Below are 40984 nucleotides of genomic sequence, written 5' to 3'. Positions count from 1 at the left end.
GGCTCCGGGTCAAGCCCGGAGCACGCGGCTTCTATTTGGATCACCACTGCTGCCACCCGACCAGACGCGTGTCCCGGACGTGATCCGGGACCCATTCGGCCGTCGCTTCCGGCGGACAGGGGCGGTGCGCGGTGGAGCCGGCTAGTTGCGGATCAGGCGCAGGAAGCGGTCCTGCTCGTCCGGGTCGTCGCGGAACAAGCCGGTGAACTGGGTCGTGATCGTCGAGACGTCGTGCTTGCGCACGCCGCGCAGGCTCATGCACATGTGCTGCGCTTCCATCAGGATCGCCACGCCGCGCGGCTGCAGCACCTCGTCGATGGTGGTGGCGATCTGCGCGGTGAGGTTTTCCTGGGTCTGCAGGCGCCGGGCATAGATGTCGACGACGCGGGCGAGTTTCGACAGGCCGACGACGCGGCCCTCCGGATAGTAGGCGATGTGCGTCTTGCCGACGAAGGGCAGCATGTGGTGTTCGCAATGCGACTGCACCGGAATGTCGCGCAGAAGCACGATGTCGTCGTAACCGCCGACTTCCTCGAAGGTGCGCGACAGCGCCTCGATCGGGCATTCGAAATAGCCGCCGTACAGCTCCTCGTAGGCCTTGGCCACGCGATGCGGCGTGTCGATCAGGCCCTCGCGCTTGGGGTTGTCGCCGGTCCAGGCGAGCAGCGTGCGCACTGCGGCCTCGACCTGCTCGCGGCTCGGCCGGGCCGCGGCGTCGCGCTCGCGGGTCTCGACGGACGACGTCGACAGGTTGCGCAGGATCGCGTCCATCGAGTTCTTGCCGGAGCTATCGGACATGGCGGTCAGCACCCTTCTGCGTTGCGTTCCGGATTCAAACGACGCGTTGTCCGGAACGGATCAATTATAGGGCCAAAATTCGCCGATTCCATAAACGGCTTGCCGCGCCACCCTTCCGTCTCGATATATAGGGGCGCAATCCCCCTCGCAAGGAGAGGGGCCAAAAGCCGGCCTTGCGGTACCGGTAGCGGAAACCGGATGATCCCGACGATGCTCGACGACATCTACAACAAGCGCATTCTCGAACTGGCAGGCAACATCCCGCGGCTGGGGCGGCTGTCCGATCCCGACGGGACCGCGACCGGGCATTCGCGCCTGTGCGGCTCCACCGTGACGGTCGACGTGAAGATGGATGGCGACCGGGTGTCGGACTTTGCCCACGAGGTGAAGGCTTGCGCGCTGGGGCAGTCCGCCTCGTCGATCATGGCGCAGCACGTGATCGGCGCGACGCTGCCCGAGCTGATCGCGGTGCGCGACGCGATGCAGGCGATGCTGAAGGAGAACGGGCCGCCGCCGGACGGGCGCTGGGCCGACTGCGCGGTGCTGGAACCGGTGCGCGACTTCAAGGCGCGGCACGCCTCCACCATGCTGACCTTCAACGCCACGGTCGAGGCCGTCGAGCAGGCGCTGGCGCAGCAGAGGGAGTCGGCGGCCTGTTGACGTCGCCCGCCGCAAAGCCGGGTATCGCGTCGCGGATCGCCGGTGGCCTGCTGATCGGGCTCATCCGCGTCTACCGCTACACGCTGTCGATGCTGATCGGGCGGCGCTGCCGCTATCTGCCGACCTGCTCGGAATATACCGAGGATGCGATCCGGAGCTATGGCGCCTGGCCCGGCCTGTGGATGGGAATCGCCCGGTTTTCGCGCTGCAATCCGTGGGGGTCGTCCGGATTCGATCCGATTCCGGACGGCTTGCCGGAGGATGCGCGCTGGTATAAGCCGTGGCGCTACGGCCGCTGGAGCGGCCGGCACATCACGCTTCGCCCGGATGCGGACTGATCCGGCGAGGTGATCCGGATGCCCCATTCCGTCATTGCCGGGCCTTGCCCGGCAATTGCGTCGAAGGGGCATGAAATGCCCGGGCCGCGCCCGGGTGCAACGTAGGAAAACCGGCGTCTGCCCTGCGCGGCTGCCGCCACCCGACAAAAGCCGCTTACCTGCGTGGTTTGCAGGAGTTGAGCAGGAGAAGACCATGATTACGCTTACCTTCCCCGACGATTCCAAGCGCGAATTCCCCGAAGGCGTCACCGGCGCCGAGATCGCCGAGGGCATCTCCAGGTCGCTGGCCAAGAAGGCGATGGTGGTGAAGCTCGACGGCGAACTCACCGACCTCGCCGAACCGATCACCGCCGACGCGCGCATCGAGATCGTCACGCGCGACCAGCCCGACGCGCTGGAGATCATCCGGCACGACTGCGCGCACGTGCTCGCAGAGGCGGTGCAGGAGCTGTTCCCCGGCACCCAGGTGACCATCGGTCCGGTGATCGACAACGGGTTCTATTACGACTTCGCCCGCGAGGAGCCGTTCCATCCCGACGACTTCCCGAAGATCGAGGCGAAGATGCGCGAGATCATCGGCCGCGACGCCGCCTTCACCAAGAAGGTCTGGGACCGGGCCGAGGCGCGCCGCTATTTCGGCGAGAAGGGCGAGGCCTACAAGGTCGAGCTGATCGACGCGATCCCCGAGGACCAGGACATCCGCTTCTACAGCCAGGGCGCGTGGACCGATCTGTGCCGCGGCCCGCACGGGCCGTCGACGGGCAAGATCGGCAACGCCTTCAAGCTGCTGAAGCTGGCCGGCGCCTACTGGCGCGGCGATTCCAACAATCCGATGCTCCAGCGCATCTACGGCACGGCCTGGGCCAACGACGACGACCTCAAGGCCTACCTGACCATGCTGGAGGAGGCGGAGAAGCGCGACCATCGCCGCCTCGGCCGCGAGATGGACCTGTTCCATTTCCAGGAGGAGGCGCCCGGCGCGGTGTTCTGGCACGCCAACGGCTGGACCCTGTTCCAGGCGCTGATCGCCTACATGCGCCGGCGCCAGCACGAGGGCGGGTTCGTCGAGGTGAACACGCCCGACATGATGGAGCGCGGCCTGTGGGAGACCTCGGGCCACTGGGAGAAGTTCGGCGAGAACATGTTCACGACGATCACGCCGGACGAGCGGGTGCATTGCTGCAAGCCGATGAACTGTCCCGGTCACGTGCAGATCTTCAAGAACGGCCTGAAGAGCTACCGCGACCTGCCGCTGCGCATCGCCGAATTCGGCAAGGTGCATCGCTACGAGCCGTCCGGCGCGCTGCACGGGCTGATGCGCGTGCGCCATTTCACCCAGGACGACGCGCACATCTTCTGCACCGAGGACCAGATCACCGAGGAATGCATCTCGGTGAACGCGCTGATCCTGTCGATCTACCGCGACTTCGGCTTCGAGGACGTGCGCATCAAGTTCTCGGACCGGCCGGAGAAGCGGGTCGGCTCGGACGCGGTGTGGGACAAGGCCGAGGACGCGCTGAAGCAGGCCTGCGAGGCCGCCGGCATCGCCTGGGAGCTCAATCCGGGCGAGGGCGCCTTCTACGGGCCGAAGCTCGAATACGTGCTGCGCGACGCCATCGGCCGCGACTGGCAGTGCGGCACCCTGCAGGTCGACTTCAACCTGCCGGACCGTCTCGGCGCGTTCTACATCGGCGCGGACGGCGAGAAGCACGTGCCGGTGATGCTGCACCGGGCGATGTTCGGCTCGCTGGAGCGGTTCACCGGCATCCTGATCGAGAACTATGCCGGCCACCTGCCGCTGTGGCTGTCGCCGGTGCAGGTGGTGGTCGCCACCATCACCTCGGACGCCGACGACTACGCCCGGCAGGTCCTCGCCCAGCTGGAGGCGGCGGGCATCCGCGCCGAGATCGATCTTCGCAACGAGAAGATCAACTACAAGGTGCGCGAACACTCGCTGGCCAAGGTGCCGGTCATCGTCGTCTGCGGCAAGCGGGAGGCCGAGGAGGGCACGGTCAACGTGCGCCGGCTCGGCTCCAAGGACCAGTCGCTGCTGCCGCTGGATCAGGCGATCGCCGGGTTCGTCGACGAGGCGACGCCGCCGGACCTGAAGCGGGCCGGGGTGGCAAAGGCCGCCTGAGCCGAAAATCCAGACCGGGCGCCGGACTGCGCCCGGTCTTGGCGCCCGGAGTTCGCACCCGGCCTTGGCGTCAAATCGATAGTCGGCGCATAATGCAGCCCGTTCCGGTTCTCGCGGAGCAAAGGGATGCAGTGCGCGGCCTGTGGTGCTGACAACAAGGAGGGGGGGCGCTTCTGTGCCGCCTGCGGCGCCGCGCTCGCCGCCAGCTGTCCGGCCTGCGGCGCGCCCGTCGAGCCGGGCGATCGCTTCTGCGGCGCCTGCGGTGGCGTGCTTCCCGACGTGGCGGCGGCCGCCGCGCCCGCCGGCGAGATGCGGCCGGTGACCGTGCTCTTTTCCGATCTCTCGGGCTTCACCGAACTGTCCAACCGGATCGACCCGGAAGCGACGGGCGCGATCCTGGATGCGTTCTTCGAGATCGCGGACGGCACCATCGCCCGGCACGGCGGAACGGTCGACAAGCATATCGGCGACTGCACCATGGGCGTGTTCGGCGCGCCGGTGGCGCATGCCGACGATGCGCGGCGGGCGGTGGCGGCGGCCGTGGAGATCCGCCAGGGCGTTGCGCGGCTGGCCGAGGAGCGGCGGCTTGCCGGCGTCGGCGTCCATTCCGGCGTCGCCAACGGCATGGTGATGGCGGCGGCATCGGGCAGCGGCGTGCGGCGCGACTACACGGTTATCGGACCATCGGTGAACCTCGCCGCGCGGCTGTGCGATGCCGCCGGGGCCGGCGAGATCCTGGTATCGGGGGATCTCGTGCGCCTTCTCGCCGGCGATTTCGATCTCGATCCGGCTGCCGCCATGGCGGTGGCTGGCTTCGACGCGCCCGTCGCGGTTGCCCGCGTCAGGGCGGTGGCGGCCGCCGACGGCCGGCCGGCGCTGCCGCTGGTCGGGCGTCGGCGCGAACTGCGCCAGGCGGTCGGCCTGCTCGCCGATTGCCTCGTGAGCCGCGCCGGGCAGGTGGTCTATGTGCGCGGCGACGCCGGCATCGGCAAGACGCGGCTTGTGGAGGCGATCGAGGAGCGCGCCCGCGCCGATGGCTTCCGGATCGTCAAGGCGGGCGCCCTCGATTTCGGCGCCGGCCGCCGGCAGGACGCCGCACGGGTGTTGGTCAAAGGCCTGCTCGGTATCTCCCCGGACGCGCCGCAAGGAACCGCCGCAGAGGATATCGAGGCGGCGATATCGAGCGCCGTCGCGGCAGGGGCGATCGCCAACGAGGACCGCGTGTTCTGCGCCGAGCTGACGGGCGAGACGGTGCCGGACGACCTGGTGGCGTTTCGCGACCAGCTTGCGCCGGAGACGCGCCGGCGGCGGCGGGCGGACCTGATGGGCAAGCTGGCGGCGGCGGCCGGACGGACCGGGCCGCATCTGATCGTGCTCGAGGACGTGCACTGGGCCGACGACGAGGTGCTGGCGGGGATCGGCGCGGCGGCCGCCGCCGTCTCGGCCCTGCCGGTCGCACTGCTGCTGACCGGCCGGCCGGACGACGACCCGGTCGATCACGGCTTCCGGCTGGCGATCGGCGAGACGCCGCTGTCCACGATCGACCTCGGTCCGCTCAGCGCCGCGGATGCGGCGGACCTGGCGCGCGCGGCGGGGGCCGGCGGCCCGGGCAGCACCGAGGACCTGGTGCGGCGCGCGGAGGGCAATCCGCTGTTCCTGGTCCAGCTCGCCCATCACATCGGCGACCTGGCCCGCGGGGCTCTGCCCACGACGATCCAGAGCCTGGTTTTCGCCCGGCTCGACAGGCTTTCCTCCGGGGACAAGGCGACGCTGCAGGTCGCCGCGATCCTGGGCAACCGCTTCGCCCTCGACGACCTGCGGACGCTGGCCGAGGATCCCCGCGTCGATCCCGCTCCGCTCGTTTCCGCCTATCTGCTGCGGCTGGCCGGCGAGGGCCACCAGTTCGCCCATGCGCTGATCCGCGAGGCGGTCTATGAGAGCCTGCCGCCCAGCCGGCGGACCGCGTTGCACCAGAAGGCCGCGGCCCTGTTCGCCGATCGCGACCGCCTGCTGCAGGCCGAGCACCTGGAGCGCGCCGAAGATCCCGCCGCGGCGGCGCTCTTCCTCGACGTCGCCGGCGACGAGATGCGGCTTGGCAATTTCGCCCGGGCGCTGTCGCTCAACGCCCGCGGCCTGGCGATCGCCGAGGACGCCGCCGACCGGTTCGCGCTGACCGAGCAGCGCGGCGAGATCGCGCTAACGACCGGTGACGTGACGGCGGCGCGCGCGGCGTTCGAGGACGCGGAGCGGCTGGCCGGCGACGAGGCCGCCCGCTGCCGCGCCGAGATCGGCATCGTGCAGTGCCTGCGGGTCACCGACGCGCTGGCCGAGGCTGAGGCGATGCTGGAGCGCGCCGAGGCGCGCGCCCTCGCCGCCGGGCTGACGCTGGAACGGGCACGCATCCACCACCTGCGCGGAAACCTGCTGTTTCCGCAGGGCCGCATTGCCGAGTGCCTGGCCGAGCACGAAACCGCGCTGGCGCTCGCCCGTGAGGCGGGGTCCGCCGACGTGGAGGTGGCCGCGCTCGGCGGACTGGGCGATGCCAACTATGCGATCGGCAGGATGCGCACCGCGCGCGACATCTTCGCCGACTGCATCGCACGCGCGCGCGCCTCGGGGCTCGGCCGGGTCGCGCTCGCCTACGCGCCGATGCTGGCGCTGATGGAAATGGTGTCGGGGGACCCGGAGGCCTCGCGCAAGGTCGCCGACGAGGCGCTGCGGGCATGCCAGCGCGCGGGCGCGGTGCGGCCGGAGATGATCTGCCGGCACTCCCGCTTCATCGCAGCGATCGAGGCCGGGGACGTGGCGACGGCGCGGGCCGAGATCGACCGCGCCGAGGAGATCGCCGCGAGCCTCGGTGCGACGCGGTTCCAGTCGGAGAACCGGGCCTTCCTGTCGTGGGCGCTGCGCTACGCGGGCGACCGCGCCGAGGCGCTGCGGGTGGCGCGGGAGGGGCGGGCGCTGAGCGACGAGGCGTCGCGGTACTACATGCTGCCGGTGGTGCTCGGCCAGGTGGCGGCGTCGAGCGACGATGCGGCCGAAGTCGAGGCGGCGATCGCCGAGGCCCGCGACGTCCTCTCCGGGCAGGCGTTGTCGCACTGCTACTCGTTCTTCTATCGGGCGATGATAGAGGCCGATATCGACGCTGATCTCGGCACTGGGCGGGCCGCCCGGGTCGTCGAATGGGCCGACGCGCTGGACGCGGCGACCGCCATCGAGCCCTGTGCCTGGACGAGCTATGTGTCGCGGTGGGGCCGGGCCATGGCGGCGTGCGCGGGCTACGGAGAACGCCCGGACGGCGCGGCGCTGGCGACGCTTGCCGCCGAGGGGCGGCGGATCGGCCTGCACTGGCTGGCCGCCAGGGTTCCGGCGGCCTGAGGCGGCCCTACACCGACACCGGCTTTCCCGCCGCCCGGGCGCGCGCGAGCAGCCGCTCGGCGCGGCGCAGGTGGGGGCGGTCGATCATCCGGCCGTCGAGGCTCGCGACACCGGCGCCGCCGGCGTCGGCCATGGCCCTGACGATCGCCTCGGCCTCGCCGATCGCCACGTCGGAGGGGGTGAAGACGTCGTTGATGGTGGCGACCTGGGCGGGATGGATCGCCATCTTGGCGACGAAGCCGTCGCGCACGCCCTCTTCGCAATCGGCGCGCAGGCCGGCATCGTCGCGGAAATCGATGAAGACGGAATCGATGGCCATGACTGCGGCGCCGGCGGACGCGGCCAGGCACAGCGCGCGGGCGAGCCGGTAGATGTCGGTGTAGGCCCCGTCGGCATCGCGGTTGGTCAGCGCGCCGATATCGGCGGAGAGGTCCTCCGCGCCCCAGGTCAGGCCTTCCAGGCGGGCGCTCGACCCCTTGTAGCTTCCCATCTCGAACAGCGAACCGCCGGTCTCGGTGGCGAGCGCGACGATGCGGGTCGCCCCGTCGCCGACGCCGGCTAGGGCCTCCGATGTGGTGATCTTGGCGTCGACCAGCATGACGTCGGCGCCGCAGGTGGCCTTGGGCAGCATGATGCCGTCCGGCCCGTGCGGGACGACCGCGTCGAGGTCGTCGTCGGTCAGGCCGGTGTCGAGGGCGTTGACGCGGACATAGATCCGCGGCCGGTCCTCGCGCGCCGGCAGACCGTCCAGGAACTCGGCGGCCACGGCGCGCGCCTCGGCCTTGGCGGTCGGGGCGACGGAATCCTCCAGGTCGACGATCAGCGCGTCGGCACCGCAATCGAGCGACTTCGCAAGCTTCTTGCGGCTGTCGCCGGGAACGAAAAGCATGGATCGCACGGGACGACTACTCCGCGGGTTTCTTGCGCATGAACGCCTGACGGCGGCAGATGCCGACCTGGTCGCCGTGCTGATTATAGGCGCGATGCTCGAACTCGACGATGCCGGCGTCCGGGCGGGATTTCGATTCACGCCGCGAGATCACCTCGGTCTCGACCCGGATCGTGTCGCCGTGGAAGACCGGCTTGGGGAAGCGCACGTCGGTCATGCCCAGATTGGCGATGGTGGTGCCCAGCGTGGTGTCGTTGACCGAGATGCCGATCATCAGGCCGAGCGTGAACAGGCTGTTGACCAGCGGCTTGCCGAACTCGCTGTGCTTCTCGGCGAAATCGAAGTCGATGTGCAGCGGCTGGGGATTGTGGGTGAGGCAGGAGAACAAGACGTTGTCGCTCTCCGTCACGGTGCGCCGGATGGCGTGCTGGAAGACCCGCCCGGGGTCGAATTCCTCGTACCAAAGTCCACCCATCCGGGCCCCCTCCAATCCGTTGTCGGTTCGTTAAGGCACGACCGTGCCGTTAATGCCCCGTTTACCATGTTTCGCCAAGCTGTCCGCCATAGCAGCGGTGCCTCGCACCATAGGCGATTTCGGAAGAGCGGACGACGACCGCGCGATGTCCTTTTTCTCCTCATTTGGATTGTCGGGCGGCAAACCGGGTGACGTCGGGTCGGCGTTGCAGTACGCAAGCCGGCGCACGGGCGTCGATGTCGACTATCTGAAGGCGACCGCCAAGCGCGAATCCAACCTCGATCCGCAGGCCAAGGCACCGACATCGTCGGCGACCGGGCTGTTCCAGTTCATCGAGCGCACCTGGCTCGGCATGCTCAAGCAGGCGGGCGGGCGCCACGGCTACGGCGAGCTGGCCGAGAAGATCCAGCCGACGGCCGGCGGCGGCTACGCTGTGAGCGACGCGGCGGCGCGCAGGCAGATCCTCGAGCTGCGGGAAGATCCGAAGGCGGCCGCGCTGATGGCGGGCGAGTTCACCGCCCGCAACGCGGAGACGCTGCAGAAGGCGCTCGGGCGGCATGCGAGCGAGGGCGAACTCTACGCGGCCCATTTCCTCGGGGCGGGGGGCGCGGTGGAGCTGGTGCGCCTCGTCGAGACGGCGCCGGGCACGCCCGCCGCCGAGCGGTTTCCGGCCGCCGCCAGGGCCAATCGCGCGATCTTCTACGACTCCGGCCGTGCGCGGACCGCCCGGGAGGTCTATGCCAAGCTCACCGCGGGCTACGACGCGACGCCGGCGGTGCCGCAGAACGCGACCTATCTCGCGTTCGCGCCCGGACGGTCGACGGGAGACCAGGCCTTCCACGGCCTGTTTCGCTCCGACAGCCAGGGGCTCGGGCCGATCGGTAGAATGGCGTCCAGTTTCTGGGCGGGCGTTTCCGGCAAGGCCGAGGCCCACGGCATGACCCGCGATCCGGGCTCGGCCATGGTGGAGACCGACCGCCGCACCGGCCAGGCGACGATTCGTCTCGACGCCGCGCCCCAGGCCGATGGGCGATCCGACCTGCGATCCGACACGCGATCCGCGTCCGCTGCCCGTGACACGGGCGAAGCCGGCGGGCGGCGCAGCTACGGGCAATGGTCCGCCGATCCGTCGCTGCCGGTGCGCTGAAATACCCGGAAACCAGAGGTTTTTATGGTGAACGGTTCCTTAAGTGTTTGGGCCGACCATAGGACATCAGTCGAATAGCCCGTCCGGCGTCGGGCGGGCACCAGCCAGGGTACCGGTCGATGCTTGTCAGGCGTTTTCTCGATAGGCTCTCGCAAGGCAATTCGTCCGAACGCGCGGACATCGTTCGGGTGTTGGTGCGCGTTTATCTGGAAACGCCGCTGGACGAACGGAATAGGGCGGACGCGATCATCGCGCTGACGGCGATCCTCGACGACCCGTCGGCCCGGGTGCGCCGGGTCATGGCGGAAGGCCTGGCGGATGCGCCGGCCGCGCCGCCGGTGGTCATTCGCGCGCTCGCCGAGGATCAGGCCGATATCGCGGCCATCATCCTGTCGCGCTCGCCGGTGCTGCGGGAATCCGAACTGGTCGATATCGTCGGCGGCGGCTACGAGCGCGCCCGGGTCGCGATCGCCACGCGACCGCAGGTGAGCGTCGGCCTGGCGGCGGCGATCGCCGAGGTGGGCGGGCCAGAGGCCTGCGTCGCGCTGCTCGACAACCCCGGTGCGAGCGTCACGATGACAGCGCTGCGGCGCATGGTCGACCGCCACCGGCACGACGCCACGGTACGAAACGCGCTGCTGGAGCGGTCCGAGCTTCCGGTGACGCTGCGCCAGAAACTGATCGACGGGCTGTCGGACGCGCTCGGCGAGCTTGTCGCCTTCCACGACTGGATGCCGCCGGAGCGGGCCAAGAAGGTGATGGCGGACGCGCGCGACCGCGCCGTCATCGACCTTGCGATGACCTGCGAAGGCGCGCGCCTGCGCTCGCTGGTGGACATGCTCGTCTCCGAGCGGCGCATGACGCCGGCCCTGATGATCCGCGCCCTGTGCCTGGGCAATGTCCAGTTCGTCGAGGAGGCGCTGTCCATCCTGTCGGGAACGCCGGTCAAGCGGGTGCTGGCGTTGCTCGACGACCACAGCGGACGCGGGCTGGCCGCGCTCTATCGGCGCGCCAAGCTGCCCGCGGCCTCGCTACCGGCGCTGCGCGCCGTCGTCGCCGTGCTGCGCGAGGATGCGCCGGACGGAAGCCTGCGCGGGCAGGTGCGCATGGGCCAGCGCATGCTCGAACGGGCGCTGACCCTGCATCAGTCGTTCACGAAAGGCGAGGTCGACGAGTTCTTCGCGCTGATCGGGCGGCTCGCCGCGGAAGCCGCGCGCGAGGAGGCCCGCAGCGAGGCCGGCGGCTATTTCCGGGCTGCCTGAGGCACGACGATTTCCGTGGGCCGAGGGAGCGCCTATCGCTGCAGCAGCGCGCGCAACTCGATGATCCGCAGATCGATCTCGCCGAGGTCGACAAGCGACCCGTCGACAGAAGGATCGAACTGGCGCTTGAGGCGCTCGGCGACCCGCATCACATCGGGATAGCCGAGCAGTTCGGCCTGGCGGACGAGTTGTTCGGCAAGCTGATGCAAATGATCGCGCATATGCGCGGACTCGGCCGAACCGGCCGCGACCGAAACGGTTTCGGCCAGCTCCTCCACTTCGTCCGCCATCCAGCGGTCGAACTCGACCGCCATGGCGCTCATGAGCCCCTGGGCGGCGGTGTTGGCGGCCGGGTGAAGCTCGACCCGCGTGGGACCAGCCACCCCGTGATTCTTGTCCGCCCCGTCAACCTTGTCGCTACGCATAACTCAGCGTCCCCGTAAAAGACGCGACCCGTCCACACAATTGCGCGGACAGATTTAATGAAGGCTGAACGGAATCGACGGTGTTTGAACGATTCTAGTAGCCGAACTGCTCGGCCAGGATGCGTTCGTCGAGATTGTGGCCCGGATCGAACAGCATCAGCGCCGAGGCGCCCTTGGCTTCCTCGACATGGACGTGGACGACCGAGCGGATCTCGGTGTGGTCGGCGACGGCGTTGGTCGGCCGTTTATCCGCTTCCAGGATCTCGATGTCGATCCGGGCTTCGCTCGGCAGCAGCGCGCCGCGCCAGCGACGCGGGCGGAACGGGCTGATCGGGGTGAGAGCAAGCAGCGGCGAGTTGATCGGAATGATCGGGCCGTGGGCGGACAGGTTGTAGGCCGTCGATCCGGCCGGGGTGGCGACCAGAATGCCGTCGCAGATCAGCTCGCCGAGGCGCACCTTGCCGTCGATCAGGATGCGCAGCTTGGCGGCCTGATAGGTCTGGCGCAAAAGCGAGACCTCGTTGATCGCGAGCGCGGTGTGCTCGCGGCCGTCGCTGTCGGTCGCCCGCATCGAAAGCGGGCGGATCACGGCGGTCTCGGCTTCCCGGAGACGCTCGATGAGGTCGTCCTCGGAATATTCGTTCATCAGAAAACCGACCGAGCCGCGGTTCATGCCGTAGATCGGCTTTCCCGAGTTCATGAACCGGTGCAGGGTCTGCAGCATGAAGCCGTCGCCGCCGAGCGCGACGATGGCGTCGGCGTCGTCCGGTTCGACGCCGCCGTAGCGGGTGCTCAGCCGGTCGCGCGCGTCCTCGGCTTCGTCGATCGGGCTCGCCAGAAACGCGATCGAGTGGAAATTGTTGCGTGAGGGCTGTGCTGGCGCGGCCATGCGGCTTTTTCCCGGCGAATGCTGGCGGCACTATAGCGATACATCGGGCAATTCCAACGGAGGCTTGGGAAACAATGGCCGACAGGACCGATCCGATCCGACTGATCTACACGACCTTCGGGACGCTGGAGGATGCCGAGCGCTGCGGCGGCGTGTTGGTCGAACGCAGGCTGGCGGCCTGCGTCAACATCCTGCCGCGCATGATCTCGATCTACGAGTGGCAGGGGGAGCTGTCCCGCGACGAGGAGGTGGCGATGTGGGTGAAGACACGGGCGGGGCGGCTTGCGGCCACGCTCGAGGCGCTTTCCGAGCTGCACCCCTACGAGGTGCCGGCGATGATCACGCTGGCGCCCGAAGCGGTGAATGCTCCCTATGCCGACTGGCTCAGGGCGCAGACGGCCTCATAGGCCCTGGCGGGGCTTGCGAAAGGCGGCCTCCGCCTCGGCCGCGAGTTCGTCGCCGCGGCCCTCGTAACGCGGCGAATAGTGGAAGGTGACGAGGCGCTGCGCGCCGGCGCGCGCGGCGATGTCGCCGGCGATCCGGGCGGTGAGATGGTGGCGCTCGCGGGCGCGGTCGGTGTCGGCGTCGAGGAAGGCCGATTCGATGAACAGCACCGTTGCGTCCGTTGCGAGATCTAGGATGCGGGCTATGTTGGCCGCGTTCGGGGCGGCGTCGACCACATAGACGATCCTGGCGCCGGCGGTGACGGTCGCTGCGTCGCCCCGCAGCGTGCCAAGGGGAACGGTTCGCTCGACGATGCCGTCGTCGGCCCGCCAGCGGGCGCGGATCGGGGTGTCGTCGGGATCGTCGCGCAGGATCGCCTCCTTGAGGTCGCGCAGCCAGGGACCGACCCGCAGGCCGCGATCCTCGATGCGGTTCTTCCAGACGTTGACGTGGGCGCGTTCCTCCAGCGCGAAGGCGAGGCAGGGGATGCCGTGGTCGAGGACGGCGGCGCGGACGGAGAAGCCGGATTCGGCGAGAAGCCGGCCGTCGGGGGCGACATCGAAGCGCTCGTTCTCGGGGCGGAAGCGGGCACGACAGCGGAAGTCGACGGTGCGGCGGTCGCCGCCGTTGGCGATTTCGGTGATGCTCAGCGTCAGGTCGGTGTCGTAGTTGTCGACCAGGTTCCAGGTATAGGCGGCGAGCTTGTGGCCGACGGCATCGACGAAGCCCGGCGGCCCGTAGAGCCTGAGCGCGCTCTTGCGGCCCAGGACGACGCGCAGCAGCCGCTCGAAGCCGCAGAAATGGTCCATGTGCATGTGGGAGACGAAAACGTCGCTCACCCGCAGCAGTTTTCGCGGCGAAAGTGCGCCCAGATCGCCGAGGTCGAACAGGATCGCCCGCTTCTCGAACATGAGCTCGACATAGAGGCCGGGATCCGAGAACGGCTCGTTGACGAGGACCGGGTGGAACCGCGAGGACATGACGTCCTTCTAGCGGATTTCTGGGGCGACTGTCGCCGCCCGGGTCAGTTCAGCCGGTGCCGGGTGAATTCCGGGACGACGGCGGACAGCCGCGACAGCATGGTCTCGTCGTCGCCGTCCTTGGTCGCGGCCTGGAGGCGCCTGATCTCCTCGATCAGCGCCTCGGGGACGAGCGCGCGCGGCTCGGCGGCCATGATCCCGTCCAGCGAGGTCGGGTGCAGGGGCTCGCTGGCGTCGAACAGTTCCTCGTGAAGCTTCTCCCCCTCGCGCACGCCGGTGAACTCGATGGCGATGTCCTGGTGCGGCTCGTAGCCGGCAAGCCGGATCATCTGCTCGGCCAGATCGATGATCTTGACCGGTTGGCCCATGTCGAGGACGAAGATCGAGATGCGCTCGCGGCTGTTGAGCCCCAGCGCGGAGGCCATCAGCACGAGGCTGACCGCTTCCTTGATGGTCATGAAGTAGCGCTTCATGTCCGGATGGGTGACGGTGATCGGGCCGCCCTGTTCCAGTTGCTCCCGGAACAGCGGCACGACGGAACCGCTCGATCCCAGGACGTTGCCGAAGCGCACCGACATGAAGCGGGTCTCGCGGTTGCCGTTGCCGTTGACGCGGTTGCTGGCGGCGTAGGCCAGCGCGTCGAGCGCCTCGCAATAGCTTTCGGCGGCGCGCTTGGTGGCGCCCATCACCGAGGTCGGCTGCACGGCCTTGTCGGTCGAGATCATCACCATCGCCTTGACGCCGATCTTGCGCGCCGCGTCGGCGACGTTCACCGTCCCGACCGTATTGGTGCGGATGCCTTCGGCGATGTGTCTTTCGACGATCGGCACATGCTTGAGGGCGGCGGCGTGGAAGATGATATCCGGCGCGAACGTCTCGATCAGCGTCGTGATCTTGTGGCGGTCACGCACGTCGCACAGCCGTCCATCGACGGGGACGCCGGGGAAATCGCGCTTCAGGTCCTTGGTGATGTCGTAGAGGGCGAACTCGGCGTTCTCAACGATCATCAGCCGCTTGCAGCTCATCGACGCGATCTGCCGGCACAGCTCGCTGCCGATCGTTCCGCCGCCGCCGGTCACCAGGATGCGCCGGCCGGCGACCAGCTTGCGGATCATCGTGTAGTCGAGTTCGCGGGTGGAGCGGCCCAGCAGGTCCTCGATGTTGATCGGGGTGAGGCGGATGCGGCCGTCGCCGTCGGCGCCCTCCATGGCCGGCCGCAGCAGCCGCTCGACGCTGAGGCCGAGCTTGCGCGCCGAGGAAATCAGCGACTCGATGTCCTTTTCCTTGGTCAGCGCCTCGTTGGTAAGGATCAGCCGGCGCGGCGCCTGTCCGCGCTGGGAGAGGCGCTGGACGACGCGCTCGAGGTCCTCGGAATGGCCGAGCACCGGCACGTTGCGGATGCGCTGGCCGATATGGGCCTGTTTCGAGGAGATCATGCCGACCGGCGTGATCAGCTCCGAGCCGTTGGTCTCCAGCGAGCGGATGATGATCTCGGCTTCGTTGCCAGACCCGGCGATCAGCACGGGAATCGCGCCGTGGCCCCGGCGATGGCCGCGCTTCAGCAGCCGCTGGTCGCGATAGATGCGGTAGAGCATCCGCGGGCCGCCGAGAAGGGCGCACAGGATGAACCAGGTCGAGAACACGATGGTTCGCGGCACGACGATGTCGCCGCGCGAGGCGAAATCGAGCACCACCAGGAACACGGTGACGGTGGTTACCGCCTTGATGATGTTTATGAGGTCGGGAATCGAGGCGAATCGCCAGATCCCGGCATAGAGGCCGAACGCCCAGTAGGCCACGCCCGCGAAGGGAAGAACCGTCGCGAACAGGATGGCCATGTCGTCGAGACGGAAGATGAACGCGCCCGTGCCGAAGCGCAGATAATAGCCGATGACGATAGCCGCAGCGGTCATCACCAGGTCATGGGTGAAGGCGGCGAGCCTCTTCGGCGTCAAAGGGCTAGGAGCAAATCGCATCCGGTTCAGCATGTCGGGACGTAAACAACCCGCAGTCCTTACACCCTGTGCGCTTTCAGGTCCAACCCGTATGTGACAGCCATATGTAGTGGAAAACAGGCACTAACGCGGCAAAAATGCGCTCTATCGGGCGGTTTCGGCAGGCGGCGGCGTGTCGTCCGGGTAGTGTTCGCGGATGGCGAACAGGGCGACGACCAGCATCAAGACGCAGATCCACCAGATCTGCCAGGCGCCATGGCTGACGCTCGAAATCGCCAGCGTCGCCGTGATCGCACCGTAGGCAAAGGAGCGCCGGCGCCCCGGCAGGCGCGGGATCGACAGCACGATCCCGATCATGATCAGGCCGGCCAGCGCCACGCCGATGGCGCCGAGTTCGACCCAGATCTGCAGAATCGGATTGTGCGGATGGTGAACAGGGCCGATCGACCAGTCGACGCCGGGAATATCCCACATTCCGAAGTAGCGGGATGATTCGAGGCCCCAGCCCAGAACCGGGTGCATCAGCGCGACCTGCGAGAACTCCCGCCAGATATCCAGCCGTCGCTCGGTGCTGAGATCGACCATGGCGTCGGCGCCGGTTTCGGCGGCGAGATCGGCCATCACCTGGACGGTCAGCGGCATCGCGATGAACGCCACGGCGGCGACGACGATCACGCCGATCGCCGCGAGCCGGTTGCTGACCAGCGCCAGGCTGGTCACGAACAGGCCGGCGGCAATCGCCAGCAGTGCCGAATCGCTCTTGGAAACGAAGACGGCGACGGCGACCAGAACGACGAGGGCGGTGCGAATCCAGTGCCGGTAGGGGCCCGTCGTCAGGGCGAGCGTGGGCCACATCAGCAGGCTGAGGGTGACGACGGACCGGTTCATGTAGGCCGGATTGGGGCCGTAGACCGAAAGCCTGAAACCGGTGTTGGTCGACAGTTCGAAAATCAGCACAAGGGCGGCGAGGGCGATGCCGACGGCGGCACCGACCCGCTGGGCCTGTCTCTCGAGCGGCGGCGCCAGTCCGTGCAGGATCAGGATCACGAAGAACATCGCGATCATCTTGATCGACTGCTCGAGCGCCATTTCGGGCCCTAGCGCCCAGCTGCTGGACACGGCCGCGTAGACGAGCAGCAGCAGGGTACACGACACCCACCACGGGTGGCTCGCCGGGTTGAGGCTCGCCAGTATCTTCCGGCCGAGCGAGGCCTCACCGCGTGTGACATGGGCGGCGAGCGCGAACGCGACCGCGAACGCGAGGCCGACGGCGACGACCGTCGGCAGGGACCGGCTGGAATAGAGAATCACCACCGGTGCGACCACGAACAGCGTGGTCATGCAGGCATCGCGCAGCCATTTCGCACCGATCGCAGCGGCAACCTTCTCGATTGCGCGCCACCACTGCCGGGCATCGTCCGCAATGTGCCGCCAAATCAAGCTGATCGTCGATGCCATTCGTCGCGGGGACCTGATTGTTCGGCGAGATTACCGGCTTCCGGGGCCGGTGTCGCGGTGGGAAAAGTGTTGATCGGGCGTCCCTTGGGCGTTTAGCTGCCGGCGCGGTTCGTGGCCGCCGCGCTTTCACGGCCCCAACTAACGCAGGATGCGCCGGTAGCATCGATGAGCGAGAGCATCAAGGTTCCGTTTTTCCGCCCTTCGATCGGCGAGGAGGAGATCGACGAGGTCGTGGCCACGCTTCGCGGCGGCTGGCTTACGACCGGTGACCGCGCGCGCCGGTTCGAGGAGGGCTTTTGCGCCTATCTGGGCGGCGATGTCGAGGCGATCGCCGTCAATTCGGCGACGGCGGGGCTTCATCTCGCGCTCGAGGCGCTTGGCATCGGCCCCGGCGACCAGGTCGTGGTACCGGACCTGACCTTCACCGCGAGCGCGGAGGTGGTGCGGTATCTCGGCGCCGAAGTCAGGCTCGTCGACGTCGATCCCGAGACCCTGTGCCTCGATCCGGCCGCCTTCGAAGCCGCCATCAACGAGCGCACGAAGGCGGTCATGCCGGTGCATTACGGCGGGCTCTCCTGCGATCTCGACCGGATTTCGGCGATTTGCACCCGGCACTGCATCGAAATCGTCGAGGACGCCGCCCACGCGCTGCCGACGCGCTGGCAGGGCCGGCTGATCGGGTCGCACGGCACGGCGGCGACGGTGTTCAGCTTCTACGCCAACAAGACGATCACCACCGGCGAGGGCGGCATGCTGGTGACGCCACGGCGGGACCTGGCGGAACGGGCGCGAATCATGCGGCTGCACGGCATCGACCGCGACGCCTTCGACCGCTTCCGCAAGCCCGGGGCCGGCTGGCGCTACGACATCGTCGCGCCGGGGTTCAAGTACAACCTGTCCGATCTCGCCGCCGCCGTCGGCGTGCGCCAGCTCGAAAAGACCGACGGCCTCTGCAAGAAGCGCGCGACCATCGCCGAGCGCTATCTCGACGCCTTCGCCGACCTGCCGGCGCGGCTGCCGGTGAGGGGCGAGCAGGGCGGGCATTCCTGGCATCTGTTCCCGATCCGCCTGAACGCGGATGCGCCGCTCGACCGCGACGCCTTCATCGCCCGGATGACCGAGCTGGGTATCGGCACCAGCATGCACTACGCGCCGCTGCACCGGATGACCTACTGGAAGGAGCGCTACGACCTGAAGCCGGAGGATTTCCCGGTTTCCGAGGACGCGTTCACCAACCTCGTCACGCTGCCACTTTTCCCGGACATGACGGAGGCCGAGATCGGGGCGGTGATCGGCGCGGTGCGCGACACGCTGACGGCCGGGCGGCGCGTTGCCGCCGGGGGCTAGGGCCGCCGTGGCGGACAATCCGGATCGCCGTTTCGTCGTCGTGCTGGGGGCCGCGCGCTCGGGCACCTCAATGCTGCGCGACCTGATCGCGGCGCATCCGCAGATCGCCGCCATTCCCTTCGACGTCAACCACATCTGGCGGATCGGCAACGACCGCCGGCCCAACGACGCGTTCGCGCCGGGCACCGCGACCCCGGCCGTGGCACGGCGGATCCGCGACCGGCTGACCGGCATCGCCCGCCGCAATGCCGGCGCGTCGTGGCCGCAGGTGCGGTTCGTCGTGGAAAAGACCGTCGGCAACGCGCTCAGGCCGGATTTCGTCGAGGCGGTGCTGCCGGACGCGCTCTACGTGCGGATCACGCGCGATCCGCGCCGCGTCATCGCGTCGACCATCGACGCCTGGAAGGCGCCGCCGGATACCGGCCATCTCCGGCGCAAGCTCCGGCTGTTCGGGCCGGCAGACCTCGGCTACATGGGCTGGTACGCGCTGAACGCGCTCAGCGGTCGCTTCGGCCACAAGCGCGGCCTGCACATGTGGGGCGCGCGCTATCCCGGCATTCGCACCGATCTCGAAACCGAGAGCCTGGAGACCGTCTGCGCCCGCCAGTGGCTCTCGTCGGTGCGCACGATCGATCGGTTTTTCGCGGATCTGCCGCCCGAGCGCGGGATTTCAGTCAACTACGAGGCACTCGTCGGCGGCCCCGAGGCGCTGCGGCGGATCTGGTCGTTCCTCGGCGTTGACGACGACGCGCTGGCGGCGCGTGTGTTCTCCGAGCGCGTCAGGGCGTCGGGCAATCGCCAATCGGCGCTGCCCGAGGCGATCGAGGGCGACACGCGGCGCGCCGTCGAGGCGCTGATCGCCGAATACGGCTACGGCTGAGGGGAAACGGTGCAGGATTTCACCAAACGCGCCTTCGATATCGCTGCGAGCCTGGCCGGGCTGATCGTGCTGTCGCCGGTGCTGGCCGCGATCTCGATCGCGATCCTGATCGATTCCGGCCGGCCGGTGCTGTTCAGCCAGGACCGGGTCGGGCTGCGGGGGCGGCTCTTCCGCATCCATAAGTTCCGCACCATGCGGCCCGTCGCGGGGCCGAAGATCACAGCGGGCGGCGATCCGCGCATCACCCGCGTCGGCGCGGTCCTGCGCCGCACCAAGCTTGACGAGCTGCCGCAGCTCTGGGACGTCCTGCGCGGGGCGATGTCGTTTGTCGGCCCCCGGCCGGAAGTCCCTGGAATGTTTGCGCATTATCCCGCCGAGGCACGCGAGCGGATCACCGCGGTGCGGCCCGGCATCACCGATCTCGCCACGCTCGAGTTCCGCGACGAGGAGGCGGTGCTCGCCGGCGCCGCCGATCCGGAGAAAACCTATCTCGAGGAGGTGGTGCCGAAGAAGATCGCGCTCTACCTCGACTATCTCGACCGGCGCAGCTTCGGCCTCGACCTGGCGATCATCGGCCGGACGATACGCGGGCTGTTCGGCTGACGGGGCCCGGTCGGCGGCGCCCGGCTGGCGGCGCGACACGGGCCCCTTGCAAGCCTCTAGCGGTGCTTGATGAACGTCCCGTCGTTCAGCTCGGAGACTGCCTGGCGCAGCTCGTCGCGGGTGTTCATGACGATGGGCCCGTACCAGGCGACCGGCTCCTTCAGCGGCTTGCCGGAGACCAGCAGGAAGCGAATGCCTTCGTCGCCGGCCTGGACGGTCACCTCGTCGCCGGAATCGAACAGCACCAGGGAGCGATTCCCGGTCTGCTCGCGTATGAGCACCTCGTTTTCGGGCGTGCCGCGCTCGGTCAGGACGCCGAACGGCTTCGACGCGTCGCGGAAGGTGCCCGAGCCCTCGAACACGTAGGCGAAGGCCTGCCGGTAGGTTTCCACCGGAAGCCGCTTGCGGACGCCGGCGGGCACGAACACGTCGAGATAGCGCGGATCGGCGGCGATGCCGTCGACGGGGCCGCGCTTGCCCCAGAAGTCACCGCAGACGACGCGCACGATGGTGCCGTCGTCGTCGATGATCTCGGGGATCGCGGCGGATTCGATGTCCTGATAGCGCGGCTCGGTCATCTTCAGCGACGAGGGCAGGTTGGCCCAGAGCTGGAAGCCGTGCATCTGCCCCTTGGCGTCACCCTTGGGCATCTCCTGGTGCATGATGCCGCTGCCGGCCGTCATCCACTGCACGTCGCCGGCGCCCAGCGTGCCCCGGTTGCCCAGGCTGTCGCCGTGGTCGACGGAACCCGAGAGAACGTAGGTGATCGTCTCGATGCCGCGATGGGGATGCCAGGGAAAGCCCTTGAGGTAATCCTCGGGCCGTTCGTTACGGAAATCGTCGAACAGCAGGAAGGGATCGAATTCGCTCGTGTTGCCGAAGCCGAAGGCGCGGTGCAGCTTGACACCGGCGCCCTCCATCGTCGGGCTTGCCTCGTGGATGCTCTTGACGGGGCGGATCGACATCGAAGACCTCCGGGGTGTTACTGGTCGGTACCGCCATAGATGGGGACGGAACGCCGGCTGTCCAGTCCCTAGGCCGTGCCCAGCTCCGCCCTGATCTCCGGCAGGGTCAACAAAAGGTCGACGACACCTTCCAGATCGAGCTGCTCGGTGTTGTGCGAGGTGTAGTCCTCGATCTCGGCGACGTCCGGGTTTCCTTCGGAGAAATAGGAGGCGTAGTCGAGGTCGCGCCCGTCCATGCGGATGCGCCAGTAGTCGCCCTGATCCTCGGCGCCCGCCAGCTCGTCGGCGGTCGCCAGCGTCTCGAACAGCTTCTCGCCGTGGCGGACGCCGATGGTGCGGATATCGACGTCGGCCTCGAACAGCGCCTTCATCGCCTCGGCCAGCGTGCCGATGGTGCAGGCCGGCGCCTTCTTGATGAACACGTCGCCGGGCTCGGCGTGGGTGAGGGCGTGCTCGACGAGGGCGACGGAATCGATCAGCGGCAGCAAAAACCGCGTCATCTGCGGATTGGTGACGGTGATCGGCCCGCCGTCGCGGAGCTGCTTCAGGAACAGCGGGATCACCGAGCCGCGCGAGTACATGACGTTGCCGTAGCGGACGCAGGCGACGACGGTGCCTTCGCCGTTGCGGCGGCGCGAGGCAGCCTGGACGAGCTTCTCCATCATCGCCTTGGACATGCCCATGGCGTTGATCGGCAGCACGGCCTTGTCGGTCGACAGGCACACGACCCGATCGACGTCATGCTTAATCGCCGCGTCGATGACGTTGGAGGAGCCGACCACGTTTGTGCGGACGGCTTCCATCGGGAAGAACTCGCAGGAGGGCACCTGCTTCAGCGCGGCGGCGTGAAACACCATGTCGGCGCCGGCCATCGCCATGTCGACGCTGCCTGGATCGCGCACGTCGCCGATATAGAACGACAGCCGCGGCTCGCGCAGCCGGTTGCGCATGGCGTCCTGCTTCTCCTCGTCGCGCGACAGGATGCGGATCTCGCCGGCGCCCTGCGCCAGCGCATGCCGCACCATGACCCCGCCGAAGGAGCCGGTGCCGCCGGTGATGAGGATGGTCTTGCCTTGCATATCAACGCCTTGTGCGGCTGCTCATGTGCCACAAGCGGACGCGGGGCGCAATTGAGAGGTTTCACGCGCCCTCGGCGCGCCACTGTACGGGGAGCGGCCGCCTAGGCGGCGAGGGTCATGGAATGGACCGAGAGCGGGTCCTGTTTGCCGGCGACCCGGATCAGTCGCGTCTCGCTGCCCGGATACCGTTCGGCAACGGCCCGGAACACGGTTTCGCCGATCAGCAGTTCGCCGGGTGCGGCGGCCGCCTGGATGCGGGCAGCGGTGTTGACCGGATCTCCGAGCGCGGTGAAGTCGAAGTAATCCTCGCGGCCGACATTACCGACGAAGGCCGTGCCGGCGTCGATGCCGATCCCCACGGGCAACAGCGGGGAATGGCGGCCGTCGTAGCCGAGCGCGCGCAGCAGATCCTTGCCGGCCTCGACCGCCTTTATCTTGAAGTCGGGACCCGAGAAGCCGGGAATGAAGAACGCCATCACCTCGTCGCCGATGAGCTTGTCCACCGTCGCGTCGTGACGGATCAGCACCTCGGTGGCGGTCACGTAGAACCGGTTCAGGATCTCGGCGAACCGCGCGGGGCCGAGCTTTTCGGCCAGTTCCGTCGAGCCGCGAACGTCGGCGAAGAGGATCGCGGTCTCGATCTCCGCCCCGCCCAGCGGCATCTTCTCGCAACACATGGTGCAGATGTGGGGGTTCTTCTTGGACGGACGGAAACCGAGCACGGCGCAGATGCGGCCGCCGACGCCGCCGAAGGGGTTGTGACAGATCTTGCAGCGCGGCGTGCCGGGCAGGAGATGCATCACGCGGCGCAGGTTCTTATGGAACGGGTGGCCCTCGCTCAGAACCTCCCGCCACGCCTCCAGTTTGGCTTCCTCGCCGGTGTTGGGTTGCGGTGACATGGCTGTTTCACCGCCTAATTACTAGCATGTTTCCGCGATCCGGTCACCACGTGCCTTGGCGCCACGGACGGGCCGGAGGCGCGCGGGCCAAGAGCGGTGGCTGGCGACCCAATCGCGTGTATTTCCCGCTGCGGCCCCTTGACTTTGCGCCCCTCACGCCGTCCTTTTCGCCGCCATGAGACGGACCGCCATCACCGGCGCTTTCAGCGATTGACCGGGAGGCAGGCGGTGCGCGTCGTTCTGTACATTCAACGCGCCGACACTTAACTAAGCCGGACGATATCGATCCGCCTTCTTCAAGATCGCGGCGACAGGCGCCTATCCCGTGACTGGCCACGGGCAGGCGCCTGAAACAGGAATCCCGAAAGACACGACATGACAGAGTTTGAAGGCGTCGTTCCGGCGCTCGGCGCTGCGCTCGAAAAGCGCGGCTATACTGCGTTAACGCCCGTGCAGACGGCCGTTCTGGCGCCTGAACTGAGCGGGGAGGACCTGCTGGTCTCGGCGCAGACGGGGTCCGGCAAGACCGTCGCGTTCGGTCTGGCCCTGGCACCGACGCTGCTCGAGGACGCCGACCGGTTCGACCAGCCGCAGGCCCCGCTGGCGCTTGTCGTCGCCCCGACCCGGGAACTGGCGATGCAGGTGGGGCGCGAGCTCGAATGGCTCTATGGCGAGACGGGCGCGCGGCTCGCCTCCTGTGTCGGCGGCATGGACTACCGGACCGAGCGGCGCGCGCTCGAACGCGGCGCCCATATCGTCGTCGGCACGCCGGGCCGCCTGTGCGACCATATCCGCCGCGGCTCGCTGGATACCTCCGCGCTGCGGGCGGTGGTGCTCGACGAGGCGGACGAGATGCTCGATCTCGGCTTCCGCGAGGACCTCGAGTTCATCCTGGAATCCGCGCCGTCGGAACGGCGCACGCTGCTGTTCTCGGCCACGGTGCCGCACACCATCGCCAAACTGGCCAAGACATTCCAGCGCGACGCGGTGCGCGTTACCACCACGGAAGAACAGGCGCAGCACCTGGACATCGAATACCGCGTGCATCCGGTCGCGTCCTACGACAAGGAAAACGCGATCATCAACGTGCTGCGCTTCCACGAGGCCACGAACGCCATCGTGTTCTGCGCGACGCGCGCCACCGTCACCCACCTGACCGCCCGGTTCAACAACCGCGGGTTCGCCGTGGTGGCGCTGTCGGGCGAACTGAGCCAGAACGAGCGGACGCACGCGCTGCAGGCCATGCGCGACGGGCGCGCCCGGGTGTGCATTGCCACGGACGTGGCCGCCCGCGGCATCGACCTGCCGAACCTCGAGCTCGTCATCCACGCCGACCTGCCGACGAACGCCGAAACCATGGTACATCGCAGCGGCCGGACAGGGCGGGCCGGGCGCAAGGGCGTCAGCGTCCTGATCGTGCCCAACAACCGGCGCCGGCAGGCCGAGCGCCTGCTGGCCAATGGCGGCATCGATGCGGACTGGTGCAAGCCGCCGACCGCCGACGAGGTGCGCCGGCGCGACGACGAGCGCCTGCTCGCCGACCCCTCCCTCGCAGACCCCGTGACGGAGGAGGAGCAGACGCTGGTTCAGGACCTGCTGGCGCGTCACGGCGCCGAACAGGTTGCCGCCGCCTTCCTGCGCCGCTGCCGCGCCGGTCACTCGGCCCCGGAGGAACTGGCCGAAATCGCCCCGCAGGACCTGAGAAAGCCGGAAAAGAGGGCACCGGAGGTGCCGAGACGGCCGCGCGAGGATTTCGACGACAGCGTGTGGTTCTCGCTGTCGATCGGGCGCCGGCAGCGCGCCGAGCCGCGTTGGATCCTGCCGATGGTGTGCCGTGCCGGCGGGATCACCAAGCGCGACGTCGGGGGGATCAAGCTGCAGGACGAGGCGACCTACATCCAGATCGCGGCGGAGAGCGCGGACGCCTTCGAGGCGGCGCTCGGCCCGGAGATGACGCTGGAGCGGAACGTCAGCGTGGCGCGCCTGGAGGGCATGCCGGACCTGACTCGCGCACCGCGGCCTGAGGCCGGGGACGAGTCCGAGGGGCGCTTCGACGACGAGCGGAAGCCCTATGCGCGGAAGGGGCCGCCCCGGGACAAGAAACCGTACGGCGACAGGAAGCCGCCCCGGGACAAGAAACCATACGGCGACAAGAAGCCGTATGGCGACAGGAAGCCCCACGGCGATCGGAAGCCGTATGGGGAGAAGCCGTTCTCCGATGAGACGACCGTCTCCGCGGAGACGAAACCCTACTGGGACCGGCCGCCGCGCAGCGACAAGAAGCCGTTCGACAAGAAGCCGTTCGACAAGAAACCGTACGAGAAGAAGCCGTTCGCAAAGAAGCCCTACGATCCCCGCGAACGCGACGACCGCGCGCAGGAGGACCACGGCGCCCCGAAACCGAAACGCGTTGACGATTCGGAACATCGCTCGGGCGACGAGCGGCCGGCGCGCAAGGGACCGAATCCCGCGCTCGATCCGAACTGGAAGCCCGGAAGGAAGGCGACCGGAAAGCCGGCGGGCAAGCGGCCCGGAAAACCCGGGGGCAAACCCGGGGGCAAACCCGGGGGCAAACCGGGTGGCAAACCGGGCGGAAAACCGGGTGGCAAGCCCGGTGCCGCGAAGGCGTTCCGGCCGAAGGGTGGCAAGGGCAGTGTGTCCGGCGGGACGTCCGGGGCCGGCGGGCTGAAGCGGAAGTCGGGGCCGGGCAAGCCGCGCTGATTGTGGCTCGTCGGGCGTGCGTCCCGGGTCCGCCGTCTTGACTCTGGGACGCCCACGCCGTCCTTTTCGCGCCATGAGAAAGATCGCCATCACCGGCGCGAAGGGCCTGATCGGCTGGCATGCGCGCGCCTGGCTGTCGGTACAGCCGGAAACACAGGTCGTGCGCGTGCCGAAAGCCGCGTGGACCGACGCTGAGTCGCTCGCCGGGCTGCTCGAAGGCTGCGACGCCGTCGTGCATCTGGCGGCGATGAATCGCGGCGCGGACGCGGAGATTCGCGAAACCAACGTGCGGCTCGCCCGGACGCTCGTGGACGCGCTCGACCGCCTCGGCGGAACGCCGCACGTGCTGCATTCGTCGTCGACGCTGGCCGAGCGCGACACCGGCACGCACGGGACCTATGGCCGGTCGAAGCGCGAGGCCTCGGAGATCCTGTCGGGATGGGCGGCGACGTCCGGTGGCGCCTTCACCGACATGATCCTGCCGAACGTGTTCGGCGAGGGCGGCAGGGCGTTCCACAACTCGGTGGTCTCGACCTTCTGCCACCTGCTGGCGACCGGCGGCGAGCCGAAGGTCGACGTCGACAACGAGATCGCGTTCCTGCATGCCCATCAGGTGGCCTGCGGAATTGGCGACCTGATCGCGCAGGGGGCCACGGAAGAGTGGCGGCCGTCAGGGACCCGGATCACGGTTTCGGCGCTGCTCGACACGCTGAAGGACATGGATTCGGGCTACCGCGCGCACTTCATTCCCGATCTGCGCGATCCCTTCGCCCGCGACCTGTTCAACACCTATCGCAGCTATCTCTATCCCGACCACTACCCGGTCGCGTTCGAGCGGCACACCGACCAGCGCGGCACGCTGGTCGAGGCGATCCGCGAGGGCAATGGCGGGCAGGTCCACTATTCCAACACGCACCCGGGCTTCACCCGCGGCGAGCACTTCCATTTCCGCAAGGTGGAGCGCTTCGTCGTCATCTCTGGCGAGGCGGAGATCGCGATCCGGCGCATCTGCGGCGCGGAGATCATGCGCTTCCGGGTCTCCGGCGAAAAACCCGTCTATGTCGATATGCCGACCTTGCATACCCACAACCTGACGAATACCGGGTCCGGCGACATGATCGCGATGTTCTGGTCAAACGAGCTCTACGACCCCGCCGCGCCGGACACCTACCGGGTGCCGGTCGAGTTGGAGGCGGCAGCCGGGGCGGAAACGACAGGCGGGGCGGGCAACGAGACCCCCGGAAAGGTGATCGCGCGATGAAAGTGATGACCATCCTCGGCACGCGGCCGGAGATCATCCGCCTGTCGCGCGTCATCGCCCGGCTCGACGAGGCGTGCGAGCACGTGCTGGTGCATACCGGCCAGAGCCACGACCGGACGCTGTCGGACGTATTCTTCGAGGACCTGGGCCTGCGCGCCCCGGACCACCATCTCGACGTCAAGTCGGACAGCCTCGGCGCCCAGCTCGGCAACATCCTGGCGGGCGCGGAGCGCGTGCTGACGGCGGAACGGCCCGACGCGCTGGTCGTGCTCGGGGACACCAATTCCGCGCTGTCGGCGATCATGGCCAAGCGCATGCGCGTGCCGGTCTATCACATGGAGGCGGGCAACCGCTGCTTCGACTGGAACGTGCCGGAAGAGATCAACCGGCGGATGATCGACCACATCGCGGACGTCAATCTGGTCTATACCGAGCATGCCCGCCGCAACCTGATCGCCGAGGGGCTTCCCGCCCGCCGCATCGCGCTGACCGGCTCGCCGATGCGCGAGGTGCTGGAGCATTACGCCGACCGGATCGAGGCCTCCGACGTGCTGTCGCGGCTGGAGATCGCGCCGCGCGACTATCTCGTCGCCAGCGTCCACCGCGAGGAGACCGTCGACAACCCGGCGCATCTTTCAAAGGTCGCCGAGACGCTGACGCGGCTGTCGGAGACCTTCGAACGGCCGGTGCTGGTGTCGACCCATCCGCGCCTGAAGCGGCGGCTGGAGGAGGCCGGCGGCACCGAGATCGGTGGCAACGATATCGGCGGCGTCCGCTTCCACGAACCGTTCGGGCTGCTCGACTACGTCAAGCTGCAGAAGAACGCCTTCTGCACGATCTCGGATTCCGGCACGCTGTCGGAGGAGGCGGCGATGCTCGGCTTTCCGGCGGTGTCGCTCCGGAACGCCACGGAGCGGCCGGAAGGCGTCGAGGCCGGGGCGATGCTCTTGACCGGGATCGACGCGCAGACCGTCGTCGACGCGGTGTCCTGGCAGACGGCGCGGTTCGCCGCCGGCGAGCGGCCGGTGTGCCCGCCCGACTACACGATCGCGGACACGTCGGCACGGGTCGTGTCGCTGGTGCTCGGCACCGCGGGCCTGATGCATCGCTGGGTCGGCATCGATCCGCGTCCCTCCTGATCGCGCGTCGGGGGGCGAGGTGAAGATCCTCATCATCTATCGGCACTACTGGCCGGACACGCCGCCGCTCGGCTCGATGCTGCGCACGCTGGCGGAGCACCTCGCCGGGCGCGGGCACCGAGTCTATGTCGTGACCGGCCAGCCCTCCTATCAGGGCCGGCAGGGAGAGACGCTGCCGAAACGCGAGTTCAAGGGCGGCGTGCGCATCATTCGCCTGCCACTTCTGCGGGAAACCGGCGGCTTCCTGCGCCGCCTTCTCAACGTGATCCTGTTCGAAAGCGCGGTGCTGTCCTACGCGGCGCGCCACCGGTTCAACCTGGTGTGGACCAACACGCTGCCGCCGATCGTCGGCGGGCTCTACGGGGTCCTGTCCGCGCGCGGGTCCGGCGCCCGCTTCCTCTATCACGTCCAGGACATCTATCCGGAGGTCTGGCGCTACGCCTCGGGCGAGACCCCGGGCGCGCTGAAGCGCTTCTGGATCCGGCTGCTGGCCTCCGTCGACTCGTGGACCTGCCGGCGCTCGGCCGCCGTCGTCGTCCTGTCCGACGACATGATGCGCACCATCGCCGACAGGGGCGGCAACGGGGCGGTTGCGTTCCACGTCGTCAACAACTTCGTCCAGGCCGAGCTGTCCGGCGACGAGCCGCCGCCGCAGCGGGACGACGCTGTCTTCCGGCTGGTGTTCTCCGGCAATCTGGGCCGCTTCCAGAACCTCGACCTGCTGGTCGAGGCGATGGCGCTGATCGGCCCGGACGAGGGGATCACGCTTCAGTTCATCGGCTCCGGCGTCGCCGAGGACAAGCTGCGCGAGACGGTAACGCGGCGCGGCCTCGCCCATGTCGGCTTCACCCCGCGGCTGCCCTCCAACGAGGCATTCCGGCTGACGCGCGCCGCCGATCTCGGCGTGATCTCGCTCGTTCCCGGCATGCACCGTGTCTCCTATCCGAGCAAGCTGATGACCTACATGGCCGCCGGCCTGCCGGTGCTGGCGCTGATGGAGACCGACAGCGCGCTGGCGCACTATCTCGACGACAACGATGCCGGCATCGCCGTTCAGGGCGACGCGGCGGCGGTCGCCGCTGCCATCCGCGCCGCGCGGGATCGTTTCGCGGCGGACCAGGGCCTCAAGCCCCGCATCGCGGCGCTCGCCGAGCGCGATTTCGGCCGCAAGGCCGCCTGCGAACGCTGGACGCACCTCATCGATACGTTCGTGTCGGATTGATGGGCCGTGCCCTTTCCAAACACTGGTCATGCCCGGGCGTGACCCGGGCATCTCGTGCCATACGCCGGAGATTGCCGGTTCAGGCCCGACAATGACGAGCGGAGTGATGCGGACGAGTATTCGCGGGCGCTGCTTTCCGCCTCTAGGGCAATTCCACGTGGAGGGGCCGAATGGGTCCCGGATCAGGTCCGGGACACGCGGCTTGTGTTTGTCGCTTCGGCCGTGCCCCATGACCAGAGGCGCGCCCTGGACTTGATCCGGGGCCCAGTGGGTGGTTGCCATGGGCTCCCCGCTGTCATGCCCGGACGTGTTCCGGGCATCCATGGCCATCGTCGCTGGTAACGGAACGCAGGCGTCGGTGTTCATGGATTGCCGGGACAAGCCCGACAATGACGAGCGGGGTGACGCGGACGAGCGTTCGCGGGCGCCGCTTTCCGCCTCCAGGGCAATCCCGCGCGGTTACGCCGAATGGGTCCCGGATCGGGTCCGGGACACGCGGCTTGTGTTTGTCGCTCAGGCCGTGCCCCATGAACAGAGGCGTGCCCTGGACTTGATCCAGGGCCCAATGGGCGGTTGCCGCGTGGCTCCCTATTGTCATGCCTGGGCCTGACCCGGCAATCCCGTCCCCTCTACTGCGCCGCTTCCGCCGTTTCCCCGACGCGTTCCACGCGGGCGGCGCAGAACTTGAACTCGGGGATCTTGCCAAAGGGATCGAGCTGCGGGTTGGTCAGCTTGTTGGCCGCCGCGTCCTCGAAGCAGAAGGGGATGAACAGCATGCCCTGCGGCACGTTTCGGTCGCGGCGCGCCTTCAGCTCGATCTCGCCGCGGCGGGTGGAGACCCTGACCGTGTCGCCGGCCTCTAGCCCCATGTCGCGCAGCTGGCGCGGGTTCATGGCAACGGTCGGCTCCGGCTCGATCGCTTCGAGGACGGAGGCGCGGCGGGTCATAGCGCCGGTGTGCCAGTGCTCCAGCAGGCGGCCGGTGGTGAGCACCATCGGATAGTCGGCGTCCGGCAGCTCGTCGGGCGGGACGATGTTTGTCGGGACGATCTTGGCCCGGCCGTCCTCTGTGGGGAAGGATTCGGCGAACAGGATCTCGCTGCCCGGGCCATCCTCGCTGTCGCACGGATAGGTGACGCAGCGCTCGCGCACCAGCCGGTCCCAGGTGATGTTGTTCAGCGACGGCATCACCTGGCTCATCTCGGCGAAGACCTGCGCCGGGCCCTCGTAGGCCCAGTCGAGGCCGAGCCGGCGGGCGATCTCCTGAACGGTGTGCCAGTCCGGCCGCGCCTGGCCGGGCGGAGCGACGACCGGCTCGCCGATCTGAACCTGCCGGTTGGTGTTGGTGAAGGTGCCCCACTTCTCGTAGTAGCTCGTCGCCGGCAGGATCACGTCGGCGTAATAGGCGGTCTCGGTCAGGAAGATGTCCTGGACGACGAGATGGTCCAGCTTGGCCAGCGCGGCGCGGGCATGGTTCTGGTCGGGGTCCGACATCGCCGGGTTCTCGCCCAGAACGTACATCGCCTTGATCTCGTCGGCGTGGATCGCGTCCATGATCTCGACGACGGTGAGGCCGGGTTCCGGATCGAGGTCCGTGCCCCAGAAATCCTCGAACAGGTTGCGGATCTCCGCCTTCGCGACCGACTGATAGTCGGGGTAGACCATCGGGATCAGCCCCGCGTCGGAAGCGCCCTGCACGTTGTTCTGGCCGCGCAGGGGATGCAGGCCGGTGCCCGGGCGGCCGACCTGGCCGGTGATCAGCGCGAGCTGGATCAGGCAGCGGGCGTTGTCGGTGCCGTGCACGTGCTGCGACACGCCCATGCCCCAGAAGATGATCGAGGCTTCGGAGCGGGCGTAGTCGCGCGCGACCTCGCGGATCACCTCGGCGGGAATGCCGCAGACCTCTTCCATCTTCTCCGGCGGGAACTGGCGAACATTGCGGACCAGCTCCTCGAAGCCGTGGGTGCGGGCGGCGACATACTGCCGGTCGTACAGGTTTTCCTCGATGATCGTGTGGATCATCGCGTTGAGCAGGGCGACGTCGGCGCCCGGCTTGAACTGCAGGTGGCGGGTGGCGTGGCGCGACAGCATCTGCCGGCGCGGATCCATGACGTAGAGCCGCTTGCCGGCTTTCGCCGCGTTCTTGATGAAGGTCGCCGCGACCGGGTGGTTCTCGGTCGGGTTGGCGCCGATGACGATGATGACCTCGGCGTCGGCGGCCGCGTTGAACGGCGCCGTCACCGCGCCGGTGCCGATCGCCTCCATGAGCGCGGCGACGGACGAGGCGTGGCACAGCCTGGTGCAGTGGTCGACATTGTTGGTGCCGAAGCCGACGCGCACCAGCTTCTGGAACAGATAGGCTTCCTCGTTCGAGCACTTGGCCGAGCCGAAGCCGGCCAGCGCCGAGGGGCCGTCTTGGTCGATCACCGTCTTCAGGCCGGCGGCGGCGCGGTCGAGGGCTTCTTCCCAGGTCGCCTCGCGGAAATGGGTGTAGGGATTGGCGGGATCGAGCCGCAGATCCGTGTCCTTCGGCGCGTCGTCGCGGCGGATCAGCGGCACGGTGAGCCGTTCGGGGCTGGACTGATAGTCGAAGCCGAAGCGGCCCTTGACGCAAAGTCGGTTCTGGTTCGCCGGGCCGGGCGCGCCGTCGGCATATAGGATCTTGCCGTCGGCGACGTGATAGTCGATCTGGCAGCCGACGCCGCAGAACGGGCAGCCGGACTGGATCGTTTCCTCTTCGAATGCGACGCGGACGCCGTCCTCGCCCAGCAGGCGCGCCTCCATCAGCGCGCCGGTCGGGCAGGCCTGCACGCACTCGCCGCAGGCGACACAGGTCGAGGCGCCCATCGGGTCGTCGAAATCGAACGAGATCCTGGCGTGGTGGCCGCGGCCGGACATGCCGATCACGTCGTTGACCTGCACCTCTCGGCAGGCGCGGACACACAGGTTGCAGTGGATGCAGGCGTCGAGATTGACCCGCATGGCCGGATGGCTGGGATCGGGCGCGGGCACCTCGGCGGGCGTATGTGCCGGAAACCGGCTCTCGGTGACGCCGATGCGCTCGGCCCAGGACCAGAGCTTCGACGAAGGATCGTGTGCGTCGGCCTTTGCCGGCTGATCGGCGATCAGCAGTTCCATCACCATCGCGCGCGCCGTCTCGGCGCGATCGGACGCGGTCTTCACCACCATGCCGGCGGCCGGCTTGCGCACGCAGGAAGCGGTTAGCGTGCGCTCGCCCTCGATCTCGACCATGCAGGCGCGGCAATTGCCGTCGGCGCGGTAGCCGGGCTCGGGCGCATAGCACAGGTGCGGAATGTCGGTGCCGAGCCGCTGGGCGACCTGCCAGATCGTCTCGTCGGACGCGGCCTCGACCTCGCGGCCGTCGAGGGTGAAGCGGACGTGTTCGGTCATGGCGTTGTCCTCAGCCAAAGAACTTGCGCACGGAGCGGATCGGGTTCGGGGCAGCCTGGCCGAGGCCGCAGATCGAGGCGTCGGCCATCGTCTGGCACAGCTCCTCGAGCAACGGATCGTCGAAACGGCCGGATTCCATCAGCTTGACCGCCTTTTCGCAGCCGGCGCGGCAGGGCGTGCACTGGCCGCAGCTCTCGTCCTCGAAGAACTTCAGGAGGTTGAGCGCGGCGTCGCGCACGTCGTCCTGGTCCGACAGGATCACCACGGCATGGGAGCCGACGAAGCAGCCGTACTTCTCCAGCTCGCCGAAATCGAGCGGCAGGTCGCCCATCGCGGCCGGTAGGATGCCGCCGGAGGCACCGCCGGGCAGGTAGGCGGCGAACGTGTGGCCGTCCGCCATGCCGCCGCAGTGCTCCTCGATCAGCGCGCGCACGGTGATGCCGGCGGGGGCGACCTTGACGCCGGGGCTCCTGACCCGGCCGGAAACGGAATAGGAGCGCGGCCCCTTGTGGCCGGGCTTGCCCTGAGCGGCGAACCACTCAGCCCCGTTCTTCAGGATCGGCGGCATCCAGTAGAGCGTCTCGATGTTGTGAACGAGGGTCGGCCGGCCGAAGGCGCCGACGGTCGCGACATAGGGCGGGCGGTGGCGCGGCAGGCCGCGCTTGCCCTCGATGGATTCGATCAGCGCCGATTCCTCGCCGCAGATATAGGCGCCGGCGCCGCGGCGCAGCTCGATATAGCCCGGCGCGGCAATTCCCGCGGCTTCGATCGCGGCAATCTCCCGACGCAGGATCTCGCGGGCGGCAGGATATTCGTCGCGCAGGTAGACATAGATGTGCTCGACTTCGACCGCATGGGCGGCGATCAGCATGCCTTCGAGGAACTGGTGGGGCCGCATCTCGAGGTAATACCGGTCCTTGATGGTGCCGGGCTCGCCCTCGTCGGCGTTGACGCACATCAGCCGGGGCGCGGGGGCGGAGCGGACGAAGTCCCATTTCTTCGCCGAGGGAAAGCCGGCGCCGCCGAGACCGCGCAGGCCGGATTCGGCGATCGTCGTCGACACGGCGTCGAAGGTCAGCGCGCCGGAGCGGACGCGCTCGAGTTCGCCGTAGCCGCCTTCGGACAGGTAGCCCTCGAGGACCTGGTAGTCCGGGATCACCGGGTGATGGTCCGCGGACGTCACGATATCGGCGACGGATTCCGGCGTGGCGTGGTCGACGTGGCGGTGGCCGACCTCGCAGACCGGCGCGTTGTCGCAGCGGCCCATGCAGGGGGCACGAACGACGCGGACAGCGGCCGGGTCGTGGTTCGCCGCCAGCGCTGAACACAGCGCCTCGGCGCCGGCCATCATGCAGGGCAGGGAATCGCACACCCGGATCGCCATCGGCGCGGGCGGCGCCTCGCCCTCCTTCACCACGTCGAAATGGGCGTAGAAGGTCGCGACCTCGTAGACCTCGGCCTGCGACAGCCGCATCTCGTCGGCAAGCGCCATCAGGTGGCCGGCGGCGAGGCAGCCGTATTCGTCCTGGATCAGGTGCAGATACTCGATCAGCAGGTCGCGGCGGCGCGGCCGGTCGCCGAGCAGCGCCAGCACCTGGTCCTGCGCCGTCGCGTCAAGCTCGCGGCCCTTGGGGCCGTAGCCGCGGCGGCGCTTGCCGGGGCCGTTTCCGCCATGGGGCCCACCATGGGGCCCACCACGGGGCATTGTCCGGTCTCTGGGGGGGCTCGCCTGGTCGTTCATGGCTCTCCGGGTCATCCGCCTGCCGTTGGATTGGGGCCGGGCGGGAAACTAGGTCCCGACCGGTCCGTCTTCCAGTCTGTGTGGTTTCGAATCGTCTAACGCGATCAGAACAGTCCGACGACGTTACCGGCTTCATCGAGCCGGATCGAATTGGCCGCCGGGACGCGCGGCAGGCCGGGCATGGTCATGATCTCGCCGGTGATCACCACGATGAACTCGGCGCCGGCCGATAGCCGGACCTCGCGGATCGCGACCACGTGGCCGGTCGGCGCGCCCTTGAGGTTGGGATCGGTCGAGAACGAGTACTGCGTCTTGGCCATGCAGATCGGGAAGTGGCCGAAGCCCTGGTCCTGAAGCTGCCTGAATTGGTCACGGACCGCCTTGTCGGCGACGATGTCCTCGGCGGCGTAGATCGAGCGGGCGATCGTACGCACCTTGTCCCACAGCGGCAGATCGTCGTCGTAGAGCGGGCGGAACTGCGAGCGTCCGGAATCGGACAGCTCCACCACCTTCTTCGCCAGCGCCTCGGTGCCCTTGCCGCCGTCGGCCCAGTGCGTGCACGGGATCGCCTCGACACCCAGCTCCGTGCAGTAGTCCTCCACCGCCCTGAACTCGGCCTCCGTGTCGGAGGTGAAGGCGTTGATGGCGACGACGGCCGGCACGCCGAACTGGCCGACATTGCGGATATGCCGGCCGAGATTGGCGAGGCCCTTCTTCACCGCGTCCACGTTCTCCTGGCCGAGATCCTCCTTCTTCACCCCGCCATGCATCTTCAGCGCCCGGATGGTGGCGACGATGACGGCGGCGGCGGGTTTGAGGCCGGCCTTGCGGCACTTGATGTCGAAGAACTTCTCGGCCCCCAGATCGGCGCCGAAACCGGCCTCCGTCACCACGAATTCGGCCAGCTTGAGCGCCGTGCGCGTGGCCAGCACGGTGTTGCAGCCGTGCGCGATATTGGCGAACGGCCCGCCATGGACGAAGGCGGGATTGTTCTCCAGCGTCTGCACCAGGTTCGGCATCAGCGCGTCCTTGAGCAGGACGGTCATGGCGCCGGCGGCCTCTATCTCCTTCGCGGTCACCGGCGTCTTGTCGCGGGTGTAGCCGACGACGATGTTGCCGAGGCGGCGCTCGAGGTCTTCCAGGTCCATCGCCAGGCACAGGATCGCCATCACTTCCGAGGCGACGGTGATGTCGAAGCCGGCCTCGCGCGGGAAGCCGTTGGCGACGCCGCCGAGAGAGCAGACGATCTCGCGCAGGGCCCGGTCGTTCATGTCGATGACGCGGCGCCAGGCGACGCGGCGCACGTCGATCGCGCAGCCGTTGCCCCAGTAGATGTGGTTGTCGACCAGCGCAGCCAGCAGGTTGTTGGCCGAGGTGATGGCGTGGAAGTCGCCGGTGAAATGGAGGTTGATGTCCTCCATCGGCACGACCTGGGCATGGCCGCCGCCGGCCGCGCCGCCCTTCATGCCGAAGCAGGGGCCGAGCGAGGGCTCGCGCAGGCACATGATGGCGTTCTTGCCGATGCGGTTGAGGCCGTCGCCGAGGCCCACCGTCGTCGTCGTCTTGCCTTCGCCGGCCGGCGTCGGGGTCATCGCCGTGACGAGGATCAGGTTGCCGTCGGGCCTGTCGGCCAGGCTTGAAATGTAATCCAGGGAAATCTTCGCCTTGTAGGGCCCGTATTGCAGAACGGCGTCGGTCGGGACGCCCAGCGTGCCGGCAATGTCCATGATTGGCTTCATGCTGGCCGCGCGGGCGATCTCGATATCAGACTTCATGATGGCTCCCCTGTGGTCGTTTTTTCGGCCTGACATGCCGTTACGGTGCCTGGCTTCTGAATTAGTACGCATCGATATGCCATTTGGGAGCGCGGAAGCGACGTTCGCAACCCCAAATGCGCCAGGCGATTGCGCGCAAGAGCCTAGTCTGGTAGCCCGCCAGCCAGGAGGCCCCCCAGGATATCCGCCGGGATGCCCGGGCGGGGCGTGTCGTATCCGCAATTGTCAGAGCGGCCCATGACTCAACGTATCGCCGTCGTCGGAACCGGCTATGTCGGCCTGGTCTGCGGCGCCTGCTTCGCCAAGCTCGGCCACAGCGTCGTCTGCGTCGATCGCGACGCCGACAAGGTGAAAGCGCTGCAAAGCGGCGTCGTCACGATCTTCGAACCCGGGCTCGAAACGCTGGTGTTCGACCAGATGTCGGCCGGCCGGCTGTCGTTCACGACCGATACCGCCGCGGCCGTGCGCGGCGCGGACCTCGTCTTCGTCGCCGTCGGCACCCCGCCGGAGCCGAAGACCGGCAATCCGGATCTCACCGCCGTCCTGGCGGTGACCGACGCGGTGGCCGACGCGGCCGAGGGCTTCACCTTGCTCGTCACCAAATCGACGGTTCCGGTCGGCACCGCGCGGCGCATCGAGAGCCGCATCGCCGGGCGGCGCGCCGGCGTCGATATCGCGGTCGCCTCCAATCCGGAGTTCCTGCGCGAGGGGGCGGCGGTCGCGGATTTCCTCGAGGCCGAGCGCATCGTCGTGGGCACCCGCGACAAGCGGGCGCTGGAGGCGCTGAAGGCGGTCTACGCGCCGCTGATCGAAAAGGGCTCGGTCCTGGTGGCGACGACGCCGGAGACGTCCGAACTGGTCAAGCACGCATCCAACGCCTTCCTGTCGACCAAGATCGCCTTCATCAACGAGATGGCGCGGCTGTGCGAGAAGGTCGGCGCCGACGTGGAGATGGTGGCGCACGGCATGGGGCTGGACGCGCGCATCGGTCCGGAGTTCCTCAAGCCCGGTCCCGGATACGGCGGTTCGTGCTTTCCCAAGGATGCCCTCGCACTGGTGAACGCGGCGCGGGACGCCGGGTCGCCGCTGTCCATCGTCGAGACGGTGCTGGCCGCCAACCAGTGGCACAAGCACGCCATGGTGACCAAGATCGGCGATGTCGTCGGCGGGCTGGACGGCAAGCGGATCGGCGTGCTCGGCATCGCGTTCAAGAGCGGCACGGACGACGTGCGCGAGGCCCCGTCGCTCACCATCATCGCCGAACTGGTCAAGGGCGGCGCGATCGTCACCGCCTACGATCCCGAGGCGATGGACAACGCCAGGCCGCTGCTGAACGGCATTTCCTACGCGGACGATGCGCTGGGCGTCGCCGATCAGGCGGACGCGGTGGTGATCCTGACCGAGTGGCCGGAATTCCGAACCCTCGACTTCGCGGCCATGCGCGCGCGCATGCGCCGCCCGGCGCTGATCGATCTGCGCAATGTGGTGAAGCCGGAAACGGCACGTGCGGCGGGCCTGGTGCTCTATCCGCTCGGCAAGCCGCCGCGGGCGTAGAAAAACCGGTTTCCATGGGCCTCGGGGCCTTATGCTCCCGGATCGGGTCCGGGACACGCGGCTTTCTTGGGAGCACCGGTCAAGCCACCCGAGCCAATGCGTGCGCCGGCCTTGATCCTCGGGGGCAAGCTGCGGCTGCGGTATCGATCGATGGCAGCGCCTAGTCGCCGTCGTCCGTGATCATCGATAGCGTCTCGCGCGTCATCCGGCTGTCGGGATCGGCGAGGTCGAGGATCAGGTCGAAATGATTTCGGGCCGACAGTTCGAAGGCCGTGCAGGGGAAATCGCGGGCCGTCCACGCATCGGCGAACTCTCGGCTCTGGCGCTTGAATTCGCTGGTCTCGCTTCCCGCCCACGACACCAGCAGCGGGCAACCGTTGCGCTCCGGCAGGTGCAGTATCGGGCTGTTGCGGGCGACGGCGTCCTCATCGAGCCTGAGCCATTCGTTGGGGACGCAGAGGCGCACGGGCTCCAGGTCGAAGAGGCCGCTGACGGCGAGCGCGCCCTTGATCACGTCGGGGCGAACCCCGAACGCGTCGTGCCAGTCGCCGCAGGTCAGCATGCCGACGAGATGGCCGCCGGCGGAATTGCCGCCGACGAAGATGCGGTCGCAATCGATGCCGAATTCGCGGCCGTTGGCGTAGATCCAGGCGATCGCGGCCCGGCACTGGCGCACGATCTCGTCGAGGCTGACGGCCGGGGCGAGGGCGTAGTTCAGCGCGACGACGGAGACGCCGGCGCGGGTGAAGACCTCGGCCATGAAGGCGGAGTCGTCCTTGGACAACAGCCGCCAGTAGCCGCCATGGATGAAGACGAAGACCGGCGCGTTCGGGCCGGCCGGGAATACGTCCATGGTCTCGGCGTCGCTCGGCCCGTAGGAGACGTCGAGGTGGCAGGGCAGGGTGGCGCGCATGTCCGCGGAGATGGCGGCGTAGCGCTCCAGAAAGGGATCGATCGAGGGCACCGTCGCGCGCGCGTCGTATTCGCGTTCCAGCGTCGCGCGGTCCATCCCCCTGTAGAGCTCGGGGCCGGGTGCCTTCGGCATGGTCAGTCAGACTCCGAGGTAGCGATGGGCGACATCGGGATCGGCGTCGAGCGCGGCGCTGTCGCCCGCCCACACGACGACGCCCTTCTCCATGATGAAGTGCCGATCGGCGATTCGCTTCAAGGCCGACAGGTTCTTGTCGATCACCAGGATCGACTGGCCGGCGGCCTTCAGCCGTTCGATGACGTTCCAGATCTCCTCGCGGATCAACGGGGCCAGGCCCTCCGTGGCCTCGTCCAGCACCAGGAGCTTCGGATTGGTCATCATGGCGCGGCCGATGGCGAGCATCTGCTGCTCGCCGCCCGAAAGCGAGCGGCCGAACTGGCTGTGGCGTTCGCCCAGCCGGGGGAACAGGTCGTAGATGGCGTCCAGCGACCAGGGATGGCCGCTGCCGGCCCGATTGGCGGCGGTTGCCACCAGGTTCTCGCGCACGGTGAGCGTCGGGAAGATCTGCCGGCCTTCCGGCACGAGCCCGATGCCGAGCCGTCCGATCCGGTGCGGCGGCAGCCCGGCGACCTCGCGGCCGTCGAAGGTCACGGAGCCGCGTCTGGGCGGGGTCAGCCCGAGGATCGAGCGCACCGTGGTGGTCTTGCCCATGCCGTTGCGGCCCATCAGCGTCACCACCTCGCCGGCATCGACCGCCAGGTCGACGCCGAACAGAACCTGGCTGCGGCCGTAGAAGGTCTCGACGCCGGACAGGGTCAGCATCACGCCGCCTCCTCGTCGCCGAGATAGGCTTCGCGCACGGCCGGGTTCTCGCGGATGTCGGCGGGCGTGCCGGTGGCGATGGAGCGGCCGTAGACGAGCACGGTGATGCGGTCGGCGAGCGCGAAGACGGCGTCCATGTCGTGCTCGATCAGCAGCATGGTGACGTCGCCGCGCAGTTTCGACAGCACCTCGACCACGAAGGCGCTCTCGTCGGGCCCCATGCCGGCCATCGGCTCGTCGAGAAGCAGCAGGCGGGGCTGCAGCACCAGCGCCATGGCCAGCTCCAGCCGGCGCTGCTGGCCGTGGGAGAGGGCATGGGCGGGGCGGCCGGCGGCATCGTCCAGCGCGACGTCGCGCAGCGCCGTCATGGCGATGTCGTTGAGCGTCCTGTCCCGGGCGACGGGGGCGAAGAAGTGGAACGAGTGCCCGGTGCGAGACTGGGCGGCGAGGGCGACGTTCTCCAGGGTCGTGAATTCCGGGAAGATCGAGGTGATCTGGAACGAGCGCACGAGGCCGATATGGGGGCGTTCGTAGGCGGACATGGCGGTGATGTCGCGGCCGTCGAACAGGATGCGGCCGGCATTGGGTGTCAGCTCGCCGGAGAGCTGGCTGACCAGCGTGGTCTTGCCGGCGCCGTTGGGGCCGATCAGGGCGTGGATCTCGCCTTCGGCCACCTCGAGGCTGAGGTCGTCGGTGGCGCGCAGGGCGCCGAAGGACTTGGCCAGGCCATCGACCCTGAGAAGCGGCTCAGTCATCGCCGGCCTCCTTCCGGAACAGCATGCCGTGGAGGCCGCGCTTGGCGAACAGCACGATCAGGATCAGCATCGGCCCGAACACGACGCGCCAGTGATCCTTCAGGAGGTCCATGTTCAGATCGCCGAAGATGACCGGCAGGTAGTCCTCCAGCATCAGGAAGGCGGCCGCCCCCAGGATCGGCCCGGTGAGCGTGCCGATGCCGCCGAGGATGACCATGATCATGATGTCGCCGGACTTGGTCCAGGCGAGGATGTCCGGGCTGACGAACTTGGTGTGGTTGGCCAGCAGCGCACCGGCCAGCCCCGCGCCGGCCCCGGCGATGACGAAGGCGACCAGCTTGTAGCGGTAGACGGGATAGCCGAGCATCACCATGCGCCGCTCGTTCTGCTTGATGCCCCGCAGGACACGGCCGAACCGCGAGGCGACGATGGCGCGGCACAACAGGAAGAACGCGACCAGGAAGCCGAGGCAGACGTAGTAGAAGGTGGTGTCGTTCTCGAGATCGATGAACGGCATCTCGCTGCGGCCCGCGAACATGAACAGGCCGTCGTCGCCGCCGTAGCGCTGCAGCGAGACGAAGAAGAAGAACAGCATCTGGGCGAACGCCAGCGTTATCATGATGAAGTAGACGCCGCTGGTCCTCA

33 protein-coding genes (1 of these 33 only partly in view) are annotated in these 40984 nt (G+C 68.3%); 15 read left to right on the top strand and 18 right to left on the bottom strand.

Annotated elements, in window-relative coordinates; genetic code table 11:
- Window positions 1-141: 141 nt before the first annotated feature.
- A complete protein-coding gene (gene folE, locus MUB46_RS23190; protein ID WP_261618353.1) occupies window positions 142-771 on the bottom strand; it encodes a GTP cyclohydrolase I FolE in 630 nt (209 codons plus the stop codon).
- 237 nt (window positions 772-1008) lie between these two features.
- Between folE and MUB46_RS23185 the strand changes: the two genes are divergently transcribed.
- The 4 genes from MUB46_RS23185 to MUB46_RS23170 all read left to right on the top strand — a co-directional run bounded on the left by MUB46_RS23185 (window position 1009) and on the right by MUB46_RS23170 (window position 7311).
- Window positions 1009-1458 (top strand): iron-sulfur cluster assembly scaffold protein, encoded by a 450-nt coding sequence (locus MUB46_RS23185; RefSeq protein WP_261618352.1) that lies wholly within the window; start codon window positions 1009-1011, stop codon window positions 1456-1458.
- Window positions 1455-1796 carry a membrane protein insertion efficiency factor YidD gene (yidD, locus tag MUB46_RS23180; protein WP_261618348.1) on the top strand — a complete coding sequence of 114 codons (342 nt, stop codon included), beginning with the start codon at window positions 1455-1457 and terminating at the stop codon, window positions 1794-1796. The genes MUB46_RS23185 and yidD overlap by 4 nt, the downstream gene beginning before the upstream one ends.
- 193 nt (window positions 1797-1989) lie before the next feature.
- Window positions 1990-3933 carry a threonine--tRNA ligase gene (thrS, locus tag MUB46_RS23175; protein WP_261618347.1) on the top strand — a complete coding sequence of 648 codons (1944 nt, stop codon included), beginning with the start codon at window positions 1990-1992 and terminating at the stop codon, window positions 3931-3933.
- 126 nt (window positions 3934-4059) lie between these two features.
- Window positions 4060-7311, top strand: a complete 3252-nt coding sequence (locus MUB46_RS23170) for an adenylate/guanylate cyclase domain-containing protein (protein ID WP_261618346.1) — start codon at window positions 4060-4062, stop codon at window positions 7309-7311.
- A 7-nt stretch (window positions 7312-7318) separates the two neighbouring features.
- Here MUB46_RS23170 and MUB46_RS23165 read toward each other — a convergent pair whose 3' ends face one another.
- Window positions 7319-8209, bottom strand: a complete 891-nt coding sequence (locus MUB46_RS23165) for an HpcH/HpaI aldolase/citrate lyase family protein (RefSeq protein ID WP_261618345.1) — start codon at window positions 8207-8209, stop codon at window positions 7319-7321.
- A gap of 7 nt (window positions 8210-8216) precedes the next feature.
- Window positions 8217-8675: a MaoC family dehydratase gene (locus MUB46_RS23160; protein WP_261618344.1), complete on the bottom strand. Its 459-nt coding sequence runs from the start codon at window positions 8673-8675 to the stop codon at window positions 8217-8219.
- A 145-nt stretch (window positions 8676-8820) separates the two neighbouring features.
- Here MUB46_RS23160 and MUB46_RS23155 point away from each other — a divergent pair, with 145 nt between their 5' ends.
- On the top strand, window positions 8821-9822 hold the full coding sequence (locus MUB46_RS23155; protein ID WP_261618343.1) for a lytic transglycosylase domain-containing protein: 1002 nt from the start codon (window positions 8821-8823) through the stop codon (window positions 9820-9822).
- A 188-nt stretch (window positions 9823-10010) separates the two neighbouring features.
- Complete coding sequence (locus tag MUB46_RS23150; RefSeq protein ID WP_261618342.1) at window positions 10011-11084, top strand: DUF2336 domain-containing protein; 1074 nt, start codon at window positions 10011-10013, stop codon at window positions 11082-11084.
- A 32-nt stretch (window positions 11085-11116) separates the two neighbouring features.
- Here the strand turns inward: MUB46_RS23150 and MUB46_RS23145 are convergent, their stop codons facing one another.
- Complete coding sequence (locus MUB46_RS23145) at window positions 11117-11467, bottom strand: hypothetical protein (protein WP_261618341.1); 351 nt, start codon at window positions 11465-11467, stop codon at window positions 11117-11119.
- Window positions 11468-11603: 136 nt separating this feature from the next.
- Window positions 11604-12398, bottom strand: a complete 795-nt coding sequence (locus tag MUB46_RS23140; protein WP_261618340.1) for an NAD kinase — start codon at window positions 12396-12398, stop codon at window positions 11604-11606.
- A gap of 74 nt (window positions 12399-12472) precedes the next feature.
- Between MUB46_RS23140 and cutA the strand changes: the two genes are divergently transcribed.
- Window positions 12473-12805 (top strand): divalent-cation tolerance protein CutA, encoded by a 333-nt coding sequence (gene cutA / locus MUB46_RS23135; protein WP_261618339.1) that lies wholly within the window; start codon window positions 12473-12475, stop codon window positions 12803-12805.
- Here cutA and MUB46_RS23130 read toward each other — a convergent pair.
- The 3 genes from MUB46_RS23130 to MUB46_RS23120 all read right to left on the bottom strand — a co-directional run bounded on the left by MUB46_RS23130 (window position 12800) and on the right by MUB46_RS23120 (window position 17235).
- Entirely contained in the window at window positions 12800-13822 is a 1023-nt protein-coding gene (locus MUB46_RS23130; RefSeq protein ID WP_261618338.1) for a ribonuclease Z, read from the bottom strand. The two genes, cutA and MUB46_RS23130, sit on opposite strands and share 6 nt — an antisense overlap.
- 44 nt (window positions 13823-13866) lie before the next feature.
- Window positions 13867-15777: a polysaccharide biosynthesis protein gene (locus MUB46_RS23125; protein ID WP_261618337.1), complete on the bottom strand. Its 1911-nt coding sequence runs from the start codon at window positions 15775-15777 to the stop codon at window positions 13867-13869.
- Window positions 15778-15921: 144 nt separating this feature from the next.
- Window positions 15922-17235 (bottom strand): O-antigen ligase family protein, encoded by a 1314-nt coding sequence (locus MUB46_RS23120; RefSeq protein WP_261618336.1) that lies wholly within the window; start codon window positions 17233-17235, stop codon window positions 15922-15924.
- 165 nt (window positions 17236-17400) lie between these two features.
- Here MUB46_RS23120 and MUB46_RS23115 point away from each other — a divergent pair, with 165 nt between their 5' ends.
- The 3 genes from MUB46_RS23115 to MUB46_RS23105 are packed head-to-tail and all read left to right on the top strand — an operon-like array spanning window position 17401 to window position 20065.
- Window positions 17401-18582 (top strand): DegT/DnrJ/EryC1/StrS family aminotransferase, encoded by a 1182-nt coding sequence (locus tag MUB46_RS23115; RefSeq protein WP_261618335.1) that lies wholly within the window; start codon window positions 17401-17403, stop codon window positions 18580-18582.
- Between the two features lie 7 nt (window positions 18583-18589).
- Window positions 18590-19462, top strand: a complete 873-nt coding sequence (locus tag MUB46_RS23110; RefSeq protein ID WP_261618334.1) for a sulfotransferase family protein — start codon at window positions 18590-18592, stop codon at window positions 19460-19462.
- A 9-nt stretch (window positions 19463-19471) separates the two neighbouring features.
- The gene (locus tag MUB46_RS23105) at window positions 19472-20065 is read left to right on the top strand and encodes a sugar transferase (RefSeq protein WP_261618333.1); all 594 of its coding nucleotides are present in this window, start codon (window positions 19472-19474) and stop codon (window positions 20063-20065) included.
- Between the two features lie 56 nt (window positions 20066-20121).
- Here the strand turns inward: MUB46_RS23105 and MUB46_RS23100 are convergent, their stop codons facing one another.
- The 3 genes from MUB46_RS23100 to MUB46_RS23090 all read right to left on the bottom strand — a co-directional run bounded on the left by MUB46_RS23100 (window position 20122) and on the right by MUB46_RS23090 (window position 23008).
- Window positions 20122-21030, bottom strand: a complete 909-nt coding sequence (locus tag MUB46_RS23100) for a pirin family protein (protein ID WP_261618332.1) — start codon at window positions 21028-21030, stop codon at window positions 20122-20124.
- A gap of 68 nt (window positions 21031-21098) precedes the next feature.
- Window positions 21099-22109, bottom strand: coding sequence for a polysaccharide biosynthesis protein (locus MUB46_RS23095; protein ID WP_261618331.1), 1011 nt, complete (start codon window positions 22107-22109; stop codon window positions 21099-21101).
- A gap of 101 nt (window positions 22110-22210) precedes the next feature.
- Window positions 22211-23008: an adenylate/guanylate cyclase domain-containing protein gene (locus MUB46_RS23090; protein ID WP_261618330.1), complete on the bottom strand. Its 798-nt coding sequence runs from the start codon at window positions 23006-23008 to the stop codon at window positions 22211-22213.
- A gap of 375 nt (window positions 23009-23383) precedes the next feature.
- On the opposite strand from MUB46_RS23090, the gene MUB46_RS23085 reads away from it, so the two are divergent.
- From MUB46_RS23085 to MUB46_RS23070, 4 genes are all read left to right on the top strand, one after another.
- A complete protein-coding gene (locus tag MUB46_RS23085; RefSeq protein ID WP_261618329.1) occupies window positions 23384-25729 on the top strand; it encodes a DEAD/DEAH box helicase in 2346 nt (781 codons plus the stop codon).
- 73 nt (window positions 25730-25802) lie between these two features.
- On the top strand, window positions 25803-26990 hold the full coding sequence (locus MUB46_RS23080) for a polysaccharide biosynthesis C-terminal domain-containing protein (RefSeq protein ID WP_261618328.1): 1188 nt from the start codon (window positions 25803-25805) through the stop codon (window positions 26988-26990).
- Window positions 26987-28129, top strand: coding sequence for a non-hydrolyzing UDP-N-acetylglucosamine 2-epimerase (wecB, locus tag MUB46_RS23075; protein WP_261618327.1), 1143 nt, complete (start codon window positions 26987-26989; stop codon window positions 28127-28129). The genes MUB46_RS23080 and wecB overlap by 4 nt, the downstream gene beginning before the upstream one ends.
- A 19-nt stretch (window positions 28130-28148) precedes the next feature.
- A complete protein-coding gene (locus tag MUB46_RS23070) occupies window positions 28149-29351 on the top strand; it encodes a glycosyltransferase family 4 protein (protein WP_261618326.1) in 1203 nt (400 codons plus the stop codon).
- 629 nt (window positions 29352-29980) lie between these two features.
- Here the strand turns inward: MUB46_RS23070 and fdhF are convergent.
- The 3 genes from fdhF to MUB46_RS23055 form a co-directional block, all read right to left on the bottom strand.
- Window positions 29981-32761 (bottom strand): formate dehydrogenase subunit alpha, encoded by a 2781-nt coding sequence (fdhF, locus tag MUB46_RS23065; protein WP_261618325.1) that lies wholly within the window; start codon window positions 32759-32761, stop codon window positions 29981-29983.
- A 10-nt stretch (window positions 32762-32771) separates the two neighbouring features.
- The gene (locus MUB46_RS23060; protein ID WP_261618324.1) at window positions 32772-34466 is read right to left on the bottom strand and encodes an NAD(P)H-dependent oxidoreductase subunit E; all 1695 of its coding nucleotides are present in this window, start codon (window positions 34464-34466) and stop codon (window positions 32772-32774) included.
- A gap of 140 nt (window positions 34467-34606) precedes the next feature.
- Window positions 34607-36277 carry a formate--tetrahydrofolate ligase gene (locus tag MUB46_RS23055; protein ID WP_261618323.1) on the bottom strand — a complete coding sequence of 557 codons (1671 nt, stop codon included), beginning with the start codon at window positions 36275-36277 and terminating at the stop codon, window positions 34607-34609.
- Between the two features lie 237 nt (window positions 36278-36514).
- Between MUB46_RS23055 and MUB46_RS23050 the strand changes: the two genes are divergently transcribed.
- Window positions 36515-37831, top strand: a complete 1317-nt coding sequence (locus tag MUB46_RS23050) for a UDP-glucose dehydrogenase family protein (RefSeq protein WP_261618322.1) — start codon at window positions 36515-36517, stop codon at window positions 37829-37831.
- Between the two features lie 160 nt (window positions 37832-37991).
- Here the strand turns inward: MUB46_RS23050 and MUB46_RS23045 are convergent, their stop codons facing one another.
- The 4 genes in view from MUB46_RS23045 to MUB46_RS23030 are tightly spaced (at most 6 nt apart) and all read right to left on the bottom strand, a layout consistent with a single transcriptional unit that may run on beyond the window.
- Complete coding sequence (locus MUB46_RS23045; RefSeq protein ID WP_261618321.1) at window positions 37992-38876, bottom strand: alpha/beta hydrolase; 885 nt, start codon at window positions 38874-38876, stop codon at window positions 37992-37994.
- Window positions 38877-38882: 6 nt separating this feature from the next.
- Window positions 38883-39584, bottom strand: a complete 702-nt coding sequence (locus MUB46_RS23040; protein ID WP_261618320.1) for an ABC transporter ATP-binding protein — start codon at window positions 39582-39584, stop codon at window positions 38883-38885.
- Window positions 39584-40339, bottom strand: a complete 756-nt coding sequence (locus MUB46_RS23035) for an ABC transporter ATP-binding protein (RefSeq protein ID WP_261618319.1) — start codon at window positions 40337-40339, stop codon at window positions 39584-39586. The genes MUB46_RS23040 and MUB46_RS23035 overlap by 1 nt, the downstream gene beginning before the upstream one ends.
- Window positions 40332-40984 carry the 3' portion of a branched-chain amino acid ABC transporter permease gene (locus MUB46_RS23030; RefSeq protein WP_261618318.1) on the bottom strand. The gene runs 355 nt beyond the window's last position, so 653 of the gene's 1008 nt are visible here — the last part of the coding sequence; the start codon falls outside the window, past its right edge — the gene reads right to left on this strand; the stop codon is at window positions 40332-40334. The genes MUB46_RS23035 and MUB46_RS23030 overlap by 8 nt, the downstream gene beginning before the upstream one ends.

The organism is Microbaculum marinisediminis (assembly GCF_025397915.1).
Lineage (GTDB): Bacteria > Pseudomonadota > Alphaproteobacteria > Rhizobiales > Tepidamorphaceae > Microbaculum > Microbaculum marinisediminis.
This window is presented reverse-complemented; position numbering and strand designations above follow the sequence as displayed.

What these genes read in the sequence shown, in the direction of transcription:
- MUB46_RS23085 (WP_261618329.1), top strand. Translation starts at nt 23,384, where the DNA reads ATGACAGAGTTTGAAGGCGTCGTTCCGGCGCTCGGCGCTGCGCTCGAA.
- thrS (WP_261618347.1), top strand. Translation starts at nt 1,990, where the DNA reads ATGATTACGCTTACCTTCCCCGACGATTCCAAGCGCGAATTCCCCGAA.
- folE (WP_261618353.1), bottom strand. Translation starts at nt 771, where the DNA reads ATGGACGCGATCCTGCGCAACCTGTCGACGTCGTCCGTCGAGACCCGC.
- MUB46_RS23160 (WP_261618344.1), bottom strand. Translation starts at nt 8,675, where the DNA reads ATGGGTGGACTTTGGTACGAGGAATTCGACCCCGGGCGGGTCTTCCAG.
- MUB46_RS23120 (WP_261618336.1), bottom strand. Translation starts at nt 17,235, where the DNA reads ATGGCATCGACGATCAGCTTGATTTGGCGGCACATTGCGGACGATGCC.
- MUB46_RS23050 (WP_261618322.1), top strand. Translation starts at nt 36,515, where the DNA reads ATGACTCAACGTATCGCCGTCGTCGGAACCGGCTATGTCGGCCTGGTC.
- fdhF (WP_261618325.1), bottom strand. Translation starts at nt 32,761, where the DNA reads ATGACCGAACACGTCCGCTTCACCCTCGACGGCCGCGAGGTCGAGGCC.
- wecB (WP_261618327.1), top strand. Translation starts at nt 26,987, where the DNA reads ATGAAAGTGATGACCATCCTCGGCACGCGGCCGGAGATCATCCGCCTG.
- MUB46_RS23170 (WP_261618346.1), top strand. Translation starts at nt 4,060, where the DNA reads ATGCAGTGCGCGGCCTGTGGTGCTGACAACAAGGAGGGGGGGCGCTTC.
- MUB46_RS23155 (WP_261618343.1), top strand. Translation starts at nt 8,821, where the DNA reads ATGTCCTTTTTCTCCTCATTTGGATTGTCGGGCGGCAAACCGGGTGAC.
- MUB46_RS23080 (WP_261618328.1), top strand. Translation starts at nt 25,803, where the DNA reads ATGAGAAAGATCGCCATCACCGGCGCGAAGGGCCTGATCGGCTGGCAT.
- MUB46_RS23100 (WP_261618332.1), bottom strand. Translation starts at nt 21,030, where the DNA reads ATGTCGATCCGCCCCGTCAAGAGCATCCACGAGGCAAGCCCGACGATG.
- MUB46_RS23140 (WP_261618340.1), bottom strand. Translation starts at nt 12,398, where the DNA reads ATGGCCGCGCCAGCACAGCCCTCACGCAACAATTTCCACTCGATCGCG.
- MUB46_RS23055 (WP_261618323.1), bottom strand. Translation starts at nt 36,277, where the DNA reads ATGAAGTCTGATATCGAGATCGCCCGCGCGGCCAGCATGAAGCCAATC.
- MUB46_RS23040 (WP_261618320.1), bottom strand. Translation starts at nt 39,584, where the DNA reads ATGCTGACCCTGTCCGGCGTCGAGACCTTCTACGGCCGCAGCCAGGTT.
- MUB46_RS23095 (WP_261618331.1), bottom strand. Translation starts at nt 22,109, where the DNA reads ATGCAAGGCAAGACCATCCTCATCACCGGCGGCACCGGCTCCTTCGGC.
- MUB46_RS23130 (WP_261618338.1), bottom strand. Translation starts at nt 13,822, where the DNA reads ATGTCCTCGCGGTTCCACCCGGTCCTCGTCAACGAGCCGTTCTCGGAT.
- MUB46_RS23035 (WP_261618319.1), bottom strand. Translation starts at nt 40,339, where the DNA reads ATGACTGAGCCGCTTCTCAGGGTCGATGGCCTGGCCAAGTCCTTCGGC.
- MUB46_RS23060 (WP_261618324.1), bottom strand. Translation starts at nt 34,466, where the DNA reads ATGCCCCGTGGTGGGCCCCATGGTGGGCCCCATGGCGGAAACGGCCCC.
- MUB46_RS23185 (WP_261618352.1), top strand. Translation starts at nt 1,009, where the DNA reads ATGCTCGACGACATCTACAACAAGCGCATTCTCGAACTGGCAGGCAAC.
- MUB46_RS23045 (WP_261618321.1), bottom strand. Translation starts at nt 38,876, where the DNA reads ATGCCGAAGGCACCCGGCCCCGAGCTCTACAGGGGGATGGACCGCGCG.
- MUB46_RS23115 (WP_261618335.1), top strand. Translation starts at nt 17,401, where the DNA reads ATGAGCGAGAGCATCAAGGTTCCGTTTTTCCGCCCTTCGATCGGCGAG.
- MUB46_RS23090 (WP_261618330.1), bottom strand. Translation starts at nt 23,008, where the DNA reads ATGTCACCGCAACCCAACACCGGCGAGGAAGCCAAACTGGAGGCGTGG.
- cutA (WP_261618339.1), top strand. Translation starts at nt 12,473, where the DNA reads ATGGCCGACAGGACCGATCCGATCCGACTGATCTACACGACCTTCGGG.